Source organism: Elusimicrobiaceae bacterium, from assembly GCA_017520185.1.
Taxonomy (GTDB): domain Bacteria; phylum Elusimicrobiota; class Elusimicrobia; order Elusimicrobiales; family Elusimicrobiaceae; genus Avelusimicrobium.
In genome coordinates, this window is record JAFXGO010000033.1 from 1 (window position 1) to 56942 (window position 56942).

The following is a 56942-nucleotide window of genomic DNA, read 5'->3' on the forward strand; positions in this document are numbered from 1 at the left end:
AACCGACGGCGGTTTTCTTTTCAATCGCTACGACTCTGTATTGCGGATGGGATTTTTTACCCACTCTTTGTAATCTAATGACGACTGCCATGTGTTAACTTCTCCTTATTATTCGCCTTTTACAAGGCGGTGTAATTAAATCGTGGCGGACTTGCGGATTTCTTGCAAGGCCTGTTTCTTATCTGCTGCCGCGAAAATGGCATTACCTGCTACAAAAGCATCTGCTCCTGCTTGGGCCGCTTCACGCGCGGTTTGAGCATTGATGCCGCCATCTACTTCTAAATAAATACTGCGGCCGCTTTGGTCAATCAATTCACGCACAGCCTTGATTTGGGCAGGACTGCTAGGCAGGAAACTTTGCCCGCCAAATCCCGGTTGTACGGTCATTACCAAGACCAAATCTAATATATCTAAAAACGGTTTTATGCGTTGCGGGTCTGTATCGGGCTTGATGGAAAGACCTGCTTTTACACCTAAACTTTTAATGGTTAAAAGAGCTTCTTTTACGTCGTCTTGTGCTTCAATGTGTACGGTTAAAAAATCGGCACCGGCTTTGGCAAAAGACTCAACAAACTTCAACGGACGTTGCACCATTAAATGCACGTCCAACGGCAGTTGCGCGCGACCGTTTAAACTTTTTACCGTTGCCGGACCAAAACTTAAATTCGGTACAAAATGCCCGTCCATTACATCTACGTGCAACCAATCTGCGCCGGCCATTTTTGCAACTTCTACATCTTGTCCCAAATTCCACAAATCGGCCGACAAAATGGAAGGCGCTATTATTATTTTACCATTTCTTGAGCCGTTTTGGGTAATCATTGTATTTCTCTCTCTCTGACCAAGATGCCATCGGATAAAATACGGAAGGTCGCTTTACCGCTGTAAGGAATTTCTAAATCGATTTTGCTACCGGGTAATTTGGACTCATTAATCACTTCTCTTTCACCGTTATCATCAGTCATGACGATGCGGATACGCATCTGTTTTTTACCCTGAGGCAACTCATAATGTAAATGATAAGTTTTTTCATCTTCATTGGCTTGGCGTCGGCTGACGGTCACCTCTAAAGAGGAACCTGTAGATATTTGACTATCTGCCAGCGGATATTGAGAAGCAATGGTGCCATAAGGAAAAGGAGATTTTGGGTCTTCTTTAACAGTTAAATTGATATTTTGTGTGCTGGCCCATAAAGTGGCGTTGGCTAATTTTTTATTGCGAAAATCGGGTACTAAAATCACACTGGCAGGAGGTTGGCCGTTTGACAAAGTAAGGAGCACTTTGTCCCCGCGTGTTAACATGCTGTCAGCCTTCGGTTTTTGAGAGATGATAAGGCCTTTTTCTACTGTTAAAGAAAAGGCATTTTCCACCTTTTCCACTTGCAATCCGGCTTGCCGAATGGCCAACTGCGCCGCACGTAAATCAAGCCCTTCTACGGAAGGTACAAACACCATTTCGTCACCTTGACTGATCCATACGCGGATCACACGCCCTTCCCGAACGGTACTTCCGGCAGATGGAATTTGGCGCAAGACAGATCCGGGAGGAACCCCTTCTGCAAATTCTAGACCGGCTTGTTTTAAAGCCAAGTTAACGGTAGCTAAAGAGTCTAAGGCTGTCGTGACGGGTTTTTGGGTAATGTCGGGCACTTGTACTTCCTGACGTGTATGGACCAAAGCTCCCAGTACCCAATCAATAGAAACAAAAATTAACAAACCAAAAAAGACAAAAACAACCAACGCGATAAACCATTTCACGCGGGAAGTTTTTCTCGTTTTTCCAATAAAATCTTCGAAATTTGTATCTGTATTTTTAGTCATTACAAACGAACACCCCTTCTGCAGGTTTTAACCCTCGTCCGTTGGCAAAAGAAGCCGCAGACATAGGTTTTTTACCGGCTGGGTGCACCTCAGTAATCCAAATATTTCCTTCTTTACATTTTACTAAAAAACCTTTGCTGCTTTCAACGGATAAAAGCGCGCCTGCCGTATTTTGCGAGCAAGTGTTTTGAGTATCTAATTCTGTGCGCAGAATTTGTAAGAGTTCGGTTTTTCCGTTTAAACAAATTTGGGTGCGTGCCTTAGGACCGCAAGCCAAGCCGCGTACTTTGTGATGAATTTGAGCAGCGGTCATGGTTTGAAAGTTTAGAAAAGCATCTTCTTTGCTGATCATAGGAGCAAAGCTGGGCTCTCCCACTTGCTCTATTTTGGTAATTTGCCCCTTTTCAATTTGATGGATAGCCTCTTGCAATCCGGTTAAACCTAAGGGAATTAGTTTGGTAAAAAGAGTCTCGGCATTGTCAGCAAGGTCAACAGAAATTTCCTTTTGCAAAAGAATGGGGCCATCGTCCATACCGGGCGCAATCCAAAAGACACTGATGCCGGTAGTTTTGAAATCTTGAAAAAGGCTATGTTGTACCGGTGCTGCTCCGCGCAAAAGCGGAAGTAAAGAAAAATGCACATTAATAATACCGAGTTTGGGTAAAGCCAAAAAGTCCGGGCGGAAGATTTTTCCAAAGGCTACCGCTACTCCCAAATCAAAAGGCCGGGCTTTGATCTCGTCAAAAATGTCTTTCATCTTTTCCGGAGAGCGAACAGGCAACCCCAACTCTAAAGCACGCGCTTTGACCGGGCAAGGAGTAATGACCATGCCTCGTCCGCGCGGTTTATCAGCCTGAGTGACGACCATTTGTATGTCTGTTAAATCGTGTAATAATTCTAGATATGGTACGGATATTTCCGGCGTACCAAAGAAAATAGTTTTTAATTTGTCCATATTTTTATTTTATCAAATTCGGCAGGCAGGCAGGTCTAATCCATAAAAAAGGAAGAAAAAAGAGATAAAAATCATTATATTGTAGGGGCAGGTGGAGTTTATAAAAGGGGGAAATTATGACGATTACATATGTAGACGATAAAAATTTTGACAGAGAGGTTGCTACTTTTCAACATCCTAAAATAGTGGTGTTTTCAGCCGATTGGTGCCCACATTGTCACCGTATGATGCCTGTGTTGGAAGAAGTAGCCAAACGGTATAACGGAAAAGCTAAAATGTTTTTGGTTAATGTGACGCAGTCACCCAAAGCAGCTGCCAAGTATTCGGTTCGGGGGGTACCGACGATGCTCTTTTTTCGAGATGGAAAACATTTTTCCCAATTAGTGGGGGAGGCTCCTATTACATCGATTGAAGATAACATCAAAGCGATACTGTAAGTGCATTTTCGTTTTCTCGGTCAGCCCCGATATTTGCTCGGGGCTGGTTTTGTATTAAAACTTATTTTGAATATTTGTATAATAGTAGCGTAATTTTATGGATAAGAAATCCTTATGTCTTTACCTCAAGAATTTATAGATTATACTGCCAAACTGTTCGGGCCTGAACGCTGGCAAAACTACTTGGATTCTTTTGCCCAAGAAGTGCCGGTAAGCATTCGCTTTAACAGGTGGAAACATCATGGAGAAATGTTGACAGAGTCAACACCTGTTGCTTGGTGTCAAGAAGGCTTTTGGCTCAAAGAACGACCCAATTTTACCTTAGATCCTTTGTTGCATGCGGGGGTGTATTATGTGCAGGAATCCGGCTCTATGTTTTTGGACCATGTTTTGCGCCATTTATTAGATAAGCCGGTGAGTGCTTTGGACTTGTGCGCAGCACCCGGTGGAAAATCTACCTTAATGCGGGCGGCTTTGCCTGAAGGCTCTGTGCTTGTCAGTAATGAAATAGATCGTCGCAGAGCCAATATTTTATTGGAAAATATTTTAAAGCAAGGTCACCCGGATGTAGTGGTCACGCATAATCCGCCGAAAGACTTTTCAAAAACAAGTTTAATGTTTGATGTGATTTTAGCCGATGTCCCTTGTTCCGGAGAGGGATTATTTCGGCGAGATTTGGCCACCGCCAAAGAGTGGAGTGTGCAAGGGGTAAAGTTCTGCCAAGAGCGCCAACGTCAGATTTTGCGTGATATTTGGCCTTGCCTTCGAAGTGGCGGGCTGTTAATTTACAGTACATGCACCTTTAATTTACTTGAAAATGAAGAAAATGTACGATGGATAGCGGAGGAGTTGGGGGCGGAAGTTTTACCTATTGTTGTGCAAGAAGAATGGAATATTACGGGTAGTTTGTTGGAGGGGTGGAACGGGCCGGTTTATCGCTTTATTCCCGGAACTACGCGAAGTGAAGGCCTTTTTATGGCCGCACTTCGTAAAAAGGGGGGAGATTTTGATATGGGCACCTTGCCTGCCTCTTTAAAAACGCAAATTAAAAAATATCCTTTTATTCATTTGCTATCAGATGGCACGCCTCAACCGGAAATGAAAGGAAAAGAGGCTCTTCCGTCGGTGGCGCAGGCCCTTTCTTTAACTATGTCGGAAAATACGTATCCCAAAGTGGAACTTTCTTTAGAGCAAGCACGCCGTTATTTGCATAGAGAGTCTTTTGCTTTGCCTTCGGGTACTCCGCTTGGATTTGTGCTGGTTTGTTATCAATCTCATCCCTTAGGATTTATGAAAAATGTCGGCACACGTGCCAATAATCTCTATCCTAAAAATTGGGCTATTCTTAATTTGTAAAAAATAATATTCTTCTGTCAGGATTATAAAAATTTGACTGTATCCTTCATAAAATTGTAAAAAAAGCCCTCCGTTTAGGAGGGCTTTAAATCTACTCTGCCGATGAAATAATTTTTTCTGCTCTCATGAGTGATTCATCTATGTTTTTGCAGATATTGGCTTTTCCGATGATATCTAAAAAGCCATACTTGTTGAGCATTTTTTGCGGTTGGCGCTGTAAGTGAGAGAGGATAATTTTAACTCCGTTTGCATGACAACGCTTGTATATCTTATATAAGGCGTGGTACCCGGTGGCATCCATCGCGGGTACGCTGCGCATTCTTAAAACCAATACTTTGCAATCTTTCATATTGCTTAACGTATCAATAAAAAGATTTGCCGCTCCAAAAAAGAACGGACCGTTAATTTCATAAACGGTGACATGTTTGGCTATTTTTTTGGCATCTATGTCGTCTTTGTGGTGCACTTCGTCCATAATATCGTCGTCAGTATTGGTGACATTATAAACATCTGCCATACGTTTCATGAAAAGTATAGCCGCCAAAACAAGGCCAAACTCGATGGCGGCAACCAGATCTATTACTACCGTAAGAGCAAAAGTGACCATCAAAACTAATATGTCACTAGCCGGTGCTTTGAATAGAGAAACAAAACTTCTCCAATCGCTCATTCTGTAAGAAACGTTAAACAAAATGGTTGCCAGTGCAGTCATGGGTATAAGGCTGATATAATTCATAAGACATAACATCATGATGAGTAAAAATATACTGTGTGCTATGCCTGCAAGGGGGGTTCTGCCTCCATTATCTATGTTGGCGGCGGTACGGGCTATTGCACCCGTAGCCGGCAATCCGCCAAAAAGAGCGGAAACAATATTGCCACAACCGGTGGCCACAAGTTCCATATTAGAGCGGTGTTTTTTGCCGATCATACCGTCTGCCACAACAGCAGAGAGCAAACTTTCTATGCCGGCCAAGAATGCGATAGTAAAAGCAGGTCTTAACAACTTGAGGATAATGTCAAAGTTTATATCGGGAAAATGCGGGGTGATAAGACCCGTTTTTATAGTTCCGAAGGTGCTTCCTATCGTAGCCACCGGCAAGTCACAAACTTTTACAATGAGTGTTGTGATTACCAAAGCAGCTAATGAACCGGGAAAAAGTTTAAATTTTTTCGGCCAAAAAACAATCAGTACCAATGCCAGAAGTCCCATAAATAATGTGGGCATAGAAGTATGGGATATATTATTAAAATAGAATTGCCATTTGGCAAAAAAGGCGGAAGGAATCTCGCTCAGACCCAACCCTAAGAAGTCGTTAATTTGAGTAGAGAAAAGCACGACGGCTATACCGCTGGTAAAACCCGTAGTGACGGGGTAAGGGATAAACTTTAAAAATGCACCAAACTTCAAGCATCCCATGATAATCAAAATAATGCCAGCCAACAGGGTGGAAACCAACAATCCCTGCATTCCGTACTGCTGAATAATACCGTAAACAATGACAACAAATGCCCCCGTAGGGCCGGCAATTTGTACACGGCTTCCACCAAGCAGAGATATGGTAAAGCCCGCCACAACAGCAGTGATAAGACCTTTGTCCGGAGTGACACCCGAAGCTATGGCCAGAGCGATGGAAAGCGGCAAAGCAATACATGCCACCACCAGTCCGGCCGTTAAATCTGCGATGATTCTCTCACGCGGAAATTCCTTCTTCCTGTGTTGGAGAAGGCTTAACAATTTAGGTTTTAATTTCATTTTTTTACTGGATTTTAAGTAAGTCTTCAAATAAGGATATATATATTTTATCTCTTTTGTAGGTGGGTGAGCAAATTTATATCGTCGGGGAGGGGGAAAGGAACAATAAAAAAAGTACTTCGTATAAAGTGCCTTTTTAAATGGTCGACCGTAGTTATCGTACAATTTTTGGAATATTCAACTATTCAATGTAATTTGACATGTATTACGAAAGATATTAGAATGTGCTTATGAATGGAGGCAAAATATGAAAATGATTAAAAAAATAACTAGTATTTTAGTATTTTTATTGATTGCAGGGACGGTCTGTGCTCAGGTAAATAATAAAAAAGAAGCCTTTCTGATAGGTGGCGGTTGTGATTTTACTGAGGATAATTTTGTCACAGAATTCAATGAGTGGCATAGTTTTCTGAAGGATTATGGCTGGCATGTACAAACCTTTTTAGATCCTGCCAGAAAAACCGATATTGATCATGTGATGGATTTTGATTGGGATACATTTAAGGAGAGACTTTCTTCATTAGCAAGGCGGGAAGTAGTTCCCGAACAAGTATTTTTAGGGATTATTACTCATGGAAAAATCGGAGCTGATGGACATCAAATTTGTGTAGGTAATCATGAATATAAGCCGATAAAAGAGTTGGGTCATATTTTGACCCGTTTGCAAGAGAAAGGGACAAAAGTAGCGGTTGTTGATATGTCTTGCTACTCGGCTTATTCTGTTTTAGAATTATTAGGCTCTGCTTCTTGCGTGATGTCTATGGCCGGCAGAGAAGTTGCTACTGGTGCTATTACGAAAGCGGTGGCTAGCGGTTTGTCTTCCTTGCCTTTTTTAGAAGAGAGGCCTAGTGTAGAAGATGTTTATTTTTCCGTGTTAGAAAATTCTAATAAAAGAATGAGACAACTGCCGGAAATTACCTCTTTTGCCTCCTTAAATACGGTGTTTGTGGAACAAGTTGCCAACTACAAGTCAGTGCGAACTTTTTTTGAGGAGGAAAAGCCCCTTTTGGAACACCTCTTTTCTCCTTATACGATAAAGGGAATTGAAGAATTTTTTCGAAGCGGAAGATTTATAGCAAATAGTCATGGTATATTGGCTCTAATGTATTTAACGAAGTTTCCGGATCGTCAAGACCGACCTTGTGCTAATTTTTATTTCTAAGAAAATAAAAAAATAACTCTACATTTGGTAGAGTTATTTTTTTGTAAAAACTGATTGTGCAGATAGTACAAAAAAAAGCACTTCGTAGGAAGTGCCTTTTTAAATGGTCGGGGGTGTATTATGTGCAGGAAGCCGGATCTATGTTTTTGGACCATGTATTGCGCCATTTGGTTACAACTCCTGTCAGCGCGTTAGATTTGTGTGCTGCTCCCGGTGGAAAATCTACTTTAATGCGTGCGGCTTTGCCGGAAGGGTCGGTGCTTGTGAGCAATGAAATAGACCGCCGTCGTGCCAATATTTTACTGGAAAATATTCAAAAGCAAGGTCACCCCGATGTATTGGTGACGCATAATCCGCCGAAAGATTTTGCCAAAACAAATATCATGTTTGATGTCATTTTGACGGATGTCCCTTGTTCGGGAGAAGGACTCTTTCGCCGAGATGAGACCGCTACCAAAGAATGGAGCCCTGCCAATGTGCAATTTTGCCAAGAGCGCCAACGCCAAATTTTGCGTGATATTTGGCCTTATCTTTGCAGTGGCGGTTTGCTCATTTATAGCACATGTATGTATAATCTGGCAGAAAATGAAGAAAACGTACGTTGGATAAGCCAAGAGTTGGGGGCAGAGATTTTATCAGTACCCACAGAGGCGGACTGGAAGATTACCAAGAGCTTGCTAGCGGGGTGGGACAAACAGGTGTACCGCTTTATCTCCGGTAATACTCATACGGAAGGGTTGTTTATGGCAATACTTCGCAAAAAAGGCGAAGAAGAAAGAGCGACTTTGCCGACCGGACTGCGAAAACAAATTCAAAAATTTCCTTTTATTCATTTGCTCTCAGACGGTTTGGCTCAACCGGAGCAGAAAGGAAAAGAGCTTATTCCGTCTATTGCACAGGCTCTTTCTATAGCTGAAAATAAAAAAGATTTCCCCAAAATAGAGCTTTCCTTAGAGCAGGCTCGTCTTTATTTAAACCGTCAATCTTTTGCTTTGCCTACCGGTACTGAAAGAGGGTTTGTATTGGTTAGTTTTCAGGGGAAGGCACTGGGGTTTATGAAAAATATAGGTCCTCGTGCCAATAATCTCTATCCTAAAAATTGGGCCATTCGCAGTTTGTAATTTTTTCAATAAAAAACTCCCTATGATTATTCATAGGGAGTTTTGTGTTTATAACAGATTAAAGTTCAACATCTTGTTTTCATTCATTCCAACCGCCGACACTCGGATCAAAAGTATTTTCGTCTAAATCAAGATATTCGGCTAATTTAGTTCTTAAGGACAAATACAATTCTTCCTGATCATCAGTAGTGTTCCAAGTCATAGCCTTACGGGTTTTAGCCAAATTATGTTTATTGATAAAATAGATCGTTCCAGAGGCAGCCTCTGCAAAATGAGGCAGGAAAACTTTTTGACAGGCACCGCCTATACAAGAGGTGGAGACATTGGAATAAGCATCTACATTTGCCAAATTTTTGGCCCAAGTTATATCTTTGTCCGTAGAGCCTTCATAAATGTCTAAAAATACAATAGCATAGTCCATGCCGAACATTTTGGGTTGGAATTCCCCAGCCAATTTGTCAAAATAAGAGGCTTGGGCTTTGGAAGCTTCGCAATCGGATTTATACACAGCTACCGCTAAAAAATCTTCGCTATAATTAGAGGTGGAAATAGATAATATTCCATCATCACCGGAGGTGTTTTCTACCACCAAATCGGCATTTCCCGAAAGGGATTTAAAAGTAAAGCTTTCCCAAATTTCAGAAAGGGGAGAGTTCTCTTCCGGAATAAATTCATCTAATGTTTCGTCCATGATACAGCCGGACAGCGTTAACATAGCGCATAAAGCTACACATAACGCAAATATTTTTTTCATAAAAGCTCCTTTAGGATATAGAGATGTAACCTCGTATAAGTGTACTATAAATCAGCCGACATTAAAGCAGTATTTTAGACCCATTAACAAAATAGGCCTTTTGGGTAGTGGAATATGGGCGGAGGAATAAACATATAGTTTGATAATTGAAAAAAATATATACTAGTAATATGAAAAAAATTCCATTCAGTTATAAAAAGGGTTTTACCCTTGTAGAACTGTTAGTAGTGATACTGATTATCGGTATTTTATCTGCCGTGGCTTTGCCACGTTACACTAAGGCCGTAGAAAAGAGCCGTCTTGCCGCAGTGCTACCTACTATAACGACGCTCCGCAATGCTTTAGATGAGCAAATTTTAGCAGGAATGGAAAAAGAGGAGATAGACTATATCGGCGGTGACGAAATCGGACGTGATTTATTGATGCTAAATGTGCCATGCCAAACAGATTTGGAAAATCAGCGTTGTTATGGAAAAAATTTTAGTTATCGGGTTTGGTGTGCGCCACACGGTTGTTTTATTTCTTTTGTGCGGCAACAAGATAGAACGGAAGATGATTTGTATGCTGTGCTGTGGCGCAAAGTATTAACCGATTGGAATGATTATCCGATAGGTGTATGGGAAATGGATTGTATGGCGCATAGTGATATCGGTTATGAAGTTTGTCGCAGTATGGTGTCTCATGGGTGGGAGCTATCGGATGAAAGGATGGAGGAAATGAAATAAAAACTACATTTTGACTGAAAAATGAGTTTGTTGACAGGATTTTTTTAAACTGTTAGTATAAAGAAAAATTACTGCATAGGAAATTCTTATGAAAAAAAACACTTATTGTCATGACAATCGTAGCGTATTGACGTTAGATGCCGGTGGTACCAATTTGGTATTCAATGCCGTTCAAGCCAATAAAGAAATTTTATCCCCTATTGTTTTGCCTGCCCAAGCAGATGACTTGGATAAATGTTTGGCAAATATTGTAACAGGTTTTGAAGAAGCGATTAAGCACCTTAAACAAGCCCCTTATGCTATTAGTTTTGCTTTCCCCGGCCCTGCCGATTATGCCAACGGTATCATCGGAGATTTACCCAATTTCCCTTCTTTTAGAGGTGGTGTAGCCTTAGGACCTTATTTGCAAGAAAAGTTTGGTATTCCTGTTTTTATTAATAATGACGGAGATTTGTTTGCCTACGGTGAGGCCTGTGCCGGTGCACTTCCCTACATCAATCAAGAATTTGAGAAAAGAGGTATCCCCAGAAAATACAATAATTTGCTGGGCATTACTTTAGGTACAGGCACCGGTGGCGGTGTGGTGCATAACGGGGAATTATTCCGCGGAGATAACGGCGCTGCAGCGGAAGTGTGGGTAATCCGCAACAAAAGATATCCGGAAGCATTCTCCGAGGAAGGTGCAGCTTTGCGCTCTATTAAACGTTCTTACCGGATTCTTTCCAAAGATACCACAGAACTAACCCCTAAAGATATTGCCGAAATTGCGGAAGGAACTCGGGCCGGAAATCAACAGGCCGCCAGAGAGGCTTTTGAGGAGTTTGGCGATATTTTGGGTAATTTAATTGCCAATGTTAATACCGTTGTTGACGGTCTGGTGGTATTGGGCGGCGGTGTGGCCAATGCTCACAAATGGTTTATGCCGGCTCTTTTGCGTGAGTTAAACGGAACGATCAGCCGTTATGACGGTTTGGGAAGTGTCCCGCGTACAGAGTCTAAAGCCTATGATTTGACCGATCCCCAACAAGCAGAGCAATTTTTCGTAGGCGGTACTACGCAAGTAACCGTACCTTTCAGCCAAAAGAAAGTGGTCTATAACCAAGAGAAAAAAGTGGGTGTTACCTTGTCTAAATTAGGCACTAGCTCTGCGGTTTCTATCGGCGCTTATGCTTTTGCATTAAACGAAATTGACAAGCAAAAATAATATGAGCAACTTGTATCCGTTAAAATTTACCCCTATCTTTAAGAAAACCTTATGGGGGGGAAATAAACTGCGAGCGTATTTGTCCAAAGCTTCCGAAGATGGAACAGGAGAGAGTTGGGAAATATCGGCTTTGCAAGGAAATGAAAGCATCGTAAAAGAGGGCAATTTAGCCGGCAAATCGTTAAAGGATTTGTGTGCGCAATTTGGCGCAGAGCTGTTAGGTGAGAAAGTAGTCCATGAAACCGGAAAAGAATTTCCTCTTTTATTTAAATTTATTGATGCCCGTCAAGACCTTTCTTTACAAGTGCATCCGAATAATGAATTAGCCCAAAAAAAACATCATTGTTTCGGTAAAACGGAAATGTGGTATGTAGTACAAGCTGATGAGGGGGCGCGTCTGATTAACGGATTTTGCCAAGAACTGAAACCGGATCAGTATGAGGCGGCAGTCAAAAGTGGTGAGATTTTGGACTTTGTCGGTTCGTACGAAGTAAAAGAAGGAGATACTTTCTTCATTCCGGCAGGCAGGATTCATGGAATCGGCGCAGGTATTTTGATTGCCGAAATTCAACAAACCTCTAATATCACCTATCGTCTGTATGATTATCACCGTAAAGACCAAAACGGACAAGAACGCCAACTGCACATAGCAGATGGAAAAGATGCGTTGGATTTTGCCGTTCTTCCTAATACAAAAATTTCAGTTGAGGAACAGATAAACCAACCGGAAACCTTAGTACAATGTCCTTTCTTTACCGTGAATTTACTTCACGTAGAAGGTACATTGCCAAGAGATTTGGTAAATAGAAAGAGCTTTGTGGCGTATATGGCTTTGCAGGGCAAAACAACGATTTCCGTGCAAGAGAAGCTCTATTCTATTGAAAAAGGAGAGAGTATATTGATTCCGGCCGCACTGGCCTCATATTGCGTACAGGGAATCAATGCCAAGTTGTTAGAAGTATATATTTAAAATGCACTTTCTAAGTAAAAACAAAAGGCACTTCTTGGGAAGTGCCTTTTTAAATGAAAACTTTATAAATAGTCCAATTTTGCTTTGTCATTAGATTGCATAAACTTGTGTCCCAAGGGGAAATGCGAAAAACACCTTTATAAGGTAACCATTTTTTAGACTTGCAAATACAAAACGATGAGGAGCTGCTGACGGTCTCGGGTAATCTCCCGAGTGTGAGCAACTCCTCTACAAGTAGTTTAATAGATAAAGATGAAATTGTCAACAAGAACTCTTACAAGAAAATCTATTTGATATACAATTAAGCTTGTTTGACGACCAACGAAGCCTTTTTGATACGCAGGCCCGTGTGGAAGAAGATCAATGGCAAAACCAAGGGGAACAAGAACTAAAAGATTTTATCTTTTCTACGTTGAAAGAGGTTTCTGTATTTTTGTCTGTGTCCAAATCGCGAAATAGGCTTTTCGGGTTTCAATAACCTTATAAAAGGCAAGTTTCGTTAGTTTCTATTGCTCAGTTTTTTAATTTTCCAAGAAACCCAAATATCTTGTGCTACTAAGTATAGAAATCTTAATCCGATTGAGACAATAAACAAGGATAAAATCGGAGAAAAATAAAAATGTTTGGGAAAAGCCAATAATCTTAATGAAGCAACAAAGAAAGGGATTCCTATGACTAGAAAGAGTAAACCAATACAAGTGGTTGCAAAAGGCGATTGGCAGTTTTTATGATAACCATACAAACGTTGATTTTGTATTTGTTTATTAAAAAAGTCAGCCAAATTTTTCTCAATAGAATCCCATTCAGAGAATGGGGCGATATGGGAGGAAAAATCTTTAAATCGGAAATGGAGATCTACCAAACGATAAAGAACTTTGTTAGAGCTGTGCTTATGCGCTATCTTAAAAATAGATTCTTGTTGCTGAAAAGTAAATGTAAGCGTATCTAAAAAAGCATGTCTTCTATTCTTTGTACGTAGAGAGGAAACTTTTCCGGTTAGGGAAAAGGTTGTCTCTGCATAAGGTAAAAAATAGTTTTGCTCTTTGGTGTAAAGCGTCACACCGTCAGTATCGAAATTTAATGCACGAACAGCGGAAGGCGTATCAAAGATTTTGCGTTTCTGATACCAATTTCGTACCGATAATATAAAGAGAACCGGTATTAGAAATACAAACAATACGCAAATAAAAATGATGAAATTGCCCATTAGAGGGCCATCTTCCTTTCTGACATAGTTAAAAAAATCCGAAGATCCTTCTGTAACCGTGTGCCAAGCCAATGCCACATCCCCATGTGCAAAAGCCAAGATGAAACCAACCACGGTTAAAAATATAAAAAATAGTAATCCCATGGCTAATAAATTTTTACATGCTTGCGTGTATAAAGGGTCTTTAATTTTTAAATACATAAACTCATTCTATCAAATTTTTACTCGTATCTTTCTATCCCTCAAATTCGTTTGGGAATCATCACTTTAGTTGTTAAAAGGGTGCGTGGTTCTCATCACACACGAAGTATAGATAAAATATCGTTTCATAAGGAATATAGTCATAGTTGTGGACATCTGAAAATGGAAAAGACTCCTTAGTTGCCTGCTCCGCTTTTCATAACAGTATAAAACAAAAAATCCACCTTGCGGTGGATTATTTGTTTCAAATGGTCGGGGCGGCGGGATTCGAACCCACGACCTCACGGTCCCGAACCGTGCGCGCTACCAACTGCGCTACGCCCCGTAAAATACATCTTTAATTAATGAAATGGTCGGGGAAGCGGGAATCGAACCCGCGGTCTCTCGCACCCCAAGCGAGCACTCTACCACTGAGCCATTCCCCGATAAATTTTCAAAAAAAGAGAAGCACTAAATTGTGCTACCTATATATTTTAGCATTCTTTGAGGATTTGTGAAAGGGTTTCTTTAATTTCCGAGAGAAATTTCACATCCGTTCCTGCTTTTTTTTCTGCTATTTTTCCGCCGGGTGCATATTTTGTCAGTTGTTTTTTTGCACCTTCCAGTGTTAATTTTTGCTTATAAATCAGGTCTTTAATTTTCAAAATCGTGTAAACATCGTTTTTGGTATAACGGCGGTGACCGCTTTCTAAGCGAATGGGTTTAATCAGGCCGAACTCCGCCTCCCAGTAGCGTACGGAATATTCCGGCACACCGGTAATGCGTTTTACGTCGCCGATGCTAAAATAATCTTTTTGTTCGATTTCTTCAAAACCCATATGTATATTATAGCAAACGCGCCAAGGCGGGGGGGAACTTTACTCTTTTAGGCACAAAAAAACAGGGAAAAATAACAGTTTATCCTCATCTCTAAACTCTCATTTCCCCTGTCCCGCTTTCTGATGTTTTGCGCTACCGGCAAAACAGGATTTGGATCTATTTCACTAATTTTATTCTAAAAAAGCCGCCACCGCAAGAAAAGGGAAAAAATTAATTAGATTGTATTTTTCTCTCTAGATAAAATAAAACCCCGATTTCGGCGGGGTTTTATTTTGAGTTTTTAAACTGTTAATCAATTAAACGGCAGGCGGCGTCTTTGTCTTGCGCAAGTTGTGCTTTCAGCGCATCTAAGCCGTCAAATTTGCTCTCAGAGCGGATTTTATCGTAAAAGAACACTTCCACTCTGTGGCCGTAAATAGAACGCTTAAAATCCAACAAATGCACTTCAACCAAAGGAATAATAGAATCAATGGGATTGACTGTCGGGCGGAAACCGATATTGCAAATACCGCGATAAAAGTTTTTTCCCACACGCACTTTGACGGCAAACACCCCCAACGGCAGCAGTTTATAAAAATTAATGTCTAGGTTAATTGTCGGAAATCCGATTTTTCGGCCCAATTTTTTACCTTCTATCACACGTCCTTCAAGGCTATATGGCCTTCCCAAAAGGGCATTAGCGGTTTTAATATCGCCTTGCGCCAGAGTTTTCCGAATAAGAGAAGAAGAAATTTTACTTCCTTTTTCGCCGTTATAAAAGGGCATAATTTCACAGGGAATCCCCAGCTGAGCACATTTACTTTTTAAAAATTCATCATTTCCCTGTCTGTTCTTGCCGAAAGAAAAATCGGGTCCTGCCAAAATGGCTCCGCAATTATATTTTTCAAGCAATACTTTTTTGAAAAATTTTTCTGCCGTATATTCGCGGTACATTTGAAAATTCAGTTCATCTATTTTGCAAGATAGATGTTTTCTCAGTAGAGCTTTTTTTTCAGGAGGAGTAGAAAGTACCGTCATGGCAGGCTGTTCAGAGAGTAAACTTTTAGGCGGATAAGGAAAATACAAAACGTGAGCCTTCATTTGATGTTGTACAGAAAGTTGCTCCAATTTGGCAAACAGGGCCTTGTGCCCCAAGTGCACTCCGTCAAATGTACCGATAGTAATAAGTTTTTTACGCGTCATAAAATAGGCTCCTGTAGCAATTTTACTATTTCTTCACGCGGTGTGGTTTTTAGTTTGGCTCCGTCAAAAGATTTTTCTACGATGAAATTCCCAATACTCAAACGTCTTAAGGCTGTCAAATGTCCCGTAGTGCCCAATGCACGCGCCAACATTAGCCCCAAAGAGCGTACATAGGTGCCGCAAGAACAATGTAGTGTAAAAGTAATTTTATCTCTGCCGTTAAAAGAAATATCTTTCCATTCAAAAATTTCAATGGTGTTAAAGCGGTCTTGTACAGGGGTGCCTTCGCGTGCCAAATCATACATTTTGCGCCCGTTGATTTTTTTGGCACTGACGGGGGGGATTTGTTGGCGTATTGTCCCCGTTAAAGTTTGCGCGGCGGATTGGATTTGCTCTAAAGTAAGAGGGGGGACCGGCTCTGTGTGCAACACCGTTCCTTGCGCGTCCCAACTGTCGGTTTCTACTCCGAGTGTTAGCTCGGCGCGATATACTTTGGGAAGTTTTAAAAATTTCTCTTGCAGGCGCGTGGCGGAGCGTTCCACCAGTAAAATTAAAAGACCCGTTGCCATAGGGTCTAAGGTACCGCTATGACCAATGCACTTGGTACGCAAGACGCGCCGCGCAATGGCCACCACATCATTAGAGGTGAAATCTTGGGGTTTATCTATCAGCAAAAGTCCGCTTGGATTAGTGAGCATTGGACAAGGCTTCTTTGACAACGCTGGCCAATTCTTCGGCTACGATTTGCACCGGTTTTCCGCTGACTTTAAATCCGGCCGCACGTGCATGCCCACCGCCACCGAAATGCTGAGCAATGGCGCTGACGTCTATTTGATTGCGGGACCGTAAATTGACAGATACTTTATCCGGTTCTTGCTTAAGCAAAGCAGATACCTCTACACCCGGAATCATGGTGGGTTGGCTGACGATGCCTTGCGTTTGAGACGGAACGGCATTAAATAATTCAAAATCACTTTGGGCCAAAATGATTTGGCTATATTTATTTTGAAAAAGCAGTTGCATTTTTTCCAAGGCGCGTCCCAGCAGTTTCAGTTCTGTATAGGATTTTGTAAAGTAAATGACTTGGTTAATTTTATTTACATCAGCACCCAAAGCGACCAACGCAGAGGCCACGCGTAAGGCTTCGGCAGTGGTATTGGTGTGCAAAAAGCGGCCCGTATCGGTGACAACACCGGTATAAAGGCAGGTGGCCTCGTCCGTCGTAGGCAAAAGGCCGTCTTCATTGGCTTCAAAAAGTTGAAAAATAATTTCCGCCGTAGAAGAAGCAGTAGAATCAATGTGGTTGAGGTCGCCATAAGCATCGCTGACTAAATGATGGTCAATATTAATAAGCGTTTTTGCGTTTTGCAACACACATTCTAAATCCCCACCGCGTTGACGGTCCGAACATTCTAATAAAATAACGGTATCAAACTGCGGTTTGGGGGGGAGTTCATTGACGTGAATTTTAGAAAGACCGGGTAAAAAGAGTAAATCTTTTCCTATCGCAGGGGAGGCATACGCATAGGCTTCTTTGCCCAAGCGCTCAAGCAAGGAACACACCGCTAAGGTGCAACCTAAGGAATCTCCGTCCGGGTTTAAATGTCCCGCGACAAAGAAACTTTGGCCTTTTTCAATGGCCTGCCAAACCTGCTGAAAGGAATCGTATTTATTCATGGTCTTGTTCTTTTTCTTTTTCAATGACTTTGAAAATGCTTTCCACACGGCTGGCCTGCTCAGGCGTATTGTCATACTCAAAGCTGAAAGACGGGATACGTTTCAAATGCAGGCGATGGCGCAATAAAGCACCGATTTCTTTGCGCAATAGCGAAAGTTGTTCTTCGGTTCTTTTCTTGTCTTCGGGGCTTCCAAAGACGGAAAAATACACCTTTGCGGTGGTTAAATCTTTAGAGACATGGACAGCCGTAATCGTCACAAATCCGCCAAAACTACCCGCCGCCGTCATCTTGGTGATGATGGTGTTAATTTCCTGCAAGAAAAGGGTTTCTAAACGTTTAATTCTATCGATCATAGTTCTATTATAGCATTTTAGGTCAAACGCTTTGATTATTTTGACAATGCAGAAAAAGAAAGCAAACTATGAACAATAAAAGAAAAATTTGACTCTTATATTTTTTTAAATTAAACTTTAAATGTTGCTAAAAATTAACAAATAAGGATATAAACTATGAAAAATACATATAAACGTAATGTCAGCGGTTTTACGCTGATTGAGTTGTTGGTAGTGGTACTGATTATCGGTATTCTTTCTGCGGTGGCTTTGCCTCAGTATCAAAAAACGGTACTTAAAAGCCGCACTGCTGAAGCGTGGGCTAATTTGAACGCTTTGCTTAAGTCAGGCCAAGTGTTTTGTTTGGAAAATCCGGATGTTCATACCTCTCTGATTATAGGTGATCATTCCGTCATTAAGGTGGAAAATTCCAAATATTTTAGTTATGATGCAAGTGTAGATTGTTCTCCTTCGGACGGTGAGAATGTGGTAAGACTATATGCCGAGTATCAAGGAAACAAAGATATCACCTTATCCATTAATGACAAAGGTATCAGATCGTGCAAAGGAGCAGATTGTGGTGAAATAGGCTTTACTGAAGCAGGATCAGGCACAGTGTGTGCTTGTGGCGGTAGTGAAACTTGCTACTACATAAACTAAGTGAAATAAGTTTCAAAAAACCCCCGCAAAAGCGGGGGTTTTAATTGGTCTATCAAAACTTACATTTTGATGCGGCGGGTAATATTTTCGTGTTTGATACATTCAATGACGTCGCCTTCTTTGACCCCTTTGAATCCTTCCACCAAAATACCGCATTCAAAGCCTTTTTCCACTTCTTTTACGTCGTCTTTGAAGCGTTTGAGACCGCCGATTTTTCCTTTGCCTACCACTTCTGCTCCACGCAATACTTTTACTTCTGCTCCACGCACCATTTTACCGGCATCTACCAAAGAGCCGGAAATAATGCCGGAACTTAAGCGCATGACCATTTTAATCGTGGCACTGCCCAAAGATACTTCCACCACGTCAGGCTCTAACAAGCCTTCCATAGCGGCTTTAATATCTTCCAACAGTTCAAAGATAATGGTATATTTGCGGATTTCAATGCTTTCGCGTTCGGCCTCGTTTTGGGCTTTGTTTTCCACATCTACGTGGAAGCAAATAACTACGGCATTGCTGGCTTTAGCCAGCAAAATGTCAGACTCATTTACATTGCCGGGGGCGGAGAGGATAATGTCTAACTCCACTTCGTCGGACGGAATGCGCAAGAGGGCATCTTTAATGGCTTCAATGGAGCCTTGCACGTCTGCTTTGAGTACAATGGGCAAACGCTTGACGGTGCTTTCGCCGTTTTCGTCTTTAGCCAAGTTCATCAAAGATACTTGTTTGCTGCGGCGGGCATTGACGTCTTCTTTCTGCGCCAATTTGCGTTTTTCGGCGGCATAGCGGGCATCTTTTTCACTTTCCATGATATAAAGAGTATCACCCACTTGCGGAGGCTCGCCGCTGATACCCAAAATTTCTGCCGGCACGCTGGGGCCGATTTTTTGGTAGCGTTGGCTATTTTCGTCAATCAAAGCGCGGATACGGCCGTAGCTGGTGCCTACGATAAACGGATCTCCTACTTTCATAGTACCTTTTTGCACGAGTACGGTGGCCACAACACCACGTTTATTGTCGCGTTTGGATTCCAAAATAACACCCACACCCAAACGGTCCGGATTGGCCTTGAGTTCCATCATCTCAGCCTGTAAGGAAATCATTTCCAAGAGTTTATCAATATTAATTCTTTTCTTGGCGGAAATTTCTACGAAAATGGTAGAGCCTTGCCATTCTTCCGGCACAAGTCCGCGAGCGGCTAAATCTTGCTTTACGCGGTCAACATTGGCTCCGGGCAAGTCGATTTTATTGACAGCCACGATAATGGGTGCTCCGGCTGCTTTGGCATGCTCCATAGCTTCAATGGTCTGGGGCATAATACCGTCGGTGGCGGATACTACCAAGACTACAATATCGGTAGCTTGTGCACCGCGCGCACGCATGGCGGTAAATGCTTCGTGACCCGGAGTATCCAAGAAAGTCAACTCTCCGTTAGCAGTACGCACACGGTATGCGCCGATGTGCTGGGTAATGGCACCGGCTTCACCAGCCACTACATTGGAGCTTCTGATAGCATCTAACAAAGAGGTTTTGCCATGATCTACGTGCCCCATGATGGTGATGACGGCACTGCGCGGCTTTAGGCTGGCAGGGTCGTCTTGGGCTTGCATGATGTTAATGGTGTCTTCGTCCAATTCTGCAGCTGCTTCTTCGATGGTATATCCACATTCGGCGCAGATTAGTTCCACCATATCTTTTTCCAGACGTTGATTAATGGTAGCAAAGACACCCAACGTCATGAGTTTTTTTATGAAATCATTGATTTTGAAATTCATCTTTTCCGCTAAATCTTTCACCGTTTCCGTACCAATCAAACGTACAGTTTTGCCCTGCGGTTTGGGTGCTTCTTGCACTTTCGGCGCAGGTTGGTGTTTTTGCGGTTGGGGCTGCGGTTTGGGCGTCTCTTGCACCTTCGGCGCGGGGGTCGGCTGCGGTGCAGGTTGAGACTGTTGCGGTTTGGGGGCAGCAACCGTCACCGGATCAGGGCGCGGTACTTTAATGTCCGGCAACTGCGGTTTAGGCGTTTGCTCTACCGTTTTTTCCTCTAGCACCTCCACTTTTTTGGCAGGGGCTTTTTTGACGGCCGGTTTTTTGGCGGTCGTTTTTTTAGCGGCCGGTTTCTTTTCCGTTGTTTCCGCTTTTTTAGCCGCTACCTTTTTAGCGGTGGCTTTTTTGGCAGCCGGTTTTTTCTTTTCTTCGGAGGAGTCAGTATTAGTTGTTTTCTTGGTTGTCATCGGCTACCTCTTGTTCTAAATACTTTTTGGCGCTTTCAATAATTTTCGCGGCTGTTTTTTCACCAATACCTTGCAAACCGGCCAAATGTTCCGGCTCTACGGCAGCAATGGCTTCAGCAGATGTATATCCGGCTTTTTGCAAGATTTCGGCGGTTTTGGGGCCGATACCTTCAATACCGGCAATGATATCTTGCGTTGCGGCAGCGGCTTCTTCTGCTTCTTTGGCTTTTTGGCTTTCGCTCTTTACCTCCAGGTTCCAACCGGTTAAGCGAGAGGCTAATTTAATGTTTTGCCAATCTTTACCGATAGCGATGGCCAATTGATCATCAGGTACGATGACTAAAGCCTTCTTTTCGCTCATGCTCACGATTTTGACAAAATTAACTTTGGCCGGGGCAATGGCATTGGCAATGACGGTAGAGATTTCGTCGGAATAGTTGATTAAATCAATGCGTTCACCGGAAAGTTCGTTCATAACGGCACGAATGCGAATGCCGCGCATACCCACGCAGGTACCAATCGGGTCAATTTTGTGGTCAATGCTGGAAACCATTACTTTTGCGCGGAAACCGGGGTCACGTTCAATACCTTTGATTTCTACGATGCCTTCGCTGATTTCTGGCACTTCCACTTTAAAGAGTTCTTCCATGAATTTCCCATTGGCACGAGACAAAATAACATAGGGTCCACGTTGTCCTTTATCCATTTTGAATGCGGCGGATTTGTAGCGGGAAAGTACCGGATCATCACCGATATTGGCTAAGTCAGTTTGGTTAAGTACTTTGGCGATAACGGCTTTAACGCGGGAACCGTTGGTATAGCGTTCTCTTTTGATTTGTTCGCAATAGGGCAAGATGGCTTCTACTTTGCCTAAGTCTACGATTAAATCTCTGTCAGAGAAACGACGAACAGAACCGGTGATGACTTCACCTTCGCGAGGTTTAAATTCTTTGTAAAAGTTTTCACGTTCAATACCGCGTACTTTTTGAATAAGCACTTGTTTGGCAATTTGAGCAGCAATACGGGAGAAGTCTTCCACGTCTTGAGTCAAGGTGACTACATCGCCCACTTGGGGGTTTTTTAAATGGGCTTTGGCCGATTCAACATCAATTTCATTTTCCGGATTAGTGACAATTTCTACCACGTTTAAGGTTTGGTATGCCTGAATGCTGCCGGTGAGTACGTCAATCTTTGCACTGATTTGGGCGGTTTTTCCCAAGTTTTTGCGTAAAGCAGATACCAAAGCGTCTTCAATGGTTTTTAAAATATCTTCTCTTTTAATATTTTTTTCTCTTTCTAATCCTTCCAAAGCTAAAATTAAATCTTTTGCATTTCCTTCCATTTTGTTTTTTCTCCTTATATATAGTTATGCCCTTAAGGGCGGTGTTTGTTAAAATTCAAGTACGGGGTCTAAGTTAGCTTTTTTAATATTGTCGTACTTAAAGTTAAATTGATTGGTGCTGTCATCTGTTAAGAGAAAGCCTTCTTCATCAGCAAAAGCAATGGTGCCGGTGAAAAAGCCACGTCCTTCAAGGGGGTTTTTAAGCACGATGCGTACGCGCTCATTGATAAACCGCTTGAAGTGAGCCGGTTTTTTAAGTGCGCGTTTTACGCCCGGAGAGGAAACCTCCAAAATATAAGCCCCTTCAATAAGGCTTTCCATTTCCAAAATACTGTCTATTTTGTTGGTAAGCACAGAGCAATCCTCTAACGTAATACCGCCCTGTTTATCTACAAAAAACTGCAAGAGTTTTTTGCGGCCTTGGTTTTGAATCACCAAATCTACCAATTCTACGTTTTGTCCTTCCAACGCAGTGGCTATGGTTTGTTCTATCGTTTTGATGTCTTTCATCTTGTCGCACCTGCCTGATTATGTAAAAAGCGACTTGTTTCCAAGTCGCTTTTGCTGATAACTTATCTTATCATTATATAAGGTGTGATGTCAAATTCAATATAATCAGTTTTTTGGGTTGAAAGGGGGGAATGGAAGGCGTAATATAAAGGTGTAGTTTATATATTACCTAGCAACAAAGGGGGAAAACATGAAGAGGGGTATTACAGTAGTGACTGCGCTGGTATTATTAGCCGGCGTTTGTGTGGCGCAAACCACATCTAATCCTGCGAAAGAACGTATTATCAAAACGGATACGACTACGGTGTATGATGTGTCTACCACCAATAAAAGAGGTACCACCGAATATGGCATAGTGGAGCAAACGCAGACTACGCCTAAAGGGGGGACTCGCCTAGTCAGTCAAATGGAATATAGTGATTTCACTCCCAGCAAAATGGCTGTAGCCAATGCTAAAAAAGGTGAAATCTCTTTGGGCTTTGGCATGAGCCAATCCTATAGCAAAGACAAACACGGCACCCATTTTGCCGATTTGGGAATGGGTGGCAACGCGCAGATTTTGTTCCGTACCAGCGAACGTTTGTCCTTAGGTTTGGATTATATGCTTTTGATGCCGCATGATAATAAAGGGAAAGACTACTCTTATGAAAAACTTCGTTTAAACGGAGTTGCTTTTGCCGGTAAATTTACCTTTAATCCGTTGGATCGGTTAAATTTCTATGTTCCGATGGGTGTCGGTATGGCGCAAGTACGCTTGAAAGGTTATGGTGATCGGGGCGGTGTCTATACCTCTGAAAGCCGCGACAAGTGGGGTTTGGATATGTTTGCCGGTTTGGGTATGCAATATAACTTGAGCGAAACAACTTTCTTAGGATTGGAATATCGTTATGTGGTGGCATTTGTCAACTCTGATGAATTGAACCGCTACTACGGCAAGGGACATTATTTGCAATTTCATAATGCTTTCCTGCGCTTAGGTATGAGATTCTAAGTTTAGGTATTTTCCCAAAACATAGCACCCCGCCAAAAGCGGGGTGTTTTTTGTGTAGAAAAAATATTAATTTGATATCTATACAATTTGCATTATTTATATTTTTAAAAAAGATTATATAAATAAACCTCTTTGCTTTTATAAAATAACCCCGTATGTATAAGATAGAAAGGGGCAAAAGATTCTTCCTTTTAGGCGCCGCATTTATAGTGGCGTATTTTTTCTGCCCTGCTTTGTTGCATGGGCAAACTTACCGCGTATATCGCCCCATCCCACAGGATATTGCCACAGAATCTACACCTACAAATTCTTTATTTTCACGTTTTTCCATATCTGGTTGGAGCAGCATTTCAACCGGACGCATGGTAGATGGCGCTGGTAATGTGCTCAGCGACTATATGGTGGGCCTCCGTTTACGGCTTATGTATGAGATTTGGGAAAATTTATATATTGGGGCAGAGGCGGCAAAGATGGAAGCAGCAGACAAGCAAAGCCCTTTCCTATCTTCAATCCGTCAAGAGGAATTTGCGGGCGTGATTCAATGGGTTTTTACCCCACATACCCAACCGAAACTGTATATGACCCTATCTTTAGGGCAAATCCGAAACAAGACATCGTTTAAATCCGGCTTAAAAGACTTGCATCATCAAACGGCTTATCTTACGATGGGGGTGGGGGGAATGTATAGGATTAGTGACTTGATAAAAGTGGGGGGAGAATATAGGTTGAAATATATATTTTCTCCTTGGAAAACTTTTATTTTTGAGGAGGAGGGGTATCTCCGGCAGGAATTAGCAGTAGGAATATCCCTAACTTTTTAAAGGGGAAAATGAGATAGCAAAGGTAGTTTTTCCCCTTATTTATGTTTCCCCCGGTTTTGCTGGGGGTTTTTGTTTATAGTTATATGTTTTTATATATTATTCCCCTTTCCCCTATATTTTCCAAATACCAAATCTTCTTATAAATTCTTTCATAAGTTTAATCTTTGCAGTGTTTAACACTATTTGAGGGTGCTTATACATAGTGCCTGAAATTGAAAAATTTACGACATCTCAATATCTTATGTAGAAAAATGCAAAGAATTGGTTAATAGACTCTTGCGTGGCTTATCCGCGCGAAAATTCTTTATCAAACAGTACATAATTATGCCGGACAAGCAGACATCGGAACAAAAAGGGAAAATGGTAAAAAATGAATTCGGCCTAAAAAGCCCTAAAACGCAACGGGGTATGGTAATATACCCCAAAATGCAAAATTAAGCCTAATTTTGCATTTTTCAAAATCGCCTAAAACAAAATGCCCCATATACTAGGTACCCCCAAAACGTTCTGGGGCATTTTAAAAATAGTGTCTAATTTTTAAAAGTGACAAAAAAGGGGGATAAACATAAAAAAGATCTAAAAGACTTTGTAGCATAGAAAAATCATTTGCAAAATTCCCCTTAATTTTTATCAAACAAAAAAATTAAAAAAATTCGAATAAAAAAATATTAAAGTAAGTTAGTAGATTTAATAAAAAAATATTTAAAAAATAAAAGAAATAAAAATAAATATAAAGTATATACTTAAGTTATAAAAAAGCTTTTTTTTATAAGATTAGTTAACATAATAAAAATTATCGTTAGTTAATTAGATATGACAAATAACTCCCCTCAACACCAAACCTGTTGAAAATTTTGTGGATTTTTAAAAAAATATTTTTAAAAAATTTTCTTTTGTGAAAAAATAATTTTTTCTAAAAAAAACAAAAAATCTAATTCCGCAAATTAGATTTTTTATAAATGTAAATATGTGAAAATTTGGAGAAAAACTCAAAAATCAGGCTGATTTTGCTTTTTTTGGATAAATTTTGAAAACTAAAAATAAAAGTTTTTGGACTAGTTTTTTGCTTTTTTTATCATTTTTAAGGGTAATTTATAGGTTTAAAAAGAGCAAAATTGCGCCTATTAAACCCTATGAAATACCTAAAAGAGATTTTCAAAAAAGGCTACTGTTGGCTATTTTGAAGGAGTTTTTTCCCCTTTTTGGTTTTGCTAAAAAGACGTTTTATAAAGGTTTTTGATATACTATACCACCCTTTCCTCGTTTTATGAGCAAAATGCTATTTAGTGCCATTCTCCGGCTAATTTTTCTGCCAATACAAATCCGCGTGCAAATCCTTCATCAGAAAGTACATAGGCTCTGGAGCGTTTGCTCCCTACAGCTCTTACGGTGCCTTGTCTCATCTCTGAAGCCAGCACTCTGTCCAATCTTCCGCCACCATATCCGGATTTTGTTAAGGATTTGGATAGCGAAAGCGCGCTATAACCTTCTTTTTCGCGCAATAGTTCCTTTGCTGCGGCAATCAGTACAATGGCGGCCGTTTCTGGGCTTAAAAGGCGGCTTTTGCGCCGTAAAAGCACCAATCCGTCATCTATCTTGACTACCTGCTCCCAAAGCGCCGTATGGGCGCTTTCGCTGACTTGTTGGATATTAGAGGGCGCTTTATCCCCCCTTAATGTGACCTGTTCGGCTGCCGCAAAGCCGGATTGGGTAATGCGGGGTGCTGGATAAACGGGGGCGGTTTGCAAATCAGCAGAGTGCTGTTGTGGAAAAGGCCGCGTGGCTGGCAAGCGATGTGCAGAACGGCGCACCGGTTTTGTTGCGGAAAGATCTGTCCATTCACTTTCTTGGGTTTTGGCGGGTTTTCCGATCAAATGCAGAAACTCTGCCCGTTGTTTTTCAATAAAATCGGGGCTGCCTTCTGCTTCAAATTCCTCACCGGAACGCAATTTTAACCGTATTTTTGCTTTATTTTGTTCGTTTTCTGCCATAGTTTATACCTGCCCATAAAATAGTTATCCACATGGGTTTTAAACAGCCTTTTGACATATAATAAATAATATTTTGACATATGTCAATATATGTCAAATATATGTCAATATATGTCAAAACCTGTGAAAAAGTGTTATTCTCCGACGAGAAAGAGGTAAATTTTTTGCAGAAAACAACTTAAAAATAACCAAAAAAATGAAAAAAGAGCCTCCCTGAAAAACTCATATAACAGTAAGACTTAGATTTTTAGGATTATAATAGATGTAGTATTTCCTGTGTTTTTGCGTTGTATAAAAAATGGATTAAAAAGTAAAATTTTCAAAAATAGCCCTAAAAATGAAAAAGAAAAAAATTAACCCTGAAATTGTGGTTGTTTTGAAAAAAAGAGTAAAAAGAAAAAATACAAATTTAGCCTCAATTTTGCATAAATTGCTAGAATTATTTTATGAAAGATTTTTCCAAAATTTTACTTAAATGGTATAAAATTTATAAACGCCCCCTGCCTTGGCGCGATACTCAAGACCCTTACCGGATCTGGATATCGGAGATTATTTTGCAACAAACGCGGGTGGCGCAGGGGTATGATTATTTTTTGCGTTTTATGCAACGTTTTCCAAATATTGAGTCTTTAGCCATTGCACCTGAAGATGAGGTGCTGAAATATTGGGAAGGTTTGGGCTATTATAGCCGCGCGCGCAATTTGCATACGGCGGCCAAAAGTATGAACGGGGTTTTCCCCTCCACTTATGAAGGGGTGCTGGCTCTAAAAGGAGTGGGTGAATATACTGCTGCGGCGATATGCTCTTTTGCCTATCGTATGCCGTATGCGGTGGTGGATGGTAATGTGTATCGTGTGCTTTCACGTCTGTTCGGCATTCATACGCCTACCGACAGTACCGAAGGAAAAAAACAAATCGCCGCTTTGGCACAAGAACTTTTGGATAAAAAATATCCCGATGACCACAATCAGGCTATTATGGACTTTGGGGCTACCCAATGCGTGCCCCAATCGCCTAATTGCAAGGTTTGCCCTTTTGTCAAACGTTGTAAAGCCTATGCTTCGGGTGAGGTGGATATTTTGCCCGTTCGCACTGCCAAAGTGCAGACATCTAACCGTTACTTTACCTATATATATGTAAAAAGCGGCTCCGATACTTGGTTGCACCGCCGACCTGCCGGAGACATTTGGCAAGGATTGTATGAACTGCCGATGTTGGAAACCTCTAAAGAAATGACGGTGAAAGAGCTCAAGAAAACAGATTTTTGGAAAAAACACTTCGCTCGCAAATCCCCCCGCCTTGTGCAAGGGCCTGTGAAACATGTGCTTTCGCATCGGGTGATTTATGCGTGGTTTTATGAAGTGGAGGTGGCGGCGGAGAAGAATCTGCCGGAAGGGTTTATCAAAGTGCCTGTCAAAGACGTACAAAAGTATGCCTTTCCTCGTCTTGTCCAAAAGTTCTTAGCGGATAAATAGACACAAAAAAACAGGGAAAAATACCAGTTTGTCCTCACCAGCAAACTCATATTTCCCCTGTTTTCCCCCATTTTATTCCCTTTCTAGGCAAGTTCCTTTTCAGGAACAAAAATCGGTAAAGACTGTGGGACTTGGGTAAAAAACTATCCTACTTTCTATATTCCTATTATAAAAGTTGTTTTTGGGTATTGGCAAGGCAAAAAAGTAATTAGATTTGGCTTTTCTCCCGTCGGAGAGCCTAACCCTCTGATTTTTAGACCACAAAAAACCCCCGCTTTTGGCGGGGGTTCTACATTTGAGTTAAGTTTAGAATTTATAACCAAAGGTAAAGCCAAACATATCGCTCTTTCCGTCGGTGTATTTCATCGGAACAGGAGTACCTGTGGATTTGCCTAATTGAGCAGAAGTACCGCTTAAGTCTTGAGCGAAGATATGGGCATAATATACATCTAATGTCCACCGATCTTGGCTATATCCGGCACCGATGCTGGCAATGTGGCGGTCATCTACCGGAACGAGGGTATCCATTTCTTTTTCATTGATCGGAGATTTATCGTACACATAACCGGCGCGAACAGCCCAATTTTTATTTAATTTGTATTCCGTACCAAAATTTAAACGATAAGTATCTTTATATTTCTTTTGGTTGTTGATAAACGGAGTAGATTCTGTTCCGGTGTATTGGATTAAAATTTGGTCATAGGAGCTCCAAAAGGTACCTACGATGCCCGCTTCCATGGTCCAATTTTCAGTCGGTTGAAAAGATAAACCGGCAGTAATGCTGTCGGGCAAAGTGATAGATCCTTCAGCATCTCCGCTGTGGATATTTAATTGGCCACCAGTTAGAGAAGTATAATCTCTATCGGAATGAAGACGACCATTCAGGGTTGATTTTACTTTTGTGCGATACATAGCACCAAAGGCCCATTTTTCAGCCCATTCGGGTTTGTATAACAAAGAGAAGTTTCCCCCCCAGTTTACACCGGAACCGCTTACTTCATAAGCACCGGCAATAGCGGGGTTGGCATTAAAGAAAGAGTTTTGAGAGAATCCAATAACCATGGCTTCGAGTCCCATGGCAATGGATAATTCGTCATTGGCTTTAATGGCAATGGTCGGTGTGAAAGAGAAGGTTTCCAAATTTACTTTGTAGGCTAAGTTGCTACCAGCCCAAGTTTCGATAGGGTCATTATATTCCCCGCCTAAACCATAACGAGAGAAACCACCTAAACCCAACGTAATATCATCACTCCATTTATGAGTAACAAAGAAATTCGGCAATAAGAAAGTTTTATCTTTCAAAGAACGAGACTGACCAGCTACCGTGGTAGTGGCATCAGCCATAACTGCCGTCATACCGACTTGGATTTGGGTTCCTTCCAATTCAGTGATTAAGGCAGGGTTATTGCCTAAAGAGGCAGCTTCGGCCCCGTTGGCTACCGTGGCTCCGCCCATGGCGGTACCTTTGGCGCTGTATTCATACAACGCGAATCCGGCCCCGTAAGAGGACACAGACATGACAAACGGCAACAATACTACTACTAGTGTCGTTAATGTTTTTTTCATAGGGTTCAATTACTCCATTGATTTACAACTTCGTACTGCAATAAGCCCTACTACCCCTACAAACGGGCAGTACATAGGCTCAAAATCTTATTTATTCAATTGAGCAATTTTGTCCTTGGCAAATACACCAAAGTATGTTTTGGTGTAGTCTTGTAAGACTTTTTTGTAGGTTTCCAGTGCGGCAGTTTTGTCTCCGGAGAGCTCTTGGCTAACGGCTAAGGTAAAATAGGCCTGCGGCAGTACAAAGCTGGAGGGATTCTGAGAAATAAACGTCTGTAGCGTTTGGATAGAATCCTCGTACGCTTTAACGGCTTGCTGAGCCTGACCCAAAGAAACAGCGGCAATCGTGGCCACATGTTTGTTGTTAGCTTTCAAGAGTTCCTTATATATATCAGCCGCTTGGGCGAAGTTCTCTTGTGTGAAAAGCAAGTCAGCCTGCATCAGACGCGCGTAATAGGCGGCATCGGAGTCAGGGTACGTCGTGTTTAATTCGTTGATCGCAGCGGCGGCAGCTTCTTGCCCTTGGGTGAGCAGCGCAATTTGGGCATTGTAGTAAGAGGCCCAAGAATTTTGCAATACTTTTTCCCGATGGGAGGTATATAAGCTTACGGCTGCGTATACAACGATTACTGCAATTAAAGAAATAGATAAAGCCTTTTTATGGGCTTTGCAAGAATCAATCAGTTTAGAAAGGTAAGGCGTCAAAAAATCTGTGTTGTTGGTGTTATTGATTTCTTTTTTCATATCTATATTATATTAAAAAAATAGGTACTTTGAAAAATATTTTTTCAAATTTAAGCCAATTCCTCGTCGGTAAGTTGGCGACATTCAATACCGTTTTTATCTAAGAAAATCAGGCCGTCTTGGCTGCGGTCATATAAGATTTTATAAAATACGCGGTTAATACCGGCTGCCACGATGACTTTGGCGCAATGTACACAAGGAGAGACCGTCACATATAGGGTGGCACCAACGGTGGAAATACCGTTTTTGGCCGCAAACAAAATGGCGTTTTGTTCGGCATGCAGTTCGTTTTCATTAGAAAATTTTCCGTGAGCATCATAAAAAGTACGGCTGGCACGGTAGTCCTCATACGTGGGGAACTCTTGGGTAAACTCGGCCTCGTAAAGTTTGGCAAAGTAGTCTTCACAGTGCTCTTGCCCCGAAGCCGTACCATTAAAACCGATGCTGATTACGCGGTTATCTTTTACAAGCACCGCCCCTACCTGCATACGGCAACAGGTGGATTGTTCGGATACGAGTTCTGCCATTTTGGTAAAGAGTCTGTGTTTGTTTTTCATATTACCATTCCTTGAATGTTAAAAATACCGCCCCCACAATTAAACAAAATGCGGCTAAATGATTCCAGCGGAAATTTTCATGAAAATAAAAAATAGAAAAGATGGTAAATACCGCTAAGGTAATAATTTCTTGCGTCACTTTTAGTTGTGTCACCGTAAAATAAGTACTGCCCAAACGGTTGGCTGGTACCTGCAGACAATATTCAAAAAAAGCAATGCCCCAACTTACCAAAATCACTGCCCACAAGGCCGTACTTTTGTGCTTTAGGTGTCCATACCAGGCAAAAGTCATAAATAAATTGGATAAAACTAAAAGGGTAATCGGTTTCCACATATATACATTATATATAAATAATAGGTGCAATAAAAAGTGGGCTTTTTGTGTTTTATAAGATAAGCGGTGAGCTGTATCTGCCGTTAATCCCACTTTATTTATATAATAAATATGATGAAAAAATTAATTTATTTATTCTTTTTTTGGGTTTTGGTCCTGCCGAATGTTGCGGCACAAGAAGCCAATTCCCCCCTCATGCAAGAGGCGCAAGCTGAGGCCGCTGAGGCCTTGGCAGAGCTGACGGGTGAGGCAAAACCTTTGCCTGATTTAAACGGCAAACTGACGGTAGATGACTGTATTGCCATTGCCATGTCCAATAGCCCGCGTGCGGTAAGTGCGCGCTTATCGGTAGAGTCTGCTGCCATTTCCTTAAGTAATGCAAAAAATGCCTTTTTGCCTACAGTATCTGCCGGCGTAGATACGGGTTTTTCCAGCAGCCATGCCAATGGGCAAGAGCGTATCAATGACTCCTCCGCTTCATCTTCCGTCGGTGCTTCTTTAAATATTTCCGGTATTACCGATATCGGGCGCAATATTCGCACCCAACGGTTGCAGTTAGAGCAAAGCCGTATGAATTTGTGCGATGTGCAAAACAGTTTGATTACCAACGTAAAAAGTGCTTATTATGCCTTAATTGCGGCGCAGCGCGCTGTGGAAATCCGTACCAAATCACGTGATTTGTACCAAGAACAATATGACCGAACTAAAGCTTTTTATGAGCAGGGCCTGCGCCCTAAAGTGGATGTGACGACGGCTGAAGTGAATTTAAATAATGAAAATTTAAATTTAATTCGTGCCAAAAACTTGGTAAAAACCCAAAATGCCCAACTGGCTAATGTCATGGGCGTGCCGCGTGATACGCTGTTTATCTTAGACGATGAAATCACAGTGGAAAAAGAAGAAATTTCGTTTGACGAGGCCTTGACCCGCGCTTATGAAAACCGTCCTGACGTGAAATCTGCCAAATTGGATTTGCAAATCAGTGAAATCAATCTGACCCAAGCCAAAGCCGGCTACTGGCCTACATTTAGTTTGGGAGCTTCTTTCAGCAAGGGTGGAGACGAGTTCCGCTTTGACAATGATGAAACCAGACTTTTTGCCGGAGTGGAAATCCCTATTTTTAATGCTTTGAAAATACATAACGGTGTCAAACAAGCGCAAATCGGCTTGGAATCTGCTAAGAACAGCAACCGCAGTTTGGTGAATGAAGTTTATTTAGAAGTACAACGTGCGTTTATTAATCTAAACGAAGCAGCCGAAAGCATTCCTTTGGCCGAAGCAACTGTGGAAAAGGCGCGTGAAAACAGAGAGTTGGCACGCGGCCGCTACAATGAAGGAATCGGAGATATGTTGACGTTTAAAGATGCCGAAATTTCTTATACGGATGCAGAACTAAATTTATTAACCGCCCGCTTTGACTATGCGGTGGCGTTGGCGGAACTTAAACAAGCAATGGGAACGAAATAATATGACTAAAAAACAAAATATCTTGGTCCGTTTATGGACATGGCTAAAAAACTTATCTTTTTGGAAAAAAGGACTTTTGTTGCTGATTATAGCAGCGGTGGCTGTGGGTGGCTTTTTTATGTGGAAAGGAAAATCAAACAAAACTACTCCCTCCCAAAAATATACCACAGTTCCCGTCAGAAAAGCCGATATGAAAGAATCGGTCGCCTCTTCCGGTTCTTTAGCTCCGGTGAGTACTACCAAAGTAGGGGCCTTAGTGTCCGGTGAGATTTTAAAAATTTATGTGGACTATAATAGCCAGGTAAAAAAAGGTGATTTGATGGCTATTATTGACCCGACTCAAATCCAAACCGAATATGATCAAGCACTAGCCGGTTTATCTACGGCCAAGGAAGATTTGGCCTCTTCTCAAATGAGTTATGATTTAGCCAAATCAAACTACAACCGCTACAAATCTTTATATGAAAAAGATTATGTGGCCAAGACGGATTTTGAGCAGTATAAGTTGGCTTATGTTAATGCTAAAAGCAGCTTAAATTCTGCCCAGTCTCGCATTATACAGGCCCAAGCCAGCTTAGACCGTGCCAAGAAGGATTTGGACAATACCCGTATTGTTGCTCCCATTGACGGTATTGTGTTGACCAAACAAGTCAGCGAGGGCCAATCTTTGACCTCCGGTTTTTCTACGCCCGAAATGTTTATTTTGGCGCAAGACATGACCAAAATGCAAATTGAAGCCAAAGTATCTGAAACCGACGTCGTAAAAATCAAAGCAGGCCAAAAGGCTGAGTTTACGTTGGGCGGTTATCCCAATGAAAAATTTGAAGGAATTGTACGCCAGGTACGTACCAATTATTCCGGTTCAGAGAATTCGAATATATCTTCTTCTTACAGTTATGTAGTAGTAATTGATGTAGATAACAGCGAAAATAAATTTATGCCGGGTATGATTGCCACCATTAATATCCGCACGCAAGACAAAAAAGATGCTTTGGTCGTCAAGAACGAAGCATTGCGTTTCTCCCCCTCTTTTAACAAAGAAAAATTTGATAAAACGGGTGTGTGGGTCTTGGAAAAAGGCCAACCGGAGCCCAAACGCGTGGATGTCACGATTGGTATTATTGATGAGCGCAATACGGAAATTGTTTCCGGCGATATCAAAGAAGGCGATGAAGTGGTGGTTTCCGAAGTAGGGGTATCCACAGGAAATGTGCCCGAATTCCGCAGACGGAGAAGATAATGAGCCTGATTGAAACTACCAACCTGTATAAAACCTACACCGTAGGGGACGTGCAAGTACATGCCCTGCAGGGAGTGAGCATCAATATTGAACGCGGAGAGTTTGTAGCCGTAATGGGGCCTTCGGGCAGCGGCAAATCTACGTTTATGAATATTCTGGGATGTTTGGATAAGCCGACACAGGGAAAGTATGTGTTGGACGGGATAGACGTGACGGCTACCAATTTATCCGAGCTTGCCGGTGTGCGTAATCGTAAAATTGGCTTTGTATTTCAGGGCTTTAACTTGATTAGTCGCACCAGTGCTTTAGAAAATGTGGAGTTGCCGATGATTTACAATCGTACTCCTGCCCACAAGCGACGCGAAAAGGCTATGGAAGCCTTAAAAGCCGTTGGTCTGGAGGCGCGTGCTCATCATATGCCCAATCAACTCTCTGGCGGTCAGCAGCAGCGTGTAGCCATTGCGCGCAGTTTGGTGTGTGATGCTCCCATTATTTTTGCTGATGAGCCCACCGGAAACTTAGATACTAAAATGAGTATTGAAGTGATGGATTTGTTTACTCGTCTTAATAAAGATTTGGGCAAAACCATCATTTTAATTACCCACGAGCCGGACATTGCCGAATATGCAGGGCGATTGATTACGTTTCGCGACGGACAGAAAGTAAGTGACGAGGTGAAAAAATGATAGATACTTTTCTCTCGGTGTTTCGTATTTCTCTAAAAGCAATTTTTGCCAATAAAATGCGTGCTGCCTTGACGAGTTTGGGTATTGTAATCGGTGTGGCGGCGGTGATTACCATGCTTGCCGTAGGCAGCGGAACGCAAAAAAGTATGGAAGATCGCTTTTCTCGCTTCGGAACCAATATTTTATATTTGCGTCAACCGTGGGATTTAGACGAAAGCATTACTTCGCCCAAAGATATCACGATGGACGACGTACGTGCCGTACGCCGTGTGCGCGGGGTGACAGCGGCAGCACCTTATATCAGTTCCGGTTTTGAGGTAAAATACGGTATTACGAAAACCATGATTGATGTGCTCGCTACCGATACGGACATTTTTAAAGCCTATGATTGGCAGTTGGCTTCCGGACGTTATTTTACAGAACAAGAAATATCCAGTTATGCCCAAGTGGCCATTTTGGGCGACAGCATTGCCAAGACTATCTTTAATGATGTAGATGCCGTAGGAAAAACCGTCATTTTTGATGAAATCCCTTTTACGGTAATCGGGGTTATGAAAAAGAACGGTCAAGGGGGCTTCGGCTTTGACATGGACGAAGGGACCTTAATCCCTTATACAACAGGTAAAATAAAAATGAATGCGGGTTGGGGAAATTCAGACCCTCGTTCTTTAGACCAAGTTATTATCCGCGTGGGCGATTTTAATAAGATAGACGAGATCAAAGTCGCTATTACCAATGCCATTCGCAATACGCACAAAATCCACCCGTTGGGAGCAGACGACTTTCAATTAGATGACTTTGCTTCTTATATTGAAGAAGCCAAAGCCGCCAGCAAAACCATGAGTATTTTGTTGGGAGTCATTGGGGCGGTATCTTTGCTGGTGGGCGGCATCGGGGTCATGAATATTATGCTGGTATCTGTGACGGAGCGCACGCGCGAAATCGGCATTCGCATGGCTATCGGTGCTACCAGTGCAGATATTCGCTTGCAGTTTTTAGTAGAAGCGATGACCCTTTCCTGCATAGGTGGTATTATAGGTATTATATTGGGAGTAGGCATTACAATGATTGTAGCAGCCAACAGCACTAGCATTCCTGTGCAAATGAGCCTTAGTTCTATCATTATTTCTTTTGCTTTTTCCGCCGCGACGGGTATTTTCTTTGGATATTATCCGGCGCATAAAGCCTCTAAACTAACGCCGATTGATGCTTTAAGATACGAATAATTAAACCCCGCTTCGGCGGGGTTTTTCTTGTACAAGTCCCCCTTTTCTCGACGGTACATATTTAAGTAAAATATTTTTGCAATAAAATCCACAACTCTTGTGTTATATAAGTGTGGAGAGCCTATGAAACAGAGAACAGACGATGAATTGATAGTCGCTTTCCAAAACGGTAATCCGGAAGGCTTTAACGAGTTAATGTATCGCTACAAAAATACTTTGTATCAATACATCGTAGCCATGGTACGCGACGAGGGCGCAGCGGGAGATATTTTTCAAGAGGTATTTTTAAATTTTTACCGACGTTTGAGTGAATATCGCCCGGAGGGAAAACTGAAAAGTTATTTATTTACCTCCGCCCATAACCGAATTTTAAATTTCTTCCGAGACCAAAAACAGGACGTATCTTTAGATGATACGGACGAGGAAGGGAAAGCATATTTGCAGGAAGAATTAGCCGGAGATGACCTCCAACCGCTGGAGCATTTGGAACAAGCGGAATTGGCGGAAAAAATTAAAAAAGCCGCTCTGGCCCTTCCTCAAGCGCAACGGGAAGTGATTTATTTAAAACAATACATGACGTTCCGCGAAGCTGCGGAAATGCTCAACCGCCCTTTGGGTACGGTCTTAGCAGACCACCATCGGGGAATACAAAAAATGAAGCAACTTTTACAAAAAGAGGCAGCCGTATGAAAAAAGAATGTGAAAACTTAACTTTGTATTTTTACGGGGAATTAGAGGAGCAGGAGAAAGCCCTCTTTCAGGCTCACTTGCCGCACTGTCCTATTTGTCAAAAAGAGCTTGTTTTTTTACAAAGAACGCAAGAAGCGTTAGTTCCCCCCGCCGCCCCGCAGGCTTTGGTAGAAGCGGTGCTGGCGCAAGCAAAACCCGTCAGTTTTTGGCGCAAGTTTTACAAACCGGCTTTAGGTTTAGCCGCTACTATGGCGGCAGGGGTGTGTCTGCTGGTATTAAGCCCCGCCAAAACCCAACAACCGACGTCGCAAAGTGCTAACTGGCTGGCGTATGTTTCTGTAGAGGCTGATGAGGAGTACAACAGTTTTTTACAGGAATTTGAAACCTTTGAAAATGGATTTTAAGAATAAACGGAGGGTATGTATATGATGAAAAAAATGTTAATGATGGCGGCCTTGTTGGCCTTTACGGTTCCGGCTTTTGCCGATGATGATTGCGACGATAGAGATTGCCGCAAGCATGGACCGAAGCATGAAATTGCTTTTAAGGTAAGTCCGGAAGCGAAAGCCAAATTTGAGGCTGACAGAGCCGAGCGCAAAGCCCGTAAAATTGCTTTTGAACAAAAAGAAGACCGTTTGGAAAAATTGGTCGAAAAATATAAAAAAGCCAAAGCCGGCAGCAAAAAACAAGCCGAACTGCGCGCCGAAATCGGCCAAGAATTAGAAAGTGTGCGCGAAGACCAACTCAAAATGCGCGCCGAAAAATTGGCCGACTTTGAAAAACGCTTAGCCGCTATGAAAGAAGGCTTAGCCAAAGAAAACGAAGCCGGTGCCAAAGAAGCTTGGATCAACAGAATGACGGACTTGGTCATTGCCGAAGACGGTGACTTGGAAGATGCCTTAGAAAGAGAAGGCCGCATCTTTAAAGGTCCCAAAGGCCCGAAAGCACCGCACTTCAAAGGCCCCAGAGGTCAAAAAGGCCCCCGCGTGGAGTTGCCCGTAGAGCCGAAGCCTGTGGCCGAAGTGAAATAAAACTTCTATAGTTGATAGTTTGGACACAGGAGGAAACGCAAAGTTTTCTCCTGTGTTTTTTGTACAACTTTTCTCTCTATTCAAAGATGGATAGAAAGTGGACTTTGTGATGCAACAGACAAAGAGGTGTTTGGCAAGTAAAATAATTTGTCAGTGGTTGAAAAGTTTAGATGAAGAAGATTATTGCTAATTAAAACACCCCGCTTTCGGCGGGGTATTTTTTGTGTTAAAGCAAATCAGATTAGTCTGCAAAAATTTCTTTCCAGGCTTCTTTTTCGGCTTCAATTTGGTTTTTGGCATCGTTGATTTTGCTTTCAATGGCTTGTTTGGCAAGCTCGGTGGCGATATCGGTGTCGTTGGTTTGGCTGGCCGTCACGGCAGCTTTGGCATTTTCATAGGCCTGTTTGGCATCTAAAAGTTTTTGGCGCGTTTCGGCAGATTTTTGCAAGGCTTCTTCCAAGGTCAAGGTTTTGTTGGCGGTGGAAGCTTCGGTATTAGCACCTGTAGTGGCACAGCCGGATGCAAAAGCTACAGCGGAAAGAACGGTCAAGCAGAAGATTTTTTTCATAAAGGTCCTCTTTTAAATTAAGATACTTATATTTTATAAAAACTTTCCCCCTCTTTGGCAATTAAATTGTTATCATTTATAAAAGAGATAAGGAGAAAGTATGACTATTTTAATCTATTTATTGTTAGGTATCGCCTTGGGCGGAGCAGGAATGTATTTCTATCAAAGAGTGCAAAAAGACGTACTTGTGCGCGAAAATGCCAAAATGAACACAGAAATACAAGCGCTGACCTCTTTCAGAGAGCAAAACGCCGCCCTAAGCGCAGATAATGCCCGCCTGCAGGCGCAAAACGAAGCCTTGTCAAAGGAGCGCGTGTTGGTGGAGAAAAACTTTGCCGAAGTGGCCGCCACCTACCGTGCGCAATTTGCCGATTTGGCTACCAAAATTTTAGAAGAAAAAAGCAAAGGCTTGGAGAGCAAAAATACCGAAGTTTTACGTCCGCTTACTTTGCAATTAGAGTCCTTCGTCAAAAAAGTGCATGACATGGAGCGCGTCACCACAGAAAAACAAGCCCAACTTGAAAAGGGCCTGAGTGACGTTTTAAAATCTACGGAAAAAATTGACCAAAGTGCCATCAGCCTAACCAATGCCATTAAAGGCGAGGCCATTGTGCGCGGCAGCTGGGGCGAGGAAGCCTTAAAACGTATTTTAGACAGCGCCGGCATGAAAGAGGGCGTGGACTATTTTGAACAGGTGTCCGAAGAAGGCAAACGCGTGGACGTGCAAATTGCTTTACCCTCAGACCGTTGGATTGTGGTAGATTCCAAGACGATTTTTAATCATTACGTGCAGTACTACAATGAGCAAGACCCCAAAAAGAAAGAGGAACATTTGGCCGCGCACGTTAAAGACGTAAAAAAGACCATCCGTGATTTGTCTTCTAAAAAATATTACAAGAAATTCCAAGAAACGGGCGAAAAAGTACAGCCCGATTATACCCTGATGTTCGTCTATCCCGAAAGTGCCCTCTTGGCGGCCGTTTCCGAAGATGCAGACGTTTTAAACGAAGCGTGGAAAAACAATATCGCTTTGGTGTCTGCCACATCGCTTTTGAGTACGCTGAAAATGGTGTCTAAACTGTGGGATATTGATAAACAACACGAGTACATGGACGAGCTGAAAGAAGATATCCAAAAACTGATGGAAAAATTTAACGATTTTTTGGTTAATTTTGCCAAAGCCGAAAATGCTATTTCCAATGCTTTTGACGCCGTAAAGGTGGCGCGCGGGCATATAGACAGCAACAAAGGCTCTTTCCTGCCTGTGGCGCAACGCATTATAGACGTGTACGAAGCACCGCTGACCAAAGAAAATGCGCGGCTACTCAAACGTATGAATTATGATTATAACGGCAGCAAAAAGCGCGTGAAACAAGCAGAGAACGAAACTTCTTCCGTACTGCAAAATCAGCAAGAGCAAAGATTGTTTTAAAAACCTCCTGCACTTTTCCAAAAGCGGCCCGTACACAGGGGGCATATACTCGGTGGCGCTGTGGCTGATTTGAATTGAGTCATAAAAGTTTCACAACACCCCCGCCCGAAAGGCGGGGTTTTTTCTTTTATTGTTGGGGAAACAACTTGATAGAATGGGATTTTTTTTGTTAAATTTTAGAAGTAGTAGAATTCATTTTAAGGGATAAAGTATGAAAAACATATCTAAAAATATCAGCGGTTTTACGCTGATTGAGTTGTTGGTTGTAGTACTGATCATTGGTATTTTGTCTGCGGTGGCATTGCCTCAGTATACCAAAGCGGTGGAAAAATCTCGCTTGGCAGGAGTTTGGAGCAATATTGCCAGTCTGAATAAAGCATTGAATCTTTATGCATTGGAAAATCCAAATCCCAGCAGTATAGATTGGGAAAGTTTGAGTATAGACTTTTCTTGTAAAGAAGACTCAACTGCATGGTACTGTAAAGTAGATTGTCCTTCAAAAAATTGGACAAATTGTTATTATCCCGCATCATGTACTTCTTCAAGTTGTAGTGCAGACTCTTTTTGGTTTAAAAGGGGAACAACTTCACTCAGAGTTTTAATATTTGAAGGCGAACAAAAATGTTCAGGCTCTACAGAGGGCTGTAAAGAAATAGGAGTCCCTTATGGGCCTTTTTAATCATAATTTCAATTTAGTAAATTGATTAAAAAAACCCCGCTCTAATGAGCGGGGTTTTTGTTGGAGAAAAAACTTGATAGAATGGGGCTTTTTAATGCTTCAAAAAAGGTTATTTTTTGTTTTTCTTCCGTCGATGAAAAATCCCCCTCTTTTTATCTAATTACTTTTTAGCGTTGTGCAGTTCTCCCGTTAATATTAATTTTAGATTAGCAGTAAAAGTTCTATTTTACGGGGGTAAAATGAATATGAAACATGCAGCATGGGGCCTGATGGCCGTTTGCTTATTTTTGAGTTCTGCCACGTATGCGCAGAATGCTACGCAACACACCGCCAAACACCACCGTCGTTTGGCTCAGCAACAAGAGCTTCATCAATCTCACCCTTATTCTTTCGGGCAGGATTATTTACAGATGAAACAAGACTTGGCTGACAAAACAGGTATCCAATACGGTTTGGATATCAGTTATCTATTACAGCGCGGTGCGCCCAACGGTAAACAAACCGCCATTCAGGGGTACTATTATCCTTACATCACTTGGGATGTGTTTAAAGACACATTTTTGGGCTCGGGTCAAATAAATGCCAACTACAATTTAATCCGTTATTGGGGCAGTAATGGCACCACTTTACAAAACCGTTTGGGTTTGGCCTCTGCGCCCAACGACTATACAGAAAACGAAGAGATTTTTTCTCAGTTTTCCTACACACACACTTTGCCCAATCATTTGGATTGGCTTTCTGTGACGGTGGGTCAATTTCCGCTGTATAACTTTGATGGTGGTAATTATTTGGACAATCAACAAACGGCTCTGTTAAATTTTGCCATGTCGCAAAACGCGTCTTCTACCTATCCCAGTGCCAGTTTTGGCGGATATGTGCAAGCGGCACCGGGCGATTGGACCTTTGCCGCCGGTTGGCAGGACGGGCAAAATATCAGCGGTCAAAATATACAATTAAACGATGCTTTTGACGGCAGATACACTTGGTTCGGCTCTGCTTCTTACGCGCCCACCATTGCCGGATTAGGAGCAGGTCAATACAGTTTTTTGTATTACTATCAGCCGGCAGTAAAAGAGCAAGACGAAACCTCACGCGGTTGGTCAGTGAATATAAGCCAAAATTTGGGTGAAAAGTGGGCTCTTTCCGCACGCGCCAACGGTTCTGACGGGCATATTGCTCCTATAAAGAAATCTTTTGTCTTAGCAGCCAGTTTGCTTAATCCGTTGGATAGAAATACCAACGATGCCATCACCTTAGGTGTAGCTTATAACAGAACGGATAAAAAAGCCTTAGGTTATCCGGCTGAATTTAAAAATAGCGAAATGGCGGTAGAATTGCAATGGGTGTGGGGTATTGGCAAATTGATGACCATTACACCGGATATTCAGTTCTATCCCAAGTCTGCGGCAGGGAACGGTAATTCTTTTACCACTGTCGCCAGTTTACGCACAACAATTATGCTGTAAAAAATAAATTAAGAGGGGTAAAGGAGGAAATTATGCAAGAACTTCAATTAGGGACCAGATATCCTACATTAGCATTTATCACCGGAGGAGCCGGTCAGGCGATGGACGGCATCCCGCCGCAGCCGTTTGAAACTTTCTGTTATGATTCTGCTTTAACGCAGGCCAAAATAGAAAATTTTAATATTGTGCCTTATACATCGGTACTGCCGAAGGAACTTTATAACAATATTGTGCCGGTAGATGCGGTGGCTGATCAGTTTAAACACGGGGCTGTGTTGGAAGTGATTATCGCCGGAAACGGTGCCAATATGAGTGAGCATAAAGCCATTGCTACCGGTGTAGGTATTTGCTGGGGTAAAGACAAACAAGGCAATCTGATTGGTGGTTGGGCTGCTGAATATGTGGAATATTTTGATACACCTATTGACGATGATATCGCACGCGGTCATTGTGCTATGTGGCTTAATAAATCATTAAATCATGAATTGGAACTGCGCGGTGTGGAAAAACACAGTGAGTTTCAAATGTGGCACAACTACATTAATATCACGCAACCGTTTGCGTATTGTTTGACGGCCTTGGGGTTTTTGAACTTTAAATTTGCACCCTTAGCTACGGCTAAAGGCGTCAAACCGTTGGACTAAAACTAAAATAGTTTTTGGGGGATTTATGGGAGAAAAAAATCACAACACCGCCAATGCAAGTGCGGTCAAAAAAATGGGAGTCATAGGACTTGCCTGTATTGTGATCAGTTCTATGGTTGGGGGCGGGGTGTTCTCCCTCCCCCAAAACATGGCAGCCGGTGCCAGCGCGGGGGCAGTTATTTTGGCGTGGGTGATTACCGGTATCGGTATTTATTTTATCGCCAATACCTTTAGCATACTTTCACGCGTAAAGCCGGATTTGACGGCCGGTATTTATATGTACGCGCGAGAAGGCTTTGGCCCGTATGCAGGCTTTACCATCGGGTGGGGTTATTGGTTGTGCCAAATCTTTGGTAATGTGGGGTATGCCGTTATTACAATGGACGCATTGAATTACTTTTTCCCCCCTTATTTTCAGGGCGGAAACAACTTGTGGTCCATTGTGGGCGGATCTGTGCTGATATGGGTGTTTAATTTTGTCGTCTTGCGCGGAGTACGGCAGGCCGCAATTATGAATATTATCGGAACAATTGGCAAATTAGTACCGCTTTTATGGTTTATTTTAGCCTTGCTTTTGAGTTTTAATTTTGACAAGTTTGATACCAACTTTTGGGGCAATCTTGCCGAAAACGGCAAAAGTTTAGGAGGATTGGGTACCCAATTAAAGAGTACAATGCTGGTGACGCTTTGGGCATTTATCGGTATTGAAGGCGCGGTAGTAATGTCTAACAGGGCCCGTAGCCAAAAAGACGTCAGCCGTGCTACTTTGTTGGGATTTTTGGGTTGTTTGGTGATTTATATAGGGCTTTCCGTCTTGCCGTTTGGATTTATGACACAGGCCGAAATTGCCGCTGTGCCCAACCCTTCCACCGCCGGTGTACTTGCCAAGTTGGTCGGCCCTTGGGGAGCGTGGCTAATGAATATAGGCCTTTTGATCGCGGTGCTTTCTTCGTGGTTGGCTTGGACAATGATCACCGCCGAAATTCCGCAGGCTGCGGCAGAAAATGGCACATTTCCTAAGCAATTTGCCAGAGAAAATAAAAATGGTGCACCGTCTGTCTCTTTGTGGGTGACGAGTATCCTGATGCAACTAGCCATTTTGATGGTTTATTTTTCTAACAATGCTTGGAACACGATGCTCTCTATTACAGGGGTGATGGTGTTGCCTGCCTACATTTTCAGTACGGCTTATTTGTGGAAACTGACAGAAGACGGAGAATTTGCCAAATTAGCCCAAAAAGGCCGTGCTGCGGCTTTATTTACCGCTACGGTAGGTACTTTATACGGTTTATGGCTGGTGTATGCCGCAGGGATAAAATATTTATTCTTGGCGGTTATTTTCTTGGCCTTAGGCATACCGGTTTTTGTGTGGGCACGTAAGCAACAATCGGACGGACAAAACGTATTTAGCGGGAAAGGAGAAGTAGTTTTTATGCTGCTTTTGGCACTGTGTGCATTGGTGGCTATTTATGTGTTTGCCAGAGGGTTGGTGAGCCTATAAAAAGGATTCGTTTTAAAGCCTCGCTTCGGCGGGGCTTTTTTGTGGTATAGGTGTTGTGTGATATGCTATGATAGCACTATGAAAGAAGCGATTGATTTGATTAAAAATGCCCAAAGTGGCGTAATATTTACCGGAGCAGGTGTTTCTGTGCAGAGCGGTATCCCCCCGTTTACCGGAGCAGGCGGTTTGTGGAATAAATACGACCCAAAGTTTATTGAGTTAGATTTCTTTTATTCCGATCCAAAACGCAGTTGGGAAGAAATGAAAAAAATATTTTTTACCTGTATGGGTGAGGCTAAGCCCAACAAGGCCCATGAGGTGATTGCTCAATTAGAAAAAAGTAAACGCTTTCAAGGAGTTATTACCCAAAACATAGACGGCCTACACCAAAAAGCAGGCAGTAAAAATGTGCAGGAATTTCATGGTACTATTCATAAAATGCACTGTATTTCTTGCGGCCGACGTTATGATACTGACAAAGTGGATTTAAACCCAAATCCCCCCACTTGCAAATGCGGCGGCGTACTAAAGCCGGATTTTGTATTTTACGGAGAAGGGATTAATCCGCTGGTGCAGAGAGAGTCTGAAACGATGGCTATTTCGGCCGATGTAATGATTATTGTTGGAACAGCAGGGCAAGTGATGCCTGCATGCAGTTTGCCGCTACTGGCCAAGCAATACGGCACGCGCATTGTGGAAGTGAATTTGCAACCGTCTGCCTATACAGACGGCGTGAGCGATTTTTACTTTGAGCAAACAGCCACAGAGTTCTTTGCCGAACTTGAAAAGCATTTGTAAAATAAACCCCCGCCTAAGCGGGGGTTTTAGTTAAACCTTTTCCATTTCCTGTTTTACCTTTTCTTCTGTTGCGGCGCAGGCTTGCAAGGTTAAATCTAAGAGTTTATCCAGATCCCAGCCCAACATTTCAGCACCTTGTTTAATCACGTCGCGTGAACAACCGGCGACAAATTTTTTATCTTTAAATTTTTTCTTTAAGCTGCTCAGTTCCATATCTTTGGTGCTTTTAGACGGGCGCATACGTGCCGCTGCCCCGATAAGGCCCGTTAGTTCGTCACAGGCAAAAAGTACTTTTTCCATTTCATGTTCGGGTTTAACATCGCTGGCCATACCGTAAGCATGGCAACATACGGCGCGTACCAATTCGGCTTCAGCATGGATTTCGGCCAATAGTTCGGGTGCTTTTTGGCAATGCTCATTGGGGAATTTTTCAAAATCAATATCATGCAACAGCCCTGCCAAATACCAAAAGTTTTTTTGTTCCGTATAGCCTAATTGTTCGGCAAACCAACCCATAACTGCTTCAACGGTAAAGGCATGGAGCAGATGGAAAGGTTCTTGATTGTATTTTTTTAATAAATCTAAGGCTTGTGTACGAGAAATAGCGGTAGTAGACACTAGAAAAATCTCCTAAAAGGTAAATCGGGCAAAAAAAAGCACCTGCCACTTGGGCAGGTGCTTCTTAAAATTTTAGCGTTTGCTGGGCAATACGAAGAACACAAGCAGTACGATGGAGCCCACAATGGGAATCAAGCCGATTAACAACCACCAAGCGCTTCTGCCGGTATCATGCAAGCGACGAGCAGCAATGCCCAAGCTGGGCAAGAGCAAGGCTAAGCTGACTACGATATAAAGAACGTAAAACAAAGTTCCTACCACATTATCCATGCTGGAAAGAGTGGATAACACAATGCTTAACAAAAAGTTAAAAAGCACAAAAAGCCAGTATTGTTTGCGGGTAGCACAACCCTTGAAATCTAAATAATGTTTGGTAATAACATCGATGAAGTATGTTTGTACAACGTTCATAAGTTCTCCTTTTTGTTATAAAACTGCTACATATACTATAGCATTTTCATTTGTTTTTTTAAAATAATTTTTTGATTACTTATAAAAATGGCTAAATTCCTTTAAACTTTCCGACAAAGCCTTTGCGCTGACGGGCGTTTGAGAAGGAACATAATTTTCGTCGTAATTTTCAATACTGCCGTAATTATTTAGCACAGATATTTTATCTCCTTCTCGAATGGCTTTGTTAGTATAACTAAGAATTAAAGTCCATGGGCGCGGGGTAGCATCAAATAAATCCCAACCGGAACTGTAGTCAGAAATAGGGTTTGTACAGTTGAAAATCTGACGCAACAACGTGGGTACCACATCATAATGAGAAGTGCGGTAATCAATGTCTTTTCCTTCCTTGTTGGGCCACCAAATGATAAGAGGCACCTGCGTTTGATATTTGGCAAAATTGCTATTGTGTCCCCAGAAATTATGGCGGGTATCATTAAGTTCTTGTCCATGATCGCCCGTCAGCACTATCAGCGTATTTTTTTCTAAGCCTTGTTGTTCTAAGGCTTGGTAAACTTTTGCCAATAAAGAATCCATATAATGTACGGAGTTTTTGTATCGGTTTTGATAGGGCGTAGGGTCTGTATTTTTATTTAATGTCAGATAATTAACCTCTTGCGCATACGGAGCAAATGGTTTTTCGGATGTGGGGGCAAAGTCAAAACCATGTGCAGAATCATAAAATAAGAAACCAAAGAAAGGTTTGTTCTTATCTCTTTTTTCTAAGAAAGATAAAAACTCTTTTTGTGCATCTTCATCGCGTTGCCATTTAGTTTTCCCGTTAGAAGAAACACGCAAATGATCTATATGAGAAAATACGTTTTGGTTAAATTCCGGACTGTTGATTTTGGCACTGGCATAAATACCAAATTCATAGCCTTGTGTGCCCAATCTTTCCATAAATACGGGGCGGATTTTATTGGCGGTGACACTTTCCCAATACGGGTAAGGCATGGAATAAAAGAGCGAGAAAACCCCCGCTTCCGTTGCATTTCCTCCCGATAGGTGATTTTTGAAATAAAAAGCATTTTTAGCCTTTTGATAACGGGCAAAAGTATGGGGCATTACTTCGGGGGTGAAGGCATCTGCGCGCCAAGCATCTATCAGGATAAATAAAATATTCGGTTTTTCTTGCGGTGTTTGGCAGGAAAGCGCAGACAACGGGTAATTGAGTGCCCCTTTTTTGGGTGTTTCATAGGGTTGCGTTTTGGGGGTAAAGCCCATTTTTCTCAGGCGGCGGTTCATGCTTAAAGGTTGCGCCCAAGGCAGATAAGGCACTTGTGAAAGAACCGACGGAACAAGCATAAATTTTCCCCATGCGTACATACCGTTATAACTTGCAAAAATAAGTAATAAAATGATGGTTAAAACAGTTGCTTTTTTACTGTTTATGTTTATTTTACAAGCGCATTTAGCCAAAGCGAACGTGATAAAGAAAAGTAGCAATATTGCCCCTGCTAAAATAAAGTAGGTGCTGGGCGGAAAGACAAATATTTCTCGCCCTGCAGGACCAAAAAATAACTGAAGCATAGCCAAACTGATATGAAAACGGTATTGGGAATAAACTAAAATATCCACACACAAAATCAAATTAAACAAACTACCTAATGCAACCGACGTCCAAAAAGCAGTTTTGTGTCCGATAAATCGCACCAAAGACAGTAGGGCAAAAAGCCCGACGGCAAACATAAAACTGTTGCCAAGAATAAATAAAGCGGTAAAAGTTCCCCCCGTCAAGGACGAGTAAAACCCACTTACAAAAAAGTAAGCCAACGAAAGCACGCTCCACAAGAGCATTTCCAACACGCAAAAAATAAAAATATTCTTAATCTTCATATATTTATTATAACAAGTTCAAAAGGGCATTGCGGGCTCAACTGTGCACGTAAAACATATACAGAACAATACGCAAAAATATAAAATATGTTTATGGAAAATCAACAACAGGAACAAAAAAACAAAACTTCTTTGTGGCAAGAGTTGAAAATTATTTTTTCTTCTTCCCGTGCGTTTTGGCTGATTAATATGGTGAACTTTGCCGATGGTATTGCTTACTTCGGCATTTTGACCTTAATGACGCTATTTTTAGGCGGCAATGTGGGCATGAGTGACGCGATGAGCGGTATCAGCGTGTCCACCTTTACAGGTCTGGTGACACTGTTTATGTTCGGCGGAGGTTTTGTGTCGGACAAATACGGGGTGCGTAAAGCGTTAACGATTGCCTTGACCCTATTATTTAGCGGACGCGTAGTGCTGAGTTTGGCCGCTTTGCCGGCCGGGTTTGGATTTGCGTGGGTAGGATATGTAATGTCTTGGGCGGCTATTTTGCTAATGGCATTAGGCTCAGGCATTTTGCAGCCTGCTTTGTATGCCGGGGCTAAAGAATATACAAACCCCAAAGTTTCCGCCATTGCTTTTAGTTTTATTTATGCCTTTATGAACTTGGGTATCGTGTTTGGTAATTTCGCCTCTCCGTTTATCCGCACTGATGAGCCCTTTATTGCAGATATTCACGGACTCGGATGGGGCATTATGGGTGTGTTTTTAATTTGTACAGCCATTACGGGTGTGGTACTGCTTTTGCATATTTCTTTGTTTAGCAAAAAGGTGGAAGAAAACTGTCGTGTAGCCGTAGTAAACGAAGAAGAAAATCAAAATAAAACATGGAAACAACGTCTGGCGGAAATGCCATTTAGAGACGTACGTTTTATGTGGTTTATTTTTATTCTTTTGCCGGTACAAACTTTATTTGCACATCAGTTCCTTACAATGCCGGACTATATTTTCCGCGTTTTCCCTGCGGAAGTGGCAGCTAAGTTTGAATGGATTAACGGGATTAATCCGTTTATCATTGTGATTTTTGTGCCGCTGATTGCGATGCTTACACGCAATGTGAGCGTGTTTAAAATGCTCATCATCGGCACCAGCGTTTCTGCTGCTACGACGTTTCTGCTGATTAGTCAGCAGCCCTCTTTGGCGGTGTTAATCAGTTATGTAATTATCTTCTCTTTGGGTGAGGCGGCGTGGTCTTCGCGCTTTTACGAATATGTAGGAGATTTAGCCCCTGTCGGCCAAGTGGGTGCGTATATGGGGCTGGCGGGCTTGCCTTGGTTCTTGGCTAAGTTTACCACAGGCTTGTACTCGGGCTTTATGCTTTCGCGTTTTGTGCCGAAAGAGGGTGCTCAAGACCCGGCCACCATGTGGTTAATTTATGCCATCATTGCTTGTGTGACACCGGTAGGGTTGATTTTGACGCGCAAGTGGATAGAAAGCGGTATCCAAAAGAAAGCATAAGTAAGTTTGCAAAAATTGAAAAGCCCCGCCTCGCGCGGGGCTTTTTTGATGAGAAATAATCTTGCTTAAATAAAAATTGCCGACAATTAAATAAATTGTCAGCAATTTTGTCACCATTCCGACGATAAAAAGTACCCCCAATAGGAATCGAACCTATATCCCCTGCTTAGAAGGCAGGTGCTCTATCCATTGAGCTATGGGGGCTAAAATCTACTTACCTTATTTTACAAAAATTAAACCAAAGATTCAAAATTTTCTACTTAAAAAATTCTTTAAGCCCTTTTTCCAGCGTGATTTTGGGTTTAAAACCTAAGGACTGTAATTTATCAATATTGGCACGTGAAAAGCGTACATCCCCCTCTCGGGCAGGTTGAAAAGAAATTTTCAAAGGTTTCTCCGCAGCCTTTTCTAAAAGTTTTATTGTTTTTAATAGTGTCACGTTTTTGCCCGAGCCAACATTATACACTTGCCCTGCTTTTCCTTTTTCTACGATGGTTAATAATGCTTGCACCGTATCTTGCACGTGCAAAAAGTCACGCGTTTGCAAGCCATCTCCGTTGATGGTAAGAGGCAGTGTTTTTTTAGTTAAATAAGCCCATTTGCTCAGCACTGCTGCATAAGCAGAATCAGCCGGTTGAGTAGGCCCATAAATATTAAAACAGCGGGCCATCACTACGTCTAGGCCATAGGTTTGTGTATAGAATTGGCAGAGTTCCTCCCCCATGAGTTTGCTTATTGCATAAGGAGAAAGCGGATTTAAACGGGAATTTTCCACTCGGGCTCTTTTTCCCCCCATTCCATAGACGGAGCTGGAAGAAATAAACAGTACCTTTTTGACTCCTGCCAAGTGGGCTTGATGCAATACATGGGCTGTTCCTTCTACATTATTTTGCATGGTAGCGGCTGGATTTTGAAAAGATTGCATCACCGATGCTTCGGCTGCCAAGTGCAGTATATAGTCTGCCCCTTTAAAGGCGACGGAAAGTTTTTGGTCATCTAGCACAGATGCCCGAATCAAATGTATTTGGGATTGTATGTCTTTTAATGATTTGATAGAGGAAGATGAAAAATTGTCTACAACAGTGACGTGTTGGTTTTTTTTCAGTAAATGACGTACCACGCAAGAGCCGATAAATCCGGCTCCTCCCGTCACGACCCATTTTTTAGGTTTGTTCTTCATGGTTTTTCCTCTAAAAACTAGACGTAAGTATTATAACTTTTTTAATCTTTTCTATACAAACAAGTCATTTACTTGCGCGCGTGCGTACGGAAAATGCTACAATAGAACCAACTGTATTTTACGGGACAATTATGACTAAAAAACTTTCTTTTTCTTATTCCAAAATGGGCATGTATAAAGAATGCCCCCAAAAGTATAAATTTCGATACGTTCATATGTTGCCGGAGCAACCCAAATATTATTTTGCGTTTGGTTCTGCTCTGCATGAAGTAATGGAGTATGTGTACAATCCGCTAAATCCATCTTTTCCTACTTTAGAGCAGGCTTTATCATTTTTCAAAACCCATTGGGATAGTACTTCTTTTGATCAAAAAGGCTACGCCAACATGGAGAAAGAACTTTTAGGCTATGAGGAAGGCTGCCGCATTATCCGCGCCTATTATGGCAAACATGGTGCTTCTCTGGTTCATCCGCTTTCTGTGGAAATGAAAAGTACGTTAGAGATGGACGGCCTAAGCCTAATTAGCATTTTGGACCGCATTGATTATTTGGGAGATGGGCGCGTTAAAATTTTAGATTACAAAACGGGCAAGACCGTTCAGCGAGAGCCGGACCAATTAATGATGTATCAAAAAGTAGCAGAAAGCAGCCCCGCTATCTTAAAATTGGTGCAGGCCACTGATCCGAGCGTGAAAGAAATAAAAGTGGAGCAAATGGCCTTTTATCATTTGCCCTCTTTGCAGGAACTTTCTTTTGAGCGAAGTACCGATAAAGAAATGTATGAGTTTTGGCAAAAGGTTTTGGGCGTGGCCGATGAAATCCGCGCCGGCAAGTTTCCCCCCGCTCCCGAAGAAAATAAATGCCGTTGGTGCGATTATAGAAATATTTGTCCGATATTTACAGGTAAAGAATATGATGGACCCAGCGGCTGGGGTGCCAAAATTCCGCAGGTTGATCCCGCTTCTTCTGTTTCCAAGCCTGCGGCCGTTCCCGCTAAGACGGAAGATGAAATTTTGAGTGAAAAAATAGACCGTTTGGGTGAGATTGGTCAGGAAGAAAAAAAACTTCGTACGGAAATTATACAGCTGATGAAAAAATTGGGGTATAAACGTCAGTTTTCTTCTAAATTTCAGGCTGAATTGACCCAACAACAGAAACGTATTTTTACGGATCATGAAAAAACTGTAGACCTTTTAAAACAACTTAATCTGTTGAAAAAAACGCTAGTCCCCACGCAGAGCACAGTGGAGGCTTTGCTGACGGACCCGACGGTATCTGAGCAGGCCAAAGCGCAAATTTTGGCTTTTGTGCAAAATCAGATAAAGGACCAACTACAAATCACAGAGGCCAACTGATATGCTGATTAAGAAACCGAGAAGAAATGACTTTCGGGTGAAACTTTCTGTAGCGATCGTGCTATGTTCGCTCTTAATTTTTTCGGTTTTTCGGCTGGCTTTTTTCATCTTTCATCATAGTACGTTTGAGGCTTTGAGTTTTGGGCAAATTTTGGCGGCTTTTTTCAATGGAGTTCGCTTTGACTTGTCTGTAAATGCTTTATTTTTAGGGCCTGTTATTTTGCTTTTTAATCTTCCTGTAAACTCCATGCGTTATATGAAAGCCTGCGTGATGTTTATGGCGTTGGAGTTGGTGGCAATGACAGGGATTTTGATGGCGGATTTGATTTATTTTCCGTATGTGAACCGTCACCTTACCGAAGAAGTTTTGCTGCTTTCTACCGATTGGAGCATTTTTTTAAAACATATGTTTACTTCGGTCTTTCTTCCCCTCTTTTTGCTTTTTGTTTTACTCGTTGTGGTAGGGTTTTTTGTGCATAAGATTTTCAAATACCGTTATGAATTTAATCCCTATTACGGCAAAGGTGAATTGTTAAAAGTAGGTTGTTGTATCCTTTTTATCGTGATGGGTGTTCGTGGGCATTTGGGTGCGGGAAAGGCTTTGAATTTGGCAGATGTATATCGTTATGCTTCTTCTCAGGCGGCGGCCTCTCTTACCCTCAATGGCGTTTTTACCTCCTATCATGTGGCCAGAAACGCAACTACAATGCCTTATAATGAATATCCGTTGGAAAAGGCCGTTCTTACAACGCAAGAGTTATTGATTTCTGATAAAGAAACTTTATTAGATACAACCTTTCCTCTGTTGCGTAAACCTGCTCAAATTTCTACGAAAAAACATTTTAATATCATGATAGTGGTGTTGAACGGATGGCACCCCTATTATGTGGATTCTCTGTCCGGAAATAAATTTGGCGTGACACCCGTATTTGATGAGATTATAAAAAACGGTATCAGTTTTACCAATGCTTATTGCGTTGGAAATAGCCGTATTTACGGATTGGCTTCCATTTTTTATGGAGTTCCTTTGATATCTGGACTTGCGCAGTTGGGACGAGGGTTAGAATTGACTCACTTTTTTCGCTTGCCCAGCTTGTTAGGTAAAGACGGATATTATCGTTTTTTGGTTCAAACTTTTCCCAAAGAATCAGATTATTTTATACCTTTAGCCTCTTATTTGGGTGTGTCGAATATCTACGGAAAAGAAAATATAAAAGGGCTTTTGCCCTATCTGGAACAGCCTTCCCTCCCGCGTGATTATGATGGGTTCATGTTTACTGCTCAGCAAATTGCGCAACAAAACAAGCGAAATTTTTTTGGTATGACTTTTCTTTCCACCGCTCAGCAACCTTTTGGAAAAACACTGGATCAATTTGAAAAATATCCAGGAAAAACATGGGACGATAAATTCAAAAATACTTTATATTTTTCTGATTGGTCTATTGGAGAGTTTTTGAAAAAAGCCAAAGAAGAAGGTTGGTTTGATAATACTATTTTTGTATTTGTTTCCGATTATGTTTCCGGCGGTCCAGAATCGGATTCTCTTTATAATAAATTTCGGATTCCTTTGGTATTATACGCGCCTGATATTTTAAAGCCGCGCAAAATAAATTATGTGGTTTCTCAATTAGATATTCTGCCCACCCTGTATAATTTGCTGGGGCTGAATATGCCTTATAGCGCATTTGGCAAAGATATGTTAGATGCTAGTGATGCTGACAAACGGGTGGCTTTTGTATCTGAGAATGCAAATATTGGGCTTATTACTTCTAAAGGGGCTATCCGACACAATAGAAAAGAATTGCTGAATGTAGAAAAAATATCCGAAAAATTTGATGAAAAACAAGCGCAAGAAATATTACTTTCATTAGATAAAACGGCATATACATTACTTAAAAATAACAAGTGGTACAGAGATGAACAATAAACAAATTTTAGCATTAGATCAAGGAAGTTCTTCTTCTCGCACATTGGCTTTTGACATGTCGGGAAAAGTGACGGCTCGTTCTTCAAGAGCACTAGATACTCGGAGGCCGAATACAGTTTTGGCTGAATTTGATGCCTGGTCTTTACTGCAAGATCAGTTGGCAACTTTTCAAGAAGTACTGACTCATGTAGGTGTTGAACAAACGGCGGCCATTGCGGTGGCTACCCAACGCTCTACCGTCGTTTTTTGGGATCGTTTAACGGGGAAGCCTTTAGCGCCGGCTCTAAGTTGGCAAGACGGGCGCGCCCAGCAGGAAACGGCTATGTTGGAACTTCCGCATGAAGCAATTCATCAAATCACCGGTTTATACAAAACGCCTTTTTATTCTGCTCCTAAAATTTCGTGGGCATTAAAAAATGTTGAGTCGGTTAAACAAGCTGCTTCCGATGGCCGTTTATGTGTCGGGCCGGTGGCCTCTTATATCATTTGGCATCTGACGGGCGGAAAGGTGTTTGCCTGCGATTCTACGTTGGCGCAGCGGACATTGCTTTTTAATATTTCTACTTTAAACTGGGAGAAAACCCTATTAGATTCTTTTGGAATAAAAAGAGAGTGGTTGCCGCAGATTAAACGTACGGTAGATGATTACGGATTTTATGAAAAAGACGGGGTAAAAATCCCTATAACTGTTTGCGTAGGTGACCAACAAGCCTCCTTGCAAGCATTGCGTGTAGTCAGCGGAAGTGCTTGTATTAATTATGGTACCGGTGCATTTTTTATGCGAAATACGGGCCGTCAATGTCACTTCTTGCCGGGACTTTTAACTTCTGTCGGAGTACAAAATAGCGTAGGTTGTGAATATTTGTTGGAAGGGCCCATCAATGCCTGCGGAATTTTGTTCGCTTGGTTAAATGAAATAGGTTTTTCTTGTGCGGTTGAGGAGATTGATGCCTTGTGTGAAACAGCGCTTCATCCGGTTCAATTTTTACCGGCATTGGGCGGATTAGGCGCGCCATATTGGGACTTTTCTTTATCTCCTGTTTTTTCCGGTTTCTCCCCTCAAACCAAAAAAGCAGATGTTGTCTTGGGTGTGGTGGAAAGTCTGGCCAATTTGCTGGCAGATATTGTGTTTTATGCAGAGAGGTATGGCATTAAAAGCCAAGAAATCAAAGTGGCCGGCGGGCTTTCAAAGAGCAGGGCTTTGTTGCGTGCGCAAGCGGATATCTTGCAAATGCGGTTAGTGCCTTGTATAGAGACAGAAAGTACGGCTGTCGGAGCGGCCCTTTTGGCGGCGCAAAGCCTGGATATAGATTCTTCTGAATGGGAAACCATGCGTTTGTTGCCACCCATTTCTCCTACACTAGAGCCTGAGAAGGCGGAAGAAAAATACATGCGTTGGCATCAATTTTTAAATTGGTGTAAAAGTAAGAAATAGAGAATAAAAAACCCCGCTTTCAGGCGGGGTTTTTGGAGGAAAGATTTTTTATTCGGCTGTTTCGCTGTCTTCTTCTGCTGCTTCAGCAGGTAAAGAAGTGGCCTCGTCCCATGCTTTTAATTTAGCATCTATTTGTTCTTGGATTTTGGACTCGCGTTTGGCTTTGGCTTCTTCCAACTGTTTTTGTAAAGCAGCCAATTCCTCATCCGTTTCAGTAATTTCTTGTTCTACCTGTTCGCGGATTTCTTCCCGTTTTTTGGCTAATTCTTCTTCTTTAAGAATTTTAATTTCTTCTTCTTGTTGTTTTAATTCTTCTTCCAATGCCTGAACTTCGGAAAGTTTCTGCTCCGCTACGGCTTGCGCTTCTTCGATGAGTCTTTGGCGTTGCAATTCTTGTTCTTCACGCAGTCTTTGTTGTTCTTGTTCCGCTAAGGCTTGGGCAGCGGCGCGGGCTCTTAATTGTTCTTGAAGCAATGTTTTTTTCTTTACGTTCAAGACACTCATAACGGAAGAATTAGGCATTAATTCTTCTGCTAAAACAAAGGCCGTTTTACCATCTTTATTGGTGGCGGTTAAATCTACATCCTGTTGAATTAACAATAAGGCGGCCTTGCTGTTGAGGTTTTTAATGGCATGCATCAAAGCAGTATTGCCGTCTTTATCCTGCAGGTTTAAATCTGCTCCTTTTTCTATTAACCACTCTAAGGCTTGCGTATTGCCCTTGGAAGTAGTGTACATAACAGCCGTTTTGCCGTTGGTATCTGTGGTATCGATAGAAAAGTAATTGGCGGCTAAATGTTCCATAGCCGGTACGCTTTTTCCTTCGGCGGCGGCGATGAAAATATTTTTACCTTTGGCATCAATCACATTAATGTCGGCATTCAGGCGCAAAAGTTGGCGAATTAAGGCAGTTTGACCATTTTCCGCCGCATAGAATAAGGCTGTTCTGCCGGTATTATCTTTTAAGTTAATATCTGCTCCGTTGCGCACTAAGGTTTGGGCGGCTTCTTCTTTGCCGGAAGCTGCGGCAGCACTCAAAGCAGAGAAGCCGTTGGTCGGGTTTTGATAGTCCGGGTTGGCTTTATATTTGAGTAAAACTTTAATGTTGTTAATGTGGCCCTTTTGTGCTGCATAAATTAACGGTGTGTTTCCGGAGTTGTCGGGCAAGTTGACAGCGCGGTTGTTGAGTTTGACTAAGGTTTCCGTCAATTTGGGATCATCGGAAGACATCGCATGCAACAAAGCCGTTTTGCCCAAATCATCTTTAGCGGTTGGGTCGGCTCCGTTTTCTAAAAGGTTCTGTGCAATTTCTCTATGGCCGGCAGCGGCAGCGGAAATTAAAGGGGTCACTCCATAGCTGGAAGTTAAATTGACGGAAGCACCGCCTTCTTCTACCAACAATTTAACAATGGCTAAGTGGCCTTTTTCAGCGGCAATGGTTAACGGGGTGATGCCGGCATAGTTGCGTTCATTCACGTCTACGTTGGCATAGATTAATGTGCGTACCCGATCAGAATCACCCTGTTTAATAGCACGTACCAAAGAGGTGTCATACACATATTTGGTTTTGGCTAATTCTCTTTTGCCGACGGTCGTCCCTTCATATTTTTGTTTTTCTTGGCCAAATACTTTACCGCGATAAATATCTTTGGAAGATTTACCCAATACAGTACCTTTGTATTTTTCTTTACTGGTACCATATGCAGCGCGTTTGTCAGGTGAATCCACCCCCAACACGCTACCTCTGTAAATATCTCCCGGTATATTGCTACGCTTGGCTTCTTTTAAAGCGATATCTTTTTTGTTTTTAGTATCTGTGGCGGGTTCTAACCCTTTAATATAGACAGGTTTCCCGTCCACATAGATAATGTCCGGTTGTTGAGCAAAAACAGCCGGAGTAAGCAACAAGGCAAAAGCTGCTGTTAAATGTAATTTGTTCATAATTTCCTCCAATGTTTATATTATAGCAATAGAAAAGGATTTTGGAGATAAAAAATTTATTTGAAATAAAATTTTTTAAAAAAATAAAAGCAGATAGCCTGAATTAATTATTTTAAAATAGATAAAAAAATTTTTGTTTTATTTTAAAAAAACTTGCTTTTTTGATACGATGGTTGTATGATAAAGGTATAGATTTCTCCCCCAGAACCTTTCGACATACCCCCCGAATGGTTCTGATAAAGAGCAGGGCAACATCCCCCTGCTCTTTTTTTTGTTGATTTTTAACCATAAAAAAACCCCCACTAAAAGCGGGGGTTTTAAATTTTTCTATTTCTTACAAAGAAATAGCGCTTACCGGGTAGGTGCCGACTATGCTTTGCATTCTGCCCTACGCATTTCTTACAAAGAA

Annotated in this window: 52 protein-coding genes, 3 tRNA genes and 2 pseudogenes; 28 read left to right on the forward strand and 29 right to left on the reverse strand. The window is 41.9% G+C overall.

Going from position 1 to position 56942, the window contains the following annotated elements; genetic code table 11:
• Positions 1-135 precede the first annotated feature (135 nt).
• The 3 genes from rpe to fmt are packed head-to-tail and all read right to left on the reverse strand — an operon-like array spanning position 136 to position 2775.
• Entirely contained in the window at positions 136-822 is a 687-nt protein-coding gene (gene rpe, locus IKL48_06460) for a ribulose-phosphate 3-epimerase (GenBank protein MBR3604293.1), read from the reverse strand.
• On the reverse strand, positions 819-1820 hold the full coding sequence (locus IKL48_06465) for a PASTA domain-containing protein (GenBank protein ID MBR3604294.1): 1002 nt from the start codon (positions 1818-1820) through the stop codon (positions 819-821). The genes rpe and IKL48_06465 overlap by 4 nt, the downstream gene beginning before the upstream one ends.
• Complete coding sequence (gene fmt, locus IKL48_06470) at positions 1813-2775, reverse strand: methionyl-tRNA formyltransferase (GenBank protein MBR3604295.1); 963 nt, start codon at positions 2773-2775, stop codon at positions 1813-1815. Before fmt ends, IKL48_06465 begins: the two co-directional genes overlap by 8 nt.
• A 116-nt stretch (positions 2776-2891) precedes the next feature.
• Between fmt and IKL48_06475 the strand changes: the two genes are divergently transcribed.
• Both IKL48_06475 and IKL48_06480 read left to right on the forward strand, forming a co-directional pair.
• Positions 2892-3212 carry a thioredoxin gene (locus IKL48_06475; GenBank protein ID MBR3604296.1) on the forward strand — a complete coding sequence of 107 codons (321 nt, stop codon included), beginning with the start codon at positions 2892-2894 and terminating at the stop codon, positions 3210-3212.
• 114 nt (positions 3213-3326) lie between these two features.
• On the forward strand, positions 3327-4568 hold the full coding sequence (locus IKL48_06480; GenBank protein ID MBR3604297.1) for an rRNA cytosine-C5-methyltransferase: 1242 nt from the start codon (positions 3327-3329) through the stop codon (positions 4566-4568).
• Between the two features lie 91 nt (positions 4569-4659).
• Here IKL48_06480 and IKL48_06485 read toward each other — a convergent pair whose 3' ends face one another.
• Positions 4660-6324 (reverse strand): STAS domain-containing protein, encoded by a 1665-nt coding sequence (locus IKL48_06485; GenBank protein ID MBR3604298.1) that lies wholly within the window; start codon positions 6322-6324, stop codon positions 4660-4662.
• 247 nt (positions 6325-6571) lie between these two features.
• Here IKL48_06485 and IKL48_06490 point away from each other — a divergent pair, with 247 nt between their 5' ends.
• Together IKL48_06490 and IKL48_06495 are read left to right on the forward strand one after the other, a co-directional pair.
• Entirely contained in the window at positions 6572-7486 is a 915-nt protein-coding gene (locus tag IKL48_06490; protein ID MBR3604299.1) for a hypothetical protein, read from the forward strand.
• Positions 7487-7608: 122 nt separating this feature from the next.
• Entirely contained in the window at positions 7609-8607 is a 999-nt protein-coding gene (locus tag IKL48_06495) for a hypothetical protein (protein MBR3604300.1), read from the forward strand.
• A gap of 79 nt (positions 8608-8686) precedes the next feature.
• Here the strand turns inward: IKL48_06495 and IKL48_06500 are convergent, their stop codons facing one another.
• Positions 8687-9361, reverse strand: a complete 675-nt coding sequence (locus IKL48_06500; GenBank protein ID MBR3604301.1) for a hypothetical protein — start codon at positions 9359-9361, stop codon at positions 8687-8689.
• Positions 9362-9531: 170 nt separating this feature from the next.
• Between IKL48_06500 and IKL48_06505 the strand changes: the two genes are divergently transcribed.
• The 3 genes from IKL48_06505 (at position 9532) to IKL48_06515 (ending at position 12260) form a co-directional block, all read left to right on the forward strand.
• A complete protein-coding gene (locus IKL48_06505; protein MBR3604302.1) occupies positions 9532-10086 on the forward strand; it encodes a pilin in 555 nt (184 codons plus the stop codon).
• An 88-nt stretch (positions 10087-10174) separates the two neighbouring features.
• The gene (locus IKL48_06510; protein MBR3604303.1) at positions 10175-11290 is read left to right on the forward strand and encodes an ROK family protein; all 1116 of its coding nucleotides are present in this window, start codon (positions 10175-10177) and stop codon (positions 11288-11290) included.
• A 1-nt stretch (position 11291) separates the two neighbouring features.
• Positions 11292-12260 (forward strand): class I mannose-6-phosphate isomerase, encoded by a 969-nt coding sequence (locus IKL48_06515; protein ID MBR3604304.1) that lies wholly within the window; start codon positions 11292-11294, stop codon positions 12258-12260.
• Between the two features lie 499 nt (positions 12261-12759).
• On the opposite strand, the gene IKL48_06520 is transcribed toward IKL48_06515, so the two are convergent.
• The 8 genes from IKL48_06520 to rbfA all read right to left on the reverse strand — a co-directional run bounded on the left by IKL48_06520 (position 12760) and on the right by rbfA (position 17701).
• A complete protein-coding gene (locus IKL48_06520; GenBank protein MBR3604305.1) occupies positions 12760-13668 on the reverse strand; it encodes a hypothetical protein in 909 nt (302 codons plus the stop codon).
• 249 nt (positions 13669-13917) lie between these two features.
• Positions 13918-13993: transfer RNA gene (locus IKL48_06525), tRNA-Pro, on the reverse strand.
• Positions 13994-14018: 25 nt separating this feature from the next.
• A tRNA-Pro gene (locus IKL48_06530) sits at positions 14019-14093 on the reverse strand.
• A 48-nt stretch (positions 14094-14141) separates the two neighbouring features.
• Positions 14142-14486, reverse strand: a complete 345-nt coding sequence (locus IKL48_06535; GenBank protein ID MBR3604306.1) for a MerR family transcriptional regulator — start codon at positions 14484-14486, stop codon at positions 14142-14144.
• 289 nt (positions 14487-14775) lie between these two features.
• A complete protein-coding gene (ribF, locus tag IKL48_06540) occupies positions 14776-15669 on the reverse strand; it encodes a riboflavin biosynthesis protein RibF (GenBank protein MBR3604307.1) in 894 nt (297 codons plus the stop codon).
• Entirely contained in the window at positions 15666-16367 is a 702-nt protein-coding gene (truB, locus tag IKL48_06545) for a tRNA pseudouridine(55) synthase TruB (protein ID MBR3604308.1), read from the reverse strand. The genes ribF and truB overlap by 4 nt, the downstream gene beginning before the upstream one ends.
• Complete coding sequence (locus IKL48_06550) at positions 16357-17346, reverse strand: bifunctional oligoribonuclease/PAP phosphatase NrnA (protein ID MBR3604309.1); 990 nt, start codon at positions 17344-17346, stop codon at positions 16357-16359. Before IKL48_06550 ends, truB begins: the two co-directional genes overlap by 11 nt.
• Positions 17339-17701, reverse strand: a complete 363-nt coding sequence (gene rbfA / locus IKL48_06555) for a 30S ribosome-binding factor RbfA (protein MBR3604310.1) — start codon at positions 17699-17701, stop codon at positions 17339-17341. The genes IKL48_06550 and rbfA overlap by 8 nt, the downstream gene beginning before the upstream one ends.
• Before the next feature lie 156 nt (positions 17702-17857).
• On the opposite strand from rbfA, the pseudogene IKL48_06560 reads away from it, so the two are divergent.
• Positions 17858-17998, forward strand: a pseudogene (locus tag IKL48_06560) (prepilin-type N-terminal cleavage/methylation domain-containing protein).
• 401 nt (positions 17999-18399) lie between these two features.
• On the opposite strand, the gene infB reads toward IKL48_06560, so the two are convergent.
• The 3 genes from infB to IKL48_06575 are packed head-to-tail and all read right to left on the reverse strand — an operon-like array spanning position 18400 to position 22426.
• Positions 18400-20574 carry a translation initiation factor IF-2 gene (gene infB / locus IKL48_06565; GenBank protein ID MBR3604311.1) on the reverse strand — a complete coding sequence of 725 codons (2175 nt, stop codon included), beginning with the start codon at positions 20572-20574 and terminating at the stop codon, positions 18400-18402.
• Entirely contained in the window at positions 20552-21916 is a 1365-nt protein-coding gene (locus IKL48_06570) for a transcription termination/antitermination protein NusA (protein MBR3604312.1), read from the reverse strand. Before IKL48_06570 ends, infB begins: the two co-directional genes overlap by 23 nt.
• A 48-nt stretch (positions 21917-21964) precedes the next feature.
• A complete protein-coding gene (locus IKL48_06575) occupies positions 21965-22426 on the reverse strand; it encodes a ribosome maturation factor RimP (protein ID MBR3604313.1) in 462 nt (153 codons plus the stop codon).
• A 190-nt stretch (positions 22427-22616) separates the two neighbouring features.
• On the opposite strand from IKL48_06575, the gene IKL48_06580 reads away from it, so the two are divergent.
• A complete protein-coding gene (locus IKL48_06580; GenBank protein MBR3604314.1) occupies positions 22617-23417 on the forward strand; it encodes a porin family protein in 801 nt (266 codons plus the stop codon).
• A 155-nt stretch (positions 23418-23572) separates the two neighbouring features.
• Positions 23573-24238: an outer membrane beta-barrel protein gene (locus tag IKL48_06585; protein MBR3604315.1), complete on the forward strand. Its 666-nt coding sequence runs from the start codon at positions 23573-23575 to the stop codon at positions 24236-24238.
• 1283 nt (positions 24239-25521) lie between these two features.
• Here the strand turns inward: IKL48_06585 and IKL48_06590 are convergent.
• Positions 25522-26229 carry a hypothetical protein gene (locus IKL48_06590; GenBank protein MBR3604316.1) on the reverse strand — a complete coding sequence of 236 codons (708 nt, stop codon included), beginning with the start codon at positions 26227-26229 and terminating at the stop codon, positions 25522-25524.
• A gap of 446 nt (positions 26230-26675) precedes the next feature.
• On the opposite strand from IKL48_06590, the gene mutY reads away from it, so the two are divergent.
• Positions 26676-27704: an A/G-specific adenine glycosylase gene (gene mutY / locus IKL48_06595; protein MBR3604317.1), complete on the forward strand. Its 1029-nt coding sequence runs from the start codon at positions 26676-26678 to the stop codon at positions 27702-27704.
• A 306-nt stretch (positions 27705-28010) separates the two neighbouring features.
• Here the strand turns inward: mutY and IKL48_06600 are convergent, their stop codons facing one another.
• The 4 genes from IKL48_06600 to IKL48_06615 form a co-directional block, all read right to left on the reverse strand.
• Positions 28011-29270 carry an outer membrane protein transport protein gene (locus tag IKL48_06600; GenBank protein MBR3604318.1) on the reverse strand — a complete coding sequence of 420 codons (1260 nt, stop codon included), beginning with the start codon at positions 29268-29270 and terminating at the stop codon, positions 28011-28013.
• A gap of 87 nt (positions 29271-29357) precedes the next feature.
• Positions 29358-30014, reverse strand: coding sequence for a tetratricopeptide repeat protein (locus IKL48_06605; protein MBR3604319.1), 657 nt, complete (start codon positions 30012-30014; stop codon positions 29358-29360).
• A gap of 50 nt (positions 30015-30064) precedes the next feature.
• Complete coding sequence (locus IKL48_06610) at positions 30065-30571, reverse strand: CMP deaminase (GenBank protein MBR3604320.1); 507 nt, start codon at positions 30569-30571, stop codon at positions 30065-30067.
• Position 30572: 1 nt separating this feature from the next.
• Complete coding sequence (locus IKL48_06615; GenBank protein ID MBR3604321.1) at positions 30573-30863, reverse strand: DMT family protein; 291 nt, start codon at positions 30861-30863, stop codon at positions 30573-30575.
• A gap of 153 nt (positions 30864-31016) precedes the next feature.
• Here IKL48_06615 and IKL48_06620 point away from each other — a divergent pair, with 153 nt between their 5' ends.
• The 7 genes from IKL48_06620 (at position 31017) to IKL48_06650 (ending at position 37245) form a co-directional block, all read left to right on the forward strand.
• Positions 31017-32372, forward strand: a complete 1356-nt coding sequence (locus IKL48_06620) for a TolC family protein (GenBank protein MBR3604322.1) — start codon at positions 31017-31019, stop codon at positions 32370-32372.
• A gap of 1 nt (position 32373) precedes the next feature.
• A complete protein-coding gene (locus IKL48_06625; protein ID MBR3604323.1) occupies positions 32374-33612 on the forward strand; it encodes an efflux RND transporter periplasmic adaptor subunit in 1239 nt (412 codons plus the stop codon).
• 5 nt (positions 33613-33617) lie between these two features.
• A complete protein-coding gene (locus IKL48_06630) occupies positions 33618-34298 on the forward strand; it encodes an ABC transporter ATP-binding protein (GenBank protein MBR3604324.1) in 681 nt (226 codons plus the stop codon).
• Complete coding sequence (locus tag IKL48_06635) at positions 34295-35524, forward strand: ABC transporter permease (protein MBR3604325.1); 1230 nt, start codon at positions 34295-34297, stop codon at positions 35522-35524. Before IKL48_06630 ends, IKL48_06635 begins: the two co-directional genes overlap by 4 nt.
• Positions 35525-35647: 123 nt before the next feature.
• Positions 35648-36214 (forward strand): sigma-70 family RNA polymerase sigma factor, encoded by a 567-nt coding sequence (locus IKL48_06640; GenBank protein MBR3604326.1) that lies wholly within the window; start codon positions 35648-35650, stop codon positions 36212-36214.
• Entirely contained in the window at positions 36211-36618 is a 408-nt protein-coding gene (locus IKL48_06645) for a zf-HC2 domain-containing protein (GenBank protein ID MBR3604327.1), read from the forward strand. Before IKL48_06640 ends, IKL48_06645 begins: the two co-directional genes overlap by 4 nt.
• Before the next feature lie 21 nt (positions 36619-36639).
• The gene (locus IKL48_06650; protein MBR3604328.1) at positions 36640-37245 is read left to right on the forward strand and encodes a hypothetical protein; all 606 of its coding nucleotides are present in this window, start codon (positions 36640-36642) and stop codon (positions 37243-37245) included.
• Between the two features lie 241 nt (positions 37246-37486).
• Here the strand turns inward: IKL48_06650 and IKL48_06655 are convergent, their stop codons facing one another.
• A complete protein-coding gene (locus IKL48_06655; protein ID MBR3604329.1) occupies positions 37487-37813 on the reverse strand; it encodes a hypothetical protein in 327 nt (108 codons plus the stop codon).
• 100 nt (positions 37814-37913) lie between these two features.
• On the opposite strand from IKL48_06655, the gene rmuC reads away from it, so the two are divergent.
• From rmuC to IKL48_06685, 6 genes and pseudogenes are all read left to right on the forward strand, one after another.
• Entirely contained in the window at positions 37914-39245 is a 1332-nt protein-coding gene (gene rmuC, locus IKL48_06660) for a DNA recombination protein RmuC (protein ID MBR3604330.1), read from the forward strand.
• A gap of 211 nt (positions 39246-39456) precedes the next feature.
• Positions 39457-39582 (forward strand): annotated as a pseudogene (locus IKL48_06665) (prepilin-type N-terminal cleavage/methylation domain-containing protein).
• A gap of 581 nt (positions 39583-40163) precedes the next feature.
• On the forward strand, positions 40164-41390 hold the full coding sequence (locus IKL48_06670) for a carbohydrate porin (GenBank protein ID MBR3604331.1): 1227 nt from the start codon (positions 40164-40166) through the stop codon (positions 41388-41390).
• A gap of 32 nt (positions 41391-41422) precedes the next feature.
• Complete coding sequence (locus IKL48_06675) at positions 41423-42034, forward strand: pyruvoyl-dependent arginine decarboxylase (protein MBR3604332.1); 612 nt, start codon at positions 41423-41425, stop codon at positions 42032-42034.
• Positions 42035-42059: 25 nt separating this feature from the next.
• Positions 42060-43535 (forward strand): amino acid permease, encoded by a 1476-nt coding sequence (locus IKL48_06680; GenBank protein ID MBR3604333.1) that lies wholly within the window; start codon positions 42060-42062, stop codon positions 43533-43535.
• A gap of 78 nt (positions 43536-43613) precedes the next feature.
• Positions 43614-44333 carry an NAD-dependent deacylase gene (locus IKL48_06685; protein MBR3604334.1) on the forward strand — a complete coding sequence of 240 codons (720 nt, stop codon included), beginning with the start codon at positions 43614-43616 and terminating at the stop codon, positions 44331-44333.
• A gap of 30 nt (positions 44334-44363) precedes the next feature.
• On the opposite strand, the gene IKL48_06690 is transcribed toward IKL48_06685, so the two are convergent.
• The 3 genes from IKL48_06690 to IKL48_06700 all read right to left on the reverse strand — a co-directional run bounded on the left by IKL48_06690 (position 44364) and on the right by IKL48_06700 (position 47237).
• On the reverse strand, positions 44364-44951 hold the full coding sequence (locus IKL48_06690; GenBank protein ID MBR3604335.1) for a hydrolase: 588 nt from the start codon (positions 44949-44951) through the stop codon (positions 44364-44366).
• 72 nt (positions 44952-45023) lie between these two features.
• Positions 45024-45362: a DUF805 domain-containing protein gene (locus IKL48_06695; GenBank protein MBR3604336.1), complete on the reverse strand. Its 339-nt coding sequence runs from the start codon at positions 45360-45362 to the stop codon at positions 45024-45026.
• 75 nt (positions 45363-45437) lie between these two features.
• Positions 45438-47237: a sulfatase-like hydrolase/transferase gene (locus IKL48_06700; protein MBR3604337.1), complete on the reverse strand. Its 1800-nt coding sequence runs from the start codon at positions 47235-47237 to the stop codon at positions 45438-45440.
• A 93-nt stretch (positions 47238-47330) separates the two neighbouring features.
• Here IKL48_06700 and IKL48_06705 point away from each other — a divergent pair, with 93 nt between their 5' ends.
• Positions 47331-48695: an MFS transporter gene (locus IKL48_06705; GenBank protein MBR3604338.1), complete on the forward strand. Its 1365-nt coding sequence runs from the start codon at positions 47331-47333 to the stop codon at positions 48693-48695.
• Between the two features lie 132 nt (positions 48696-48827).
• On the opposite strand, the gene IKL48_06710 is transcribed toward IKL48_06705, so the two are convergent.
• Both IKL48_06710 and IKL48_06715 read right to left on the reverse strand, forming a co-directional pair.
• Positions 48828-48899 (reverse strand) — tRNA-Arg (locus tag IKL48_06710).
• 52 nt (positions 48900-48951) lie between these two features.
• Positions 48952-49875, reverse strand: a complete 924-nt coding sequence (locus tag IKL48_06715; protein ID MBR3604339.1) for an NAD-dependent epimerase/dehydratase family protein — start codon at positions 49873-49875, stop codon at positions 48952-48954.
• A 131-nt stretch (positions 49876-50006) separates the two neighbouring features.
• Here IKL48_06715 and IKL48_06720 point away from each other — a divergent pair, with 131 nt between their 5' ends.
• Genes IKL48_06720 through IKL48_06730 form a run of 3 tightly spaced genes read left to right on the forward strand, consistent with a single transcriptional unit; the run spans position 50007 to position 54592 of the window.
• A complete protein-coding gene (locus tag IKL48_06720) occupies positions 50007-51230 on the forward strand; it encodes a PD-(D/E)XK nuclease family protein (GenBank protein MBR3604340.1) in 1224 nt (407 codons plus the stop codon).
• A gap of 1 nt (position 51231) precedes the next feature.
• Positions 51232-53157: a sulfatase-like hydrolase/transferase gene (locus IKL48_06725; GenBank protein MBR3604341.1), complete on the forward strand. Its 1926-nt coding sequence runs from the start codon at positions 51232-51234 to the stop codon at positions 53155-53157.
• Positions 53147-54592, forward strand: a complete 1446-nt coding sequence (locus tag IKL48_06730) for a hypothetical protein (protein MBR3604342.1) — start codon at positions 53147-53149, stop codon at positions 54590-54592. Before IKL48_06725 ends, IKL48_06730 begins: the two co-directional genes overlap by 11 nt.
• Before the next feature lie 48 nt (positions 54593-54640).
• Here IKL48_06730 and IKL48_06735 read toward each other — a convergent pair whose 3' ends face one another.
• A complete protein-coding gene (locus tag IKL48_06735) occupies positions 54641-56533 on the reverse strand; it encodes an ankyrin repeat domain-containing protein (GenBank protein MBR3604343.1) in 1893 nt (630 codons plus the stop codon).
• Positions 56534-56645: 112 nt separating this feature from the next.
• Entirely contained in the window at positions 56646-56822 is a 177-nt protein-coding gene (locus tag IKL48_06740; protein MBR3604344.1) for a hypothetical protein, read from the reverse strand.
• Positions 56823-56942 lie beyond the last annotated feature (120 nt).

Excerpts from the sequence above, each read along its gene's own strand:
- rpe (MBR3604293.1), bottom strand. The coding sequence starts at position 822 with ATGATTACCCAAAACGGCTCAAGAAATGGTAAAATAATAATAGCGCCT.
- IKL48_06465 (MBR3604294.1), bottom strand. The coding sequence starts at position 1,820 with ATGACTAAAAATACAGATACAAATTTCGAAGATTTTATTGGAAAAACG.
- fmt (MBR3604295.1), bottom strand. The coding sequence starts at position 2,775 with ATGGACAAATTAAAAACTATTTTCTTTGGTACGCCGGAAATATCCGTA.
- IKL48_06475 (MBR3604296.1), top strand. The coding sequence starts at position 2,892 with ATGACGATTACATATGTAGACGATAAAAATTTTGACAGAGAGGTTGCT.
- IKL48_06480 (MBR3604297.1), top strand. The coding sequence starts at position 3,327 with ATGTCTTTACCTCAAGAATTTATAGATTATACTGCCAAACTGTTCGGG.
- IKL48_06485 (MBR3604298.1), bottom strand. The coding sequence starts at position 6,324 with ATGAAATTAAAACCTAAATTGTTAAGCCTTCTCCAACACAGGAAGAAG.
- IKL48_06490 (MBR3604299.1), top strand. The coding sequence starts at position 6,572 with ATGAAAATGATTAAAAAAATAACTAGTATTTTAGTATTTTTATTGATT.
- IKL48_06500 (MBR3604301.1), bottom strand. The coding sequence starts at position 9,361 with ATGAAAAAAATATTTGCGTTATGTGTAGCTTTATGCGCTATGTTAACG.
- IKL48_06505 (MBR3604302.1), top strand. The coding sequence starts at position 9,532 with ATGAAAAAAATTCCATTCAGTTATAAAAAGGGTTTTACCCTTGTAGAA.
- IKL48_06510 (MBR3604303.1), top strand. The coding sequence starts at position 10,175 with ATGAAAAAAAACACTTATTGTCATGACAATCGTAGCGTATTGACGTTA.
- IKL48_06515 (MBR3604304.1), top strand. The coding sequence starts at position 11,292 with ATGAGCAACTTGTATCCGTTAAAATTTACCCCTATCTTTAAGAAAACC.
- IKL48_06520 (MBR3604305.1), bottom strand. The coding sequence starts at position 13,668 with ATGTATTTAAAAATTAAAGACCCTTTATACACGCAAGCATGTAAAAAT.
- IKL48_06535 (MBR3604306.1), bottom strand. The coding sequence starts at position 14,486 with ATGGGTTTTGAAGAAATCGAACAAAAAGATTATTTTAGCATCGGCGAC.
- ribF (MBR3604307.1), bottom strand. The coding sequence starts at position 15,669 with ATGACGCGTAAAAAACTTATTACTATCGGTACATTTGACGGAGTGCAC.
- truB (MBR3604308.1), bottom strand. The coding sequence starts at position 16,367 with ATGCTCACTAATCCAAGCGGACTTTTGCTGATAGATAAACCCCAAGAT.
- IKL48_06550 (MBR3604309.1), bottom strand. The coding sequence starts at position 17,346 with ATGAATAAATACGATTCCTTTCAGCAGGTTTGGCAGGCCATTGAAAAA.
- rbfA (MBR3604310.1), bottom strand. The coding sequence starts at position 17,701 with ATGATCGATAGAATTAAACGTTTAGAAACCCTTTTCTTGCAGGAAATT.
- infB (MBR3604311.1), bottom strand. The coding sequence starts at position 20,574 with ATGACAACCAAGAAAACAACTAATACTGACTCCTCCGAAGAAAAGAAA.
- IKL48_06570 (MBR3604312.1), bottom strand. The coding sequence starts at position 21,916 with ATGGAAGGAAATGCAAAAGATTTAATTTTAGCTTTGGAAGGATTAGAA.
- IKL48_06575 (MBR3604313.1), bottom strand. The coding sequence starts at position 22,426 with ATGAAAGACATCAAAACGATAGAACAAACCATAGCCACTGCGTTGGAA.
- IKL48_06580 (MBR3604314.1), top strand. The coding sequence starts at position 22,617 with ATGAAGAGGGGTATTACAGTAGTGACTGCGCTGGTATTATTAGCCGGC.
- IKL48_06585 (MBR3604315.1), top strand. The coding sequence starts at position 23,573 with ATGTATAAGATAGAAAGGGGCAAAAGATTCTTCCTTTTAGGCGCCGCA.
- IKL48_06590 (MBR3604316.1), bottom strand. The coding sequence starts at position 26,229 with ATGGCAGAAAACGAACAAAATAAAGCAAAAATACGGTTAAAATTGCGT.
- mutY (MBR3604317.1), top strand. The coding sequence starts at position 26,676 with ATGAAAGATTTTTCCAAAATTTTACTTAAATGGTATAAAATTTATAAA.
- IKL48_06600 (MBR3604318.1), bottom strand. The coding sequence starts at position 29,270 with ATGAAAAAAACATTAACGACACTAGTAGTAGTATTGTTGCCGTTTGTC.
- IKL48_06605 (MBR3604319.1), bottom strand. The coding sequence starts at position 30,014 with ATGAAAAAAGAAATCAATAACACCAACAACACAGATTTTTTGACGCCT.
- IKL48_06610 (MBR3604320.1), bottom strand. The coding sequence starts at position 30,571 with ATGAAAAACAAACACAGACTCTTTACCAAAATGGCAGAACTCGTATCC.
- IKL48_06615 (MBR3604321.1), bottom strand. The coding sequence starts at position 30,863 with ATGACTTTTGCCTGGTATGGACACCTAAAGCACAAAAGTACGGCCTTG.
- IKL48_06620 (MBR3604322.1), top strand. The coding sequence starts at position 31,017 with ATGATGAAAAAATTAATTTATTTATTCTTTTTTTGGGTTTTGGTCCTG.
- IKL48_06625 (MBR3604323.1), top strand. The coding sequence starts at position 32,374 with ATGACTAAAAAACAAAATATCTTGGTCCGTTTATGGACATGGCTAAAA.
- IKL48_06635 (MBR3604325.1), top strand. The coding sequence starts at position 34,295 with ATGATAGATACTTTTCTCTCGGTGTTTCGTATTTCTCTAAAAGCAATT.
- IKL48_06640 (MBR3604326.1), top strand. The coding sequence starts at position 35,648 with ATGAAACAGAGAACAGACGATGAATTGATAGTCGCTTTCCAAAACGGT.
- IKL48_06645 (MBR3604327.1), top strand. The coding sequence starts at position 36,211 with ATGAAAAAAGAATGTGAAAACTTAACTTTGTATTTTTACGGGGAATTA.
- IKL48_06650 (MBR3604328.1), top strand. The coding sequence starts at position 36,640 with ATGATGAAAAAAATGTTAATGATGGCGGCCTTGTTGGCCTTTACGGTT.
- IKL48_06655 (MBR3604329.1), bottom strand. The coding sequence starts at position 37,813 with ATGAAAAAAATCTTCTGCTTGACCGTTCTTTCCGCTGTAGCTTTTGCA.
- rmuC (MBR3604330.1), top strand. The coding sequence starts at position 37,914 with ATGACTATTTTAATCTATTTATTGTTAGGTATCGCCTTGGGCGGAGCA.
- IKL48_06670 (MBR3604331.1), top strand. The coding sequence starts at position 40,164 with ATGAATATGAAACATGCAGCATGGGGCCTGATGGCCGTTTGCTTATTT.
- IKL48_06675 (MBR3604332.1), top strand. The coding sequence starts at position 41,423 with ATGCAAGAACTTCAATTAGGGACCAGATATCCTACATTAGCATTTATC.
- IKL48_06680 (MBR3604333.1), top strand. The coding sequence starts at position 42,060 with ATGGGAGAAAAAAATCACAACACCGCCAATGCAAGTGCGGTCAAAAAA.
- IKL48_06685 (MBR3604334.1), top strand. The coding sequence starts at position 43,614 with ATGAAAGAAGCGATTGATTTGATTAAAAATGCCCAAAGTGGCGTAATA.
- IKL48_06695 (MBR3604336.1), bottom strand. The coding sequence starts at position 45,362 with ATGAACGTTGTACAAACATACTTCATCGATGTTATTACCAAACATTAT.
- IKL48_06700 (MBR3604337.1), bottom strand. The coding sequence starts at position 47,237 with ATGAAGATTAAGAATATTTTTATTTTTTGCGTGTTGGAAATGCTCTTG.
- IKL48_06705 (MBR3604338.1), top strand. The coding sequence starts at position 47,331 with ATGGAAAATCAACAACAGGAACAAAAAAACAAAACTTCTTTGTGGCAA.
- IKL48_06715 (MBR3604339.1), bottom strand. The coding sequence starts at position 49,875 with ATGAAGAACAAACCTAAAAAATGGGTCGTGACGGGAGGAGCCGGATTT.
- IKL48_06720 (MBR3604340.1), top strand. The coding sequence starts at position 50,007 with ATGACTAAAAAACTTTCTTTTTCTTATTCCAAAATGGGCATGTATAAA.
- IKL48_06725 (MBR3604341.1), top strand. The coding sequence starts at position 51,232 with ATGCTGATTAAGAAACCGAGAAGAAATGACTTTCGGGTGAAACTTTCT.
- IKL48_06730 (MBR3604342.1), top strand. The coding sequence starts at position 53,147 with ATGAACAATAAACAAATTTTAGCATTAGATCAAGGAAGTTCTTCTTCT.
- IKL48_06735 (MBR3604343.1), bottom strand. The coding sequence starts at position 56,533 with ATGAACAAATTACATTTAACAGCAGCTTTTGCCTTGTTGCTTACTCCG.
- IKL48_06740 (MBR3604344.1), bottom strand. The coding sequence starts at position 56,822 with ATGGTTAAAAATCAACAAAAAAAAGAGCAGGGGGATGTTGCCCTGCTC.